We start from the raw sequence: 57,671 nt of genomic DNA, 5'->3' as shown, positions 1-57,671 counted from the left end.
GGCGATGTCACCAACTCCTGGGCGGTGGTGGGTGCGTTGGTGCTCGGCCTCGTCTGTGCGCTGACCCTCGGCATCCTCGCCGCGCGCCGCTCCGCGCACCGGGGGGAGCAACTCCTCGCCGCCGGTGTCTTCTTCGTGCTCTTCCTGCTGCTCGCCGGGCTCGGCGGCTTCGGGATCGAGGCGACCGGCAGCGCGTCGGCGGAGTTCGGCGGCGGTGGCATGGGCGGCTCGGGCAACGGCAGCTTCGAGGCGGGCGTGAGCGTGCCGGACGCGCTGCTGTTCGGGCTGCTGTGGATCGCGGGGGCGGCGGTGGTCGCGCCGTTCCTGTTGCTGCTGCTGGGGCAGCCCGCGGGGGGCGTCGCGGCGCCGGTGCTGCCGATGCCGCCGATGCCCGGTACGCCGGCCGGGGCGCCGGGAGCGGCTACTGGCGTGCCGACTGGTCTGCCGACTGCCGCTCCGGAGGCGGGAGTTGCTCTGGCCGCGCCGCCTGCCACACCCCCTGCCGGCACACCCGCAGCCCCGCCCGCGGCCACCCCTGCCCAAACCCCCGCGGCCACCCCCGCCCAAACCCCCGCAGCCGCAGGCCCCGTATACGACCCCCACACCTTCCACCTCGGTCACCAGCAGCCCTCCAAGCCCCGCCGCCGCACCGGCCTCTGGGTCGGTACGCTCGCCGCCGCCTTCCTCATCGGCAGTGGCGCCGCCGCCGGCGTGCTGCTCTGGCAGGACAAGGGGGACGGCAAGGCCGACAACGCGGACAAGAACGAGAAGCCCTCCGTCAGCCGCTCCGAGGACCCCGCCCAGTCGCCGGACCCGAGCCCCACCCCCACCACCGAGGACCCGGCTCAGAGCCCCACGCCGGTGGACGACGGCGGCGCCCAGGTGCCCGCCGGATCAGAGCTCGTCAGCGATGTCAGCGGCTTCGAGTTCGCCGTGCCCGAGGGCTGGACCCGGCAGGGCGAGGACCGGCCGGGGCAGATCGTGTACGCGGGGTCGACCGGGCGGGAGGAGTTCCTCGTCGGCGTCGTGCCGAACGCCACCTACACCTCGTACGAGAACTTCACGACGATCGAGAAGGACGCCGAGAAGGACCCGGAGAAGTCGGACTACGAGCGGATCCGCCTGGAGTCGAACACCTTCCAGGGGCGCGACGGCGCGATCTGGGAGTACACCTACACCGACACGGCGGGCCGCGAGATCCATGCCCTGAACCAGAGTTACGTCGCCGACAACGGCACCGAGTACGCCATCCAGCTCTCCTGGCGCGCGGACTTCTGGCCGGAGGGCGAGGGCGCGAAGATCCACCGGATCGCCCTGGAGCACTGGCGGATCAACGGCTGACGGGCCCCGGCTCGTCCAGTTCCCGGAGCAGTCCGCCGTCCGGCGGGGCGGGGCGGCGCGGTTCACGGACTCCCGCGCCGCCGTCGCCCTCGTCGGGACCGAGCTCGAACCAGACGGTGACGACGGCGTCGCGCGGGATCCAGGTGCCGGGGAGCGGGTACTGCCGCACCACGTAGTCGGTGACGGCGAGCCGGAAGTCCGGCAGCTCCGGCGCCACGAGCAGCACACCGTGCCGCGCGGCCGTCTCGCGCGCGTCGGCGGCCATGAGCCCGACGAGCCGCGGTACGCGCACTTCGGGAGGACTGGGTGTGTCCGACGGCATGGCTGTCACTCCCCCCAGTGGTACGCGCCCCGTGGCATCCCCAGCGAAGCACTCGGCGGGCTAAAGAACCAGCCCGAAGCGATGCCCCTGCCGCGCACCCCCCGAGAGCGAATACGTCTCCTCCAGCCGCATCCCCAGGCGCCGCGTCACCGCCACGGACCGCTCATTGCGTACGTCGACCATGGCCACGACATCCGCTATCCCCGCGGCCCGCACCCGGTCCAGGGTCTCCCGCGCCGCGGCCGTCGCGTACCCCTTCCCCCAAGCGGCGCGGCCAAGGCGCCAGCCGATCTCGATCTTTCCCTTCGGACCCCACTCGTGCGGCCACGGCTGCGCCCCGACAAAGCCCAGTGGCTCGCCCTCCGCGTCGAGCAACGTCCAGAAGCAGAAGCCCAGTTCGGCGTCGTGTCTGCGCTGCCGGGCGGTCAGCTCCTCGTACACGGACAGCTCGGCCGACACACCGCCGTGGAACTCCATCACGTCCGGGTCGTCGAACAGCCGGTGCCAGACGAAGGCGTCCTCGTGGGTCGGGACCCGCAGCTGTACGGCGGGCAGGGTCTTCGTCGGCGGTGCCTGCTTTGTCACGGGTGGCCCTTCGGCTGATGGATCAGTACCGCTGCATAGACTGCCCATATCCCGTGCCCGCCGGCACACAGATTTCGAGCCTTGGGGAGAACCCGCCGTGACCGAGCCCCAGCCCCTCACCGAACACACCGCTGATGTGATCGTCGTCGGGGCCGGGCCAGCCGGCTCCACGACGGCGTACTACCTCGCGAAGGCCGGCCTGGACGTACTTCTTCTTGAGAAGACCGCGTTCCCAAGGGAAAAGGTCTGCGGCGACGGTCTGACGCCGCGCGCCACGAAACAGCTGGTGTCCATGGGGATCGACATCTCCGAAGAGGCCGGCTGGCTGCGGAACAAGGGCCTGCGCATCATCGGCGGCGGCGTACGGCTCCAGCTCGATTGGCCGGAACTCGCCTCTTACCCGAACTACGGCCTGGTCCGTAAGCGCGACGACTTCGACGAGCAGCTCGCCCGGCAGGCGCAGAAGGCGGGTGCGCGGCTTCACGAGCGCTGCAACGTGGGCGCTCCGATCATCGACGACCGCACGGGCCGCGTCACCGGCGTGCACGCCAAGCTCGGCGAGGAGAAGACCCCGGTCACCTTCCACGCCCCGCTGGTGGTCGCCGCCGACGGCAACTCCACGCGTCTGTCGCTCGCGATGGGGCTGCACCGCCGCGACGACCGCCCGATGGGCGTCGCCGTCCGCACGTACTTCACCTCGCCGCGCCACGACGACGACTACCTGGAGTCCTGGCTGGAGCTGTGGGACCGGCGCGGCCCGCAGGACCGGCTGCTTCCCGGCTACGGCTGGATCTTCGGCATGGGCGACGGCACGTCCAACGTCGGCCTCGGCATCCTCGACTCCTCCGCCGCCTTCAAGGAGCTGGACTGGCGCGAGGTCCTGAAGGCGTGGTGCGCCTCGATGCCGGAGGACTGGGGCTACACCCCGGACAACATGACGATGCCGATCCGCGGCGCGGCCCTGCCGATGGCCTTCAACCGGCAGCCGCACTACACCAAGGGCCTGCTCCTGGTGGGCGACGCGGGCGGCATGGTGAACCCGTTCAACGGCGAGGGCATCGCGTACGCCATGGAGTCCGGGCAGATCGCGGCCGACGTCATCGTCCAGGCGCAGGCCCGGCAGACCCCCGCCCAGCGGGAGTTGGCGCTGCAGCGCTACCCGAAGGTCCTCAAGGACACCTACGGCGGCTACTACACGCTGGGCCGCGCCTTCGTGAAGCTCATCGGCAACCCGAAGGTCATGAAGATCGCCACGGAGCGGGGGCTCACCCACCCGCTTCTCATGAAGTTCACGCTGAAGATGCTGGCCAACCTGACCGACCCGACGGGCGGCGACGCGATGGACCGCATCATCAACGGCCTGAGCAAGGTGGCTCCGAAGGCGTGAGCCAGGTGGCTCCGAAGGCGTAGTCGGCCGGTGCGCGCGGTGGTACTGGTGCAAAATGGACGCATGATATTTATCGTCGTCAAGTTCACCGTCCGCCCCGAGTTCAGCGACAGCTGGATCGAGCGGACGGCAGCGTTCACCGCCGCCACCCGCGCGGAGCCGGGCAACGTCTTCTTCGAGTGGTCCCGCTCCGTCGACGACCCGAACCAGTTCGTGCTCGTGGAGGGCTTCGCCGGCCAGGAGGCCGGCGAGGCGCACGTCGGCTCCGACCACTTCAAGGCCGCCATGGAGACGATGGGCGAGCTGATCGCCGCGGTGCCGCAGATCGTGAACACGGAGATCGCACAGGACGGTTGGTCCGCGATGTCGGAGTTGTCGCCCGAGGAGGCGTGAACGCGAGGCCTCAGCGCCGTCTGGGCGCGCGCGGAAGGGCCGGAACCCCCCAGGGGGTTCCGGCCCTTCCGTATGGCTCTGTGTGGGCCCTCAGAGGACGCGGACGGCGCCCGAGGCCGGGTAACCCGACAGGTCCTGGATGACGACGCCCTTGCTGGGGTTGGCGGCGTCGAGGTACTGGCCGTTACCGATGTACACACCGACGTGGTACGCGGAACCCTTGCCACCCCAGTAGAGGATGTCGCCGACCTGAAGGTTCGAGGTGCCGACCTCGGTGCCCATGGTCGACTGGTCCTGCGAGACGCGCGGAAGGTCCACGCCCGCCTGCTTGAACGCGGCCTGGACGAGGCTGGAGCAGTCCCAGGCGTTCGGGCCCGAGGCACCCATGACGTACGCGTCGCCGAGCTGGGCCTTCATGAAGTTGACGACCGTGGCGACGCTGCCGCTGGCCGGGGCGGCCACATCGGCGGAAGCGCTGGAGCCGCCGGCGGAGGCGCTGAGCGTGGTGCGCTCGGCGGCGCGCGAGGCGCGCTCCTCTTCCGCCTTCTTCTTGGCGGCGGCCTCGGCCTTCGCCTTGGCCTCCGCCTTCTTCTCGGCGGCGGCCTGGTCTTCCTTGGCCTGCTTCGCGGCCTTGGTGGCGGCCGCGTCCTGCTCCGCACGGAGCTCGTAGCTGTCGGCGGCCTGCTGCGTGGCGTCCGCGGACTGCGCGATCTGCGTGGACAGATCCGTGGTGAGCGTAGGCATTTCGATGGTCTCGGTCACCGGCTCGGCGGCGTTCGCCGTGCCAGCGGCCGCGGCCACTGCCAGGGTGCTGAGGACGCCACCGGCAACTCCGGCGCGCAGGGCCTGCTTCGTGGCGCTGCGACGGGGCTTCCGGTGGCTGGGTATGTGAGCGGTGTGGGACATGAGAACAACCGCTATCAGGGAGTCAGGGTTCCCATCAAGAAACGTGTGCTGCGCCACAGTTGCTCCCGGCGGCCCTGAATCCCGGGCGTGTCACTTCTTATTGACGCCGTAACGGGCAATGCGGACAACGGTGATCACGCCTGTGATCATGGGTTTTCAGTGATACGCCCGAATTGCCCATGGACTACCACCCGTTGAGGCCGTTGGCCAAGCCCGGCTTCTTGGGCGCGGTGCGCCCTGTGGCGCAGGTCACAGTTGGGGCCCTAGGGGATCTCCCTGAGATCCCGCCGAGACCTTCCTGAGATCTCCCGTGGATTTCGGGGGTGTTGCCCGGCACCGAATCCCCGTCCGCCGGTCACGGAATCCCCGCACGCGACGGAGGGCCCGTGAGTCGGGGTGTGCCGCTCGCGAGTCGGGGTGTGCCGCTCGTGAATCGGTGCGCGCTGCTCGTGAATCGGTGCACGCGTCCACTTACGTCCACACCTCTCCCGCCAAAGTGTGAACGCGGGCCCTCTATCAAGCAGATGTGTCCAGCGCCAATTTGCTTGCGGGTGTCGTCCCTTGATAGGGCGACACCCCTTCGACCAGGGGTGACGCGCTGAGATGTCACCTCTGGTGATCACTCAGGTGCTTCGCGTATGAAGATCACCGCTCATCCGACTTCATGATCCTTCGTCAGGTGGTGGAGATCACAAAGCCGTTGTCGTACCCCGTGTCGCAGATCACAGACCGGCGGGCATAGGATGCGGGGCAGTTGGGCTTGTGACCTGCTTCACATGTAAGCGATCTTCAACGGGATCGCGACGGGAATCGGGGATCGGTCCGACGCAACCGCCAACAGTCAGTGCCGACTGAGAGGAGCGAGGAGCGTGAACGCCTATGCGCCCATCCTCGTGCTGGGAGCCCTCGGGGCAGGCTTTGCGATCTTCTCCGTGGTCATGGCCACGCTTATCGGTCCAAAGCGGTACAACCGCGCCAAGCTCGAGGCGTATGAGTGCGGAATCGAGCCGACGCCGACTCCGGCCGGCGGCGGGCGATTCCCCATCAAGTACTACCTGACGGCGATGCTCTTCATCGTCTTCGACATCGAGATCGTCTTCCTTTACCCCTGGGCCGTCACCTTCGACGCGCTGGGGATTTTCGGGCTCGTGGAGATGCTGCTCTTCGTGCTCACCGTCTTCGTCGCGTACGCGTACGTATGGCGGCGCGGCGGCCTGGAATGGGACTAAGGGTCTGAGGGGCCAAAGAGCATGGGACTCGAAGAGAAACTGCCGAGCGGTTTTCTGCTGACCACCGTCGAACAAGCCGCGGGCTGGGTGCGCAAGTCATCCGTCTTCCCCGCGACCTTCGGCCTCGCGTGCTGCGCCATCGAGATGATGACGACCGGGGCCGGGCGCTATGACCTGGCGCGCTTCGGCATGGAGGTCTTCCGCGGTTCACCGCGCCAGGCGGACCTGATGATCGTGGCCGGACGGGTGAGCCAGAAGATGGCGCCCGTCCTGCGGCAGGTCTATGACCAGATGCCCAACCCCAAATGGGTCATTTCCATGGGGGTTTGCGCATCCTCGGGCGGGATGTTCAACAATTACGCGATTGTTCAGGGCGTGGACCACATTGTCCCCGTTGACATCTATTTGCCCGGTTGTCCGCCACGGCCCGAGATGCTGATGGACGCCATCCTCAAGCTCCACCAGAAGATCCAGGGCTCCAAGCTCGGGGTCAACGCCGAGGAGGCGGCCCGCGAGGCGGAGGAAGCGGCGCTCAAGGCGCTCCCCACCATCGAGATGAAGGGGCTGCTGCGGTGAGCGACGAGCACCTGAACGGGAACGGGAACGGGAGCGCGAACGGCAACGGCGTTCCCTCCCCCCGCGACGCGGCCGGCGAGGTCATCGGCGTACGCAAGGGCATGTTCGGCGCCGACAACGGCGGTGACACGTCCGGCTACGGCGGGCTCGTGCGCACGGTCACCCTGCCGGGCGCCGCCACGCGTCCCTACGGCGGCTGGTTCGACGAGGTCGCGGACGAGCTGGAGGGGGCCCTGGAGGAGCAGGGACTCGTCCCGGAGAACGCGATCGAGAAGACGGTCGTCGACCGCGACGAGCTCACCTTCCACATCGCGCGCGAGCATCTGCTCCGCGTCGCCCAGACCCTGCGCGACGACCCGGCCCTGCGCTTCGAGCTCTGCACGGGCGTCTCCGGAGTGCACTTCCTGGAGGACAAGGGCCGCGAGCTGCACGCCGTCTACCACCTGCGCTCGATCACCCACAACCGGCTGATCCGGCTCGAAGTCAGTGCCCCTGACGCCGATCCGCACGTCCCCTCACTGGTCACGGTCTATCCGACCAACGACTGGCACGAGCGCGAGACGTACGACTTCTTCGGCCTGATCTTCGACGGCCACCCGGCCCTTACGCGGATCATGATGCCGGACGACTGGCAGGGCTTCCCGCAGCGCAAGGACTACCCCCTCGGCGGCATCCCCGTCGAGTACAAGGGCGCCCAGATCCCGGCTCCGGACCAGCGGAGGTCGTACAGCTGATGTCTGCAACTCAGGGAACTTCCCACGCTTCCTCCGCCCGTGAGACGACCGAGGGGACTGTATATACAGTCACCGGCGGCGACTGGGACGAGGTCGTCCAGTCCGCCGCCCGGTCCGACGACGAGCGCATCATCGTCAACATGGGGCCGCAGCACCCCTCCACGCACGGCGTGCTCCGGCTCATCCTGGAGATCGAGGGCGAGACGGTCTCCGAGGCCCGCTGCGGCATCGGCTATCTGCACACGGGCATCGAGAAGAACCTCGAGTACCGCACGTGGACGCAGGGCACGACGTTCGTCACGCGCATGGACTATCTGACGCCGTTCTTCAACGAGACGGCGTACTGCCTCGCGGTCGAGAAGCTCCTCGGCATCGAGGACCAGATCCCGGACCGCGCCTCGATCATCCGCGTGCTCCTCATGGAGCTGAACCGGCTCTCCTCGCACCTGGTCTGCATCGCCACCGGCGGCATGGAGCTCGGCGCGACGACGATCATGATCTACGGCTTCCGTGATCGTGAACTCATTCTCGACATCTACGAGTTGATCACCGGCCTGCGCATGAACCACGCGTACATCCGGCCCGGCGGACTCGCCCAGGACCTGCCGCCCGGCGCGGTGGACCAGATGCGCGAGTTCGTGAAGAAGATGAAGAAGAACCTCGGCGAGTACGACAAGCTCGCCACGGGGAACCCCATCTTCAAGGCCCGTATGCAGGACGTCGGCTATCTGGACCTGGCGGGCTGCATGGCCCTCGGCGCCACAGGACCGGTCCTGCGCTCGGCGGGCCTCCCGCACGACCTGCGCAAGACCGACCCCTACTGCGGCTACGAGACGTACGACTTCGACGTCCCGACCGCCGACACCTGCGACTCCTACGGGCGCTTCCTGATCCGCCTGGAGGAGATGCGCCAGTCGCTGCGCATCGTCGAGCAGTGCCTGGACCGGCTCGCACCCGGCCCGGTCATGGTCGCCGACAAGAAGATCGCCTGGCCCGCCCAACTGGCGCTCGGCCCGGACGGCCTGGGCAACTCGCTCGACCACATCAAGAAGATCATGGGCACCTCCATGGAGGCCCTCATCCACCACTTCAAGCTGGTGACCGAGGGCTTCCGGGTCCCGCCCGGCCAGGCGTACTCCGCCGTCGAGTCGCCCAAGGGCGAGCTCGGGGTGCATGTCGTCTCCGACGGGGGCACCCGCCCCTACCGGGTCCACTTCCGCGACCCGTCCTTCACCAACCTGCAGGCCATGGCGGCGATGTGCGAGGGCGGCCAGGTCGCCGACGTCATCGTCGCCGTCGCGTCCATCGACCCCGTGATGGGAGGCGTCGACCGGTGACCACCACACCTTCCAAGCAGGGCGCGGGCGTCAGCCTGGGCATGCCCCAACTCCCCGCCCCCGCCTACCCGGCCGATGTCCGGGACCGGCTTGAGGCGGACGCCAAGGAAGTCATCGCCCGCTACCCGGACTCGCGGTCGGCCCTCCTTCCGCTGCTGCACCTGGTGCAGTCCGAGGAGGGGCACGTCACGCGCACGGGCATGCAGTTCTGCGCGGACATGCTGGGCCTGACCACGGCCGAGGTCACGGCCGTCGCCACCTTCTACACCATGTACCGGCGCAAGCCGTCCGGTGACTACCAGGTCGGGGTATGCACCAACACCCTGTGCGCGGTCATGGGCGGCGACGCGATCTTCGACGAGCTCAAGCAGCACCTCGGCGTCGGCAACGACGAGACCACCGAGGACGGCAAGATCACGCTTGAGCACATCGAGTGCAACGCGGCCTGCGACTTCGCCCCTGTGGTGATGGTCAACTGGGAGTTCTTCGACAACCAGACCCCCCAGTCCGCCAAGCAGCTCGTCGACGACCTGCGCGCGGGCGTGGCGGTGGAGCCCACTCGCGGGGCGCCGATCTGCACGTACAAGGAGACCGCCCGGATCCTGGCGGGCTTCCCCGACGAGCGGCCCGGAGCCGTCGAGGCGACCGGCGGCGCGGGCCCCGCATCGCTGATCGGACTGCGCCTGGCCAAGGGCGAACTGGCGCTTCCCCGGGTGGTCCACCCGCGTGACGAGTCGCCGTCCGACACGGGCACCGAGGAGGGGGAGTGATGACCTTGGCAGCCGAGATCGACCACGAGACGAGCCCCGAGAAGCTGCTCGCGCCGGTCCTTTCGGCGTTCTGGGACGAGGAGAAGTCCTGGACGCTGGACACCTACCGGCGGCACGAGGGGTACGAGGGCCTGCGCAAGGCCCTGGCGATGGCGCCCGACGACCTCATCGCGTACGTGAAGGACTCCGGCCTGCGCGGCCGGGGCGGCGCGGGCTTCCCCACCGGAATGAAGTGGCAGTTCATTCCGCAGGGCGACGGGAAGCCGCACTATCTAGTTGTCAACGCCGACGAATCGGAGCCGGGGACCTGCAAGGACATCCCGCTCCTGTTCGCCAACCCGCATAGCCTCATCGAGGGCATCGTGATCGCCTGTTACGCGATCCGCTCTTCGCATGCCTTCATCTATCTGCGCGGTGAAGTGGTCCCCGTGCTGCGGCGGTTGCACGAGGCCGTGCGTGAGGCGAAAGAGGCGGGATTCCTCGGCAAGGACATCCTGGGCAGCGGACTCGACCTGGAACTCACCGTGCACGCGGGCGCGGGCGCGTACATCTGTGGTGAGGAGACCGCGCTGCTCGACTCGCTCGAAGGCCGCCGTGGCCAACCGCGACTGCGTCCCCCTTTCCCTGCCGTCGCGGGCCTCTACGCATGCCCCACTGTTGTCAACAACGTCGAGTCCATCGCGTCGGTTCCCGCGATCCTGAATCGCGGAAAAGACTGGTTCAAGTCGATGGGCAGCGAGAAGTCCCCCGGCTTCACGCTGTATTCGCTCAGCGGGCACGTCACCAACCCCGGTCAGTACGAGGCGCCGCTCGGCATCACGCTGCGCCAGCTGCTCGACATGAGCGGCGGGATGCGGGCCGGACACCGGCTCAAGTTCTGGACGCCCGGCGGCTCTTCGACGCCGATGTTCACCGACGAGCACCTGGACGTCCCGCTCGACTACGAGGGTGTGGGCGCCGCCGGATCGATGCTCGGCACCAAGGCGCTGCAGTGCTTCGACGAGACGACCTGCGTCGTGCGGGCCGTCACCCGCTGGACCGAGTTCTACGCCCATGAGTCCTGCGGCAAGTGCACGCCCTGCCGCGAAGGGACGTACTGGCTGGTCCAGTTGCTCCGCGACATCGAGGCCGGCAAGGGCGTCATGGCCGACCTCGACAAGCTGAACGACATCGCCGACAACATCAACGGCAAGTCCTTCTGCGCCCTCGGCGACGGTGCCGCCTCGCCGATCTTCTCCTCGCTCAAGTACTTCCGCGAGGAGTACGAGGAGCACATCACCGGCAGGGGCTGCCCCTTCGACCCGGCCAAGTCGACTCTCTGGGCCGACCGGCCCGGCGCACATTCGGAGGTGAACGCATGACAGTGACCACTAATAGCGCTCCCTCCGGGGGCGGCGAGGCGGCGGTTCCGCCGGAAGATCTCGTCTCGCTGACGATCGACGGCATCGAGATCAGCGTCCCCAAGGGGACCCTGGTGATCCGGGCCGCCGAGCTGCTCGGCATCGAGATCCCGCGCTTCTGCGACCATCCGCTGCTCGACCCGGCGGGCGCCTGCCGCCAGTGCATCGTGGAGGTGGAGGGCCAGCGCAAGCCGATGGCGTCCTGCACCATCACCTGCACCGACGGCATGGTCGTGAAGTCGCAGCTGTCCTCGCCGGTCGCCGAGAAGGCCCAGCGCGGTGTGATGGAGCTGCTGCTCATCAACCACCCGCTGGACTGCCCGGTCTGCGACAAGGGCGGCGAGTGCCCGCTGCAGAACCAGGCGATGCAGGTCGGCGACCCGGACTCGCGCTTCGAGGGCAAGAAGCGGACGTACGAGAAGCCGGTGCCGATCTCCACGCAGGTGCTTCTCGACCGTGAGCGGTGCGTGCTCTGTGCGCGCTGCACCCGCTTCAGCAACCAGATCGCCGGCGACCCGATGATCGAGCTGATCGAGCGGGGCGCGCTGCAGCAGGTCGGCACCGGTGAGGGTGACCCCTTCGAGTCGTACTTCTCCGGGAACACCATCCAGATCTGCCCGGTCGGCGCGCTGACCTCGGCGGCGTATCGCTTCCGCTCCCGGCCCTTCGACCTGGTGTCGTCGCCGAGCGTGTGCGAACACTGCGCGGGCGGCTGCGCGACCCGCACCGACCACCGGCGCGGCAAGGTCATGCGGCGCCTCGCGCAGGACGACCCCGAGGTCAACGAGGAGTGGATCTGCGACAAGGGGCGCTTCGGCTTCCGTTACGCGCAGAAGCCGGACCGGCTCACCACTCCCTTGGTGCGGAACACGGAGACGGGCGAGCTGGAGCCCGCCAGCTGGCCCGAGGCCCTGGAGGCCGCGGCCACCGGACTCGCCGCCGCGCGCGGCCGCGCCGGCGTGCTGACCGGCGGGCGGCTCACCGTGGAGGACGCCTACGCGTACAGCAAGTACGCGCGCGTGGCGCTCGACACGAATGACATCGACTTCCGCGCGCGCGTGCACAGCAGCGAGGAGGCCGACTTCCTCGCGGCGCGCGTCGCCGGACGGGGCCGCGACCTCGACGGCACCGGAGTCACGTACGCGGCACTGGAGAAGGCGCCCGCGGTCCTGCTCGTCGGATTCGAGTCCGAGGAGGAGGCGCCCGGCGTCTTCCTGCGCCTTCGCAAGGCCTGGCGCAAGCACGGCCAGCGGACCTACTCCCTCGCCACGCATCAGACCCGGGGGCTGGAGAAGGCGGGCGGCACGCTGCTTCCGGCCGCTCCGGGCACGGAGACGGAGTGGCTCGACGCGCTCGCGGCCGGGGTCGGCCTGGAGGGCGAAGGGGCCAAGGCGGCGGAGGCGCTGCGCACTTCGGGCGCCGTGATCGTCGTCGGCGAGCGGGCCGCCGGGGTGCCCGGCGGGCTCACCGCCGCCGTCCGGGCCGCCTCCGCGACCGGCGCCCAGCTGGTGTGGATCCCGCGCAGGGCGGGGGAGCGCGGCGCCGTCGAGGCGGGCGCGCTCCCCTCGCTGCTGCCCGGCGGGCGTCCGGCCACCGACCCGCGCGCGCGAGAAGAGGTCGCGTCCGCCTGGGGCGTCGCCGAACTCCCGCACCGCTACGGCCGCGACACCGGCCAGATCGTCGAGGCCGCCGCGACCGGCGAGCTGCGGGCGCTCCTGGTGGCGGGCGTGGAGGTCGCGGACCTTCCCGACCCGGCACGCGCGCGTGAAGCCCTCGCCGAGATCGGCTTCCTGGTCTCGCTCGAACTGCGGCCCAGCGAGGTCACCGAGCACGCCGACGTCGTCTTCCCGGTGGCCGCGGTCGCCGAGAAGCCCGGCACCTTCCTCAACTGGGAGGGCAGGGCACGGCTCTTCGCCGCCGCGCTCAAGCCCGACCAGATGACGCGCAGGCTCGCGCCCAGCGACGCCCGCGTCCTGCACATGCTGGCCGACGCCGGCGACGTACACCTGGGTCTCCCGGACCTGACGACCGCGCGGCGCGAGCTGGACCGGCTCGGCGCCTGGGACGGGCCGCACGCCACCGAGCCCCTGGAGACGGCGGTCCAGCCGCCGAGGCCCGCCTCCGGAGAGGCCGTTCTCGCGGGGCACCGGCTGCTGCTCGACCAGGGCCGCCTCCAGGAGGGCGACGACGCGCTCGCGGGCACGCGGCACGCGGCGGTCGCCCGGCTCTCGGCGGCCACGGCGGCCGAGGCCGGCGTGAAGGACGGCGACACCCTCGCCGTCACCGGGCCCGCGGGCGCCACCGAGCTGCCGCTCCTGGTGACGGACATGCCGGACCGCGTGGTGTGGCTGCCGCTGAACTCGACCGGGGGAGGCGTCACTTCGGACACCGGCGCGCACCCCGGCGAACTCGTCCGCATCGGCCCGGCGTTCCTGCCGGAGTCCACTGAGGCCCCGGAGGTGACGTCGTGATGCACTCCGTGGTGCCGCTTGCGGCGGAAGACCTGTCCATGTTCGGCCGTGACCCCTGGTGGCTGGTCGCCGTCAAGGCGGTGTTCTGCTTCGCGTTCCTGATGGTGACGGTGCTCTTCTCCATCGTGTGGGAGCGCAAGGTCGTCGCCTGGATGCAGCTGCGCATCGGCCCCAACCGGCACGGCCCCTGGGGCATGCTGCAGTCCCTCGCGGACGGCATCAAGCTGATGCTCAAGGAAGACGTGATCGTCAAGCGCGCGGACAAGGTGGTCTACATCCTTGCCCCGATCGTCGCGGCGATCCCGGCGTTCATGGCGATCGCGGTGATCCCCTTCGGGCCCGCGGGCAACGAAGTCTCGATCTTCGGCCAGCGCACGACGATGCAGCTCACGGACCTGCCGATCGCGATGCTCTACATCCTCGCGGTCGCCTCCGTAGGCATCTACGGCATCGTGCTCGCGGGTTGGAGTTCCGGATCCACCTATCCGCTCCTCGGCGGTCTGCGCTCCTGCGCGCAGATGATCTCGTACGAGATCGCGATGGGCGCGGCCTTCGCCTCGGTCTTCCTCTACTCGGGGTCGATGTCGACGTCGGCGATCGTCGAGGCGCAGGCGGACCGCTGGTACATCCTGCTGCTCCCCGTCTCGTTCCTGATCTACATCGTGACGATGGTCGGCGAGACCAACCGCGCGCCGTTCGACATGCCGGAGTCCGAGGGCGACCTCGTCGGTGGCTTCAACACCGAGTACTCCTCCATCAAGTTCGCGCTGTTCATGCTCGCCGAGTACGTCAACATGGTCACCGTCTCGGCGGTCTCGGTCACGCTCTTCCTGGGCGGCTGGCGGGCCCCGTATCCGATCAGCACCTTCTGGGAGGGCGCGAACCACGGCTGGTGGCCGATGCTCTGGTTCGTGATCAAGGTCCAGCTGCTGCTGTTCTTCTTCATCTGGCTGCGTGGCACGCTGCCACGCGTCCGCTACGACCAGCTGATGAAGCTCGGCTGGAAGGTCCTGATCCCGGTCTCGGTCGTCTGGCTGATGCTCGTCGCCACGGTCCGGGTGATGCGGAACGAGGAGTACGACTTCACCTCGATCGCGCTCTATGTGGGCGGCGGAGTCATCGCGTTGCTGTTGCTCTCCGTCGTCGTCGACATCTTCCGCGACAAACGCGAGAAGGAGGCGGCGGTCCAGGAAGAGCCGGTCGCCTTCGACCCGATGGCGGGCGGATTCCCGGTCCCGCCGCTGCCCGGACAGAGTCTGCCGCCCGTGCCGCGCCGACGCTCGCGCCAGGAGCGGGAGTTGATTGTCAGTGGTGGCCCCGATACTCAAAGTGACGGAAAGGAGGCGTCCGATGGCTGAGCCGAACGAGGACTCGACGAACGAGTCGAACCAATCGAAGCAGGGGTTCCAGAACCCCGTGGCGGGCTTCGGCGTGACCTTCAAGGCCATGTTCAAGAAGCGGCTGACCGAGCAGTATCCGGAGCAGGAGAAGACCACCGCTCCCCGCTTCCACGGCAGGCACCAGCTCAACCGCCATCCGGACGGCCTGGAGAAGTGCGTCGGCTGTGAGCTCTGCGCCTGGGCCTGCCCGGCGGACGCCATCTATGTGGAGGGCGCGGACAACACCGAGGAGGAGCGCTACTCCCCGGGCGAGCGGTACGGCCGCGTCTACCAGATCAACTACGCCCGCTGCATCCTGTGCGGTCTGTGCATCGAGGCGTGCCCCACGCGCGCGTTGACGATGACGAACGAGTTCGAGCTGGCCGACAGCAGCCGCGCGAACCTCATCTACACCAAGGAGCAGCTGCTCGCCGGCCTGGAGGAAGGCATGGTCGAGTCCCCGCACTCGATCTTCCCGGGCACGGACGAGCAGGACTACTACCGCGGCCTGGTCACCGAGGCCGCGCCCGGCACGGTTCCCCAAGTGGCCGTCAGCAAGGGCGAGAAGGCCCCCGACGCGGAAGGGGCGGCAGGATGAGCGAGCTCGCCGCCTACACCACGTCCACCGGTGAGGCCGTCCAGTTCTGGGTGCTCGGCACGGTCGCCGTGATCGGCGCCCTGTGCACGATCCTCATGAAGAAGGCCGTGCACAGTGCGCTCTGCCTCGCCGGGACCATGATCATCCTGGCGGTCTTCTACCTGGCCAACGGGGCGTACTTCCTGGGCATCGTCCAGGTCGTCGTCTACACCGGCGCGATCATGATGCTCTTCCTCTTCGTGGTCATGCTCGTCGGCGTCACCGCCGCCGACTCGCTGAAGGAGACCATCAAGGGCCAGCGCTGGCTGGCCGCCCTGTGCGGATTCGGCTTCGCGATCCTGCTGTTCGCGGGGATCGGGAACGCCTCGGTGAACGAGTTCACCGGGCTCAGCAAGGCGAACGCGGGCGGCAACGTGGAGGGTCTCGCCGAGATCATCTTCACGAAGTACGTCTTCGCCTTCGAGATCACCGGCGCGCTCCTGATCACCGCCACCGTCGGCGCGATGGTGCTCACCCACCGCGAGCGCACGGAGCGCGCCAAGACGCAGCGCGAGATGTCCGAGGAGCGCGTGCGCTCCAGCCACGTGCCGCCGCTGCCGGCTCCCGGTGTGTACGCCCGGCACAACGCAGTGGACATCGCGGGCCTGCTCCCGGACGGCACCCCGTCGGAGCTCACGGTCAACAAGACCCTGCGCGAGCGGGGCCAGATCCGTGATGTGTCGGACGAGGCGCTGGACGATCTGCGGGCGCTGGAGCAGCGCTCCGCGGAGCGCCTGGAGCGGTCGCCCGAGGCCGAGGAGGCGTCGAAGTGAATCCGATGAACTATCTGTATCTCGCGGCGCTGTTGTTCGCGATCGGCGCCACGGGCGTACTGATCAGGCGGAACGCGATCGTGGTGTTCATGTGCATCGAGCTGATGCTCAACGCGTGCAACCTCGCTCTCGTCGCGTTCTCCCGGCTGCACGGCAATCTCGACGGCCAGATCATCGCCTTCTTCACGATGGTCGTCGCCGCGGCGGAAGTCGTGGTCGGCCTCGCGATCATCGTGTCGCTGTTCCGCTCCCGTCATTCGGCCTCGGTCGACGACGCCAGCCTGATGAAGCTGTAAGGGGTCGCTGAAAAGTGGAGAACCTGATTGCGCTGCTCGTCGCGGCGCCTCTGCTCGGAGCGGCCGTACTGCTGTGCGGCGGGCGGCGGTTGGACCGCGTGGGCCACTGGCTCGGCACGCTGCTCGCGGCCGCCTCCTTCGCCGTCGGTGTCGTGCTCTTCACCGACATGCTGGGCAAGGGCGCCGAGGAGCGCTCGCTGTCGCAGCACCTGTTCAGCTGGATCCCCGTGGAGGGATTCCAGGCGGACGTCGCCTTCCAGCTCGACCAGCTGTCGATGACGTTCGTGCTGCTGATCTCCGGTGTGGGCACGCTGATCCACATCTACTCCATCGGGTACATGGAGCACGACGAGCGGCGCCGCCGCTTCTTCGGCTATCTGAACCTGTTCCTCGCGGCGATGCTCCTCCTGGTCCTCGCCGACAACTACCTCCTCCTGTACGTCGGCTGGGAGGGCGTGGGTCTCGCCTCGTACCTCCTGATCGGTTTCTGGCAGCACAAGCCCAGCGCGGCCACCGCCGCGAAGAAGGCCTTCCTGGTCAACCGGGTCGGCGACATGGGCCTGTCGATCGCGATCATGCTGATGTTCACCACCTTCGGGACCTTCGCCTTCGGGCCGGTCCTGGAGGCCACGGGTGAGACGTCGGAGGGCAAGCTCACCGCCATCGGCCTGATGCTGCTGCTCGCCGCGTGCGGCAAGTCCGCCCAGGTGCCGCTGCAGTCCTGGCTCGGCGACGCGATGGAGGGCCCGACCCCGGTCTCGGCCCTGATCCACGCGGCGACGATGGTGACCGCGGGCGTGTACCTGATCGTCCGCTCCGGAGAGATCTTCAACGCGGCGCCGGACGCGCAGCTCGCCGTCACCGTCGTCGGTGCGGTCACGCTCCTCTTCGGTGCGATCGTCGGTTGCGCGAAGGACGACATCAAGAAGGCCCTCGCAGGCTCGACGATGTCCCAGATCGGCTACATGATCCTGGCCGCGGGACTCGGTCCCATCGGCTACGTCTTCGCGATCATGCACCTGGTGACGCACGGCTTCTTCAAGGCCGGGCTCTTCCTCGGGGCCGGCTCGGTCATGCACGGCATGAACGACGAGGTCGACATGAGGAAGTACGGCGGCCTTCGGAAATACATGCCGGTCACCTTCGTGACCTTCGGGCTCGGATATCTCGCGATCATCGGCTTCCCCGGTCTGTCCGGCTTCTTCTCCAAGGACAAGATCATCGAGGCGGCGTTCGCCAAGGGCGGCACGGAGGGCTGGATCCTCGGCTCGGTGGCGCTCCTGGGCGCGGCCATCACCGCGTACTACATGACGCGCGTGATGCTGATGACCTTCTTCGGAGAGAAGCGCTGGCAGCCGGATGCGGAGGGCAACGAGCCGCACCCGCACGAGTCGCCCAAGTCGATGACGATCCCGATGATCCTGCTGGCCTTCGGTTCGGTCTTCGCGGGCGGGCTCTTCAGCGTCGGCGACCGCTTCATGCACTGGCTGGAGCCGGTCACCGAGCACGACCACGGCCACTCGCCGCTCAGCGCGACCACGGTCACGGGCGCCACCATGGTCGTCCTGGTCATCGGTGTGGCTCTCGCGTACGTCCAGTACGGCCGCAGGCCGGTCCCGGTCACCGCCCCGCGCGGCTCGCTGCTCACCCGCGCGGCCCGGCGCGATCTCCTTCAGGACGACTTCAACCACGTCGTCCTGGTGCGCGGCGGTGAACACCTCACGCGCTCCCTGGTCTACGTCGACCACACCCTGGTCGACGGAGTCGTCAACGGCACGGCGGCCTCGGTCGGCGGGCTCTCCGGACGGCTGCGCAAGATGCAGAACGGCTTTGCCCGCTCCTACGCGGTCTCGATGTTCGGCGGCGCTGCGGTACTCATCGCCGCGACCCTGCTGATGAGGGCGGTCTGATACCGATGTCCTTTCCTCTGCTGACAGCGACGGCGGCCCTGCCCGCGGTCGGCGCGATCGCCACGGCGGCCGTGCCCGCCGCCCGGCGGACCGCCGCCAAGTGGCTCGCGCTGCTCGTGTCGCTCGCCACGCTCGCGCTCGCCGTGACCGTGCTCGTGCGGTTCGACCCGGACGGGGACCGCTATCAACTCACCGAATCCCGGTCCTGGATCGCGGACTTCGGAGTGCGGTACGAGCTCGGGGTCGACGGCATCGGTGTCGCCCTCATCGCGCTCACCGCGCTGCTCATCCCCTTCATCATCCTGGCGGGCTGGCACGACGCCGACCCCCTGGAGACGAAGTCGTCCCGCTGGCGGCCGACTCAGGGCTTCTTCGCCCTGATCCTCGCCGTCGAGGCGATGGTGATCATCTCCTTCGAGGCCACCGACGTCTTCCTCTTCTACATCTTCTTCGAAGCCATGCTCATCCCGATGTACTTCCTCATCGGCGGCTTCGGAGACCGCGCCCACGCGGGCAGCGACGAGAACGCATCGGCGCAACGCTCGTACGCGGCCGTGAAGTTCCTGCTCTACAACCTGGTCGGCGGCCTGATCATGCTGGCCGCGGTGATCGGGCTCTACGTGGTGGCGGGGAACTTCTCGCTCCAGGAGATCGCCGAGGCCCGCGCCAACGGCACGCTCGACATGGCGACCAGCACCGAGCGGTGGCTCTTCCTCGGCTTCTTCTTCGCCTTCGCGGTGAAGGCGCCGCTGTGGCCGCTGCACACCTGGCTGCCGAACGCGATGGGCGAGGCCACGGCCCCGGTCGCCGTACTGATCACGGCAGTCGTCGACAAGGTCGGCACGTTCGCGATGCTGCGGTTCTGCCTCGGGCTCTTCCCCGAGGCGAGCAAGTGGGCGACGCCGGTCATCCTCGTACTGGCCCTGATCAGCATCGTCTACGGAGCGTTGCTCGCGGTCGGCCAGCGCGACATCAAGCGCCTGGTGGCGTACGCGTCGATCTCGCACTTCGGGTTCATCATCCTCGGCATCTTCGCGATGACCTCGCAGGGCCAGTCCGGCGCGACGCTCTACATGGTCAACCACGGCATCTCGACCGCCGCGCTGATGCTGGTGGCCGGATTCCTGATCTCGCGGCGCGGCTCGCGGCTCATCGCCGACTACGGAGGCGTGCAGAAGGTCGCCCCGGTGCTCGCCGGCACCTTCCTGATCGGCGGTCTCGCGACGCTCTCGCTGCCCGGACTCGCGCCGTTCGTCAGCGAGTTCCTGGTCCTGGTCGGCGCGTTCGCGCGCTATCCGGTGGTCGGGATCATCGCGACCATCGGCATCGTGCTCGCCGCGCTCTACACCCTCGTCCTCTACCAGCGGACGATGACGGGCCCGGTGAAGCCGGAGGTCTCGGCCATGCCGGACCTGCGCGTGCGTGAACTCGTGGTCGTCGCCCCGCTGATCGCGCTCCTGATCGGCCTCGGCGTCTACCCGAAGCCGCTCACCGAGCTGGTGAACCCGGCGGTCGAGCACACCATGTCCGACGTACAGCAGAAGGACCCGAAGCCCGACGTGGAGGCGGCCAAGTGAGCGCATCGGCTGTCCACAACCTGTGGACAATGGCGTCGGCCGCGGCGCCCCAGGACACGATCGACAAGATCGACACCCCCACTATCGAGTACGGGCAGTTGTCGCCGACGTTGATCGTCATCGGCGCGGCGGTCCTCGGGATCCTCATCGAGGCCTTCGTGCCGCGTAAGTCCCGCTACTACGTGCAGGTGTTCGTGGCGGTCGTCGCCCTCACCGCGGCCTTCGCCGCGGTGGTCGGCCTCGCCGCCTCCGGGTACGGGACGACGAAGGCGCAGATCGCCGCGATGGGCGCGATCGCCGTCGACGGACCCGCGCTGTTCCTCCAGGGCACGATCCTCCTGGCGGGACTCGTCTCGATCTTCACGTTCGCGGAGCGGCGCCTCGATCCGGCGGCGCACGGCAAGCAGGTCGACTCGTTCGTCGCGCAGGCCGGTGCCGTGCCGGGCAGCGCGAGCGAACAGGCCGCCGTGAAGGCCGGGTTCACCACCACCGAGGTGTTCCCGCTGGCGCTCTTCGCGATCGGCGGAATGCTCGTCTTCCCGTCGGCCAACGACCTCCTGACGCTCTTCATCGCGCTGGAAGTCTTCTCCCTGCCGCTCTACCTGCTCTGCGCGCTCGCCCGCCGCAAGCGTCTGATGTCGCAGGAAGCGGCCGTCAAGTACTTCCTGCTCGGCGCCTTCGCCTCCGCGTTCCTGCTCTTCGGCATCGCGCTGCTCTACGGGTACGCGGGCTCGGTGTCGTACGGAACGATCGCGAAGGTCGTCGACGGCAGCATCCAGACGGTCAGCCCGGCACTCGCCGACACCATGGGCAACGACGCGCTGCTCCTGATCGGCGCCGCGATGATCGTCATGGGCCTGCTGTTCAAGGTCGGCGCGGTGCCGTTCCACATGTGGACCCCGGACGTCTACCAGGGCGCTCCGACCCCGGTGACCGGCTTCATGGCGGCGGCGACGAAGGTGGCCGCCTTCGGTGCGCTGCTCCGGCTCCTGTACGTGGTCCTGCCAGGCCTGCGCTGGGACTGGCGGCCCGTGATGTGGGGCGTCGTGATCCTCACGATGCTGGCCGGCGCGATCGTCGCGATCACCCAGACCGACATCAAGCGGCTGCTCGCGTACTCCTCGATCGCCCACGCGGGCTTCATCCTCGCCGGTGTCATCGCCATGACCCCGGACGGCATCTCGTCGGTCCTCTTCTACCTGGGGGCCTACTCCTTCGTGACGATCGGCGCGTTCGCGGTGGTCACGCTGGTGCGGGACGCGGGCGGCGAGGCCACGCACCTGTCGAAGTGGGCGGGGCTCGGTCGCAGGTCGCCGCTGGTCGCGGCGGTCTTCGCGGTCTTCCTGCTCGCCTTCGCCGGCATTCCGCTGACCTCCGGGTTCTCCGGGAAGTTCGCGGTATTCAAGGCGGCGGCGGAGGGCGGTGCGGGCGCGCTGGTCGTGGTCGGTGTGATCTCGTCCGCGATCGCCGCGTTCTTCTACATCCGTGTGATCGTGCTCATGTTCTTCAGCGAGCCGAAGGCGGACGGACCGACCGTGGCCGTGCCCTCGCCGCTGACGATGACCGCGATCGGCGTGGGCGTCGCGGTGACGCTGGTGCTCGGTGTGGCCCCGCAGTACTTCCTGGATCTGGCGAACCAGGCGGGGGTCTTCGTCCGCTAGCAGTCTCCGTCCGACAGCCGTCTCCTTCCGTACGCCGCCCGGCACCCTGTTCGACTGGGGTGCCGGGCGGTGGCGTCCGGGAGGCAGGGCCTGTGGACAACTTCGAGGGCTGTCGGTGCTGAGCCCTATCGTGGAGGCAGTGGTCGAAGGGCGACGTACGGGGGCAGGGCGATGGATGGGATCAGTGGCATGAGCGAGGTGACCGCACCGAGCGCGGTGGCGGAGAGTGACGCGCTGCGCACGCTGCACCGGGTGTTCGGGTACGACGCCTTCCGCGGCGAGCAGGAAGCGATCATCGAGCATGTGATCGCGGGCGGTGACTCGGTCGTCCTGATGCCCACCGGCGGCGGCAAGTCGCTCTGCTATCAGATCCCGGCGCTGGTCAGATCCGGCACGGGCGTGGTGATCTCGCCCCTCATCGCGCTTATGCAGGACCAGGTGGACGCCCTGCGGGCGCTCGGCGTGCGGGCCGGCTTCATCAACTCCACGCAGGACTTCGACGAGCGGCGCGTGATGGAGGCCGAGTTCCTCGCGGGCGAGCTCGACGTGCTCTATCTGGCGCCGGAGCGGCTGCGCCTGGACGCCACGCTGGACCTGCTCTCCCGCGCCAAGATCTCCGTCTTCGCGATCGACGAGGCGCACTGCGTGGCGCAGTGGGGCCACGACTTCCGCCCGGACTATCTGGCGCTCTCCCTCCTCGGCGAGCGCTGGCCGGACGTGCCGCGCATCGCCCTGACGGCGACGGCGACGCACGCCACGCACCGGGAGATCACCGAGCGGCTCGGCATGCCGGACGCGAAGCACTTCGTGGCGAGCTTCGACCGGCCCAACATCCAGTACCGCATCGTGCCCAAGGCCGAGCCGAAGAAGCAGCTCCTGTCCTTCCTGAAGGAGGAGCATGCGGGCGACGCGGGCATCGTGTACTGCCTGTCGCGCAACTCGGTGGAGAAGACCGCCGAGTTCCTCTGTAAGAACGGCATCGAGGCCGTGCCGTACCACGCGGGCCTGGACGGCGGGACGCGCGCCGCCCACCAGTCACGCTTCCTCCGTGAGGAGGGCCTGGTCGTCTGCGCGACGATCGCCTTCGGCATGGGCATCGACAAGCCGGACGTGCGCTTCGTCGCCCACCTCGACCTGCCGAAGTCGGTCGAGGGGTACTACCAGGAGACGGGCCGCGCGGGCCGTGACGGCCTGCCGTCCACGGCCTGGATGGCGTACGGCCTCCAGGACGTCGTCCAGCAGCGCAAGCTCATCCAGGGCGGCGAGGGCGACGAGGCGTTCCGCCGCCGGGCCGCCTCGCACCTGGACTCGATGCTGGCGCTGTGCGAGACCGCGCAGTGCCGCAGGGCCCAGCTCCTGACGTACTTCGGCCAGGAGGCGGAGGGCCAGTCCTGCGGCAACTGCGACACATGCCTGACGCCTCCGGAGACCTGGGACGGCACGGTGGCCGCGCAGAAGGTCCTGTCCACGGTCGTCCGGCTCCAGCGCGAGCGCGGCCAGAAGTTCGGCACGGGCCAGATCATCGACATCCTGCTCGGCAGGAAGACCGCCAAGGTCATCCAGTTCGACCACGACCAGCTCTCGGTCTTCGGCATCGGCGAGGAGCTGGCGGAGGCCGAATGGCGGGGCGTGGTCCGGCAGTTGCTCGCACAGGGGCTGATCGCGGTAGAGGGGGAGTACGGCACGCTGGTGCTGACCGAGGAGAGCGGTTCCGTCCTCGGCCGGCAGCGGGAGGTGCGGTTGCGCAAGGAGCCCAAGCGGGCGGCGGCGGCGGCCCGTGCCGGCAAGGGTGAGCGCAAGGCGAAGGCGGCGGCTGCCGTGGCCGAGCTGCCCGCGGAGGCGGTGCCGGTGTTCGAGGCGCTGCGGGCGTGGCGCGGGGCGCAGGCCAAGGAGCTGGGCCTCCCGGCGTATGTGATCTTCCATGACGCGACGCTGCGGGAGATCGCGTCCCTGCGGCCGTCGTCGCTCGCGGAGCTGGGGGGTGTGAGCGGGCTCGGCGAGAAGAAGCTGGCCACGTACGGTGAGGGTGTGCTGGAGGTCCTCGCGGGCCTGGAGGGTGCTGCCGCTCCTCCAGAGGCCCCGCAGCCGCCGGAGGAGGAGTGGCCGGAGCCGCCGGAGGACTTCTGAGCGGCGGGCGAAGGAGCCGGGGGTGAATTCACCCCCGACCCCTGAACGCCGACTGCGGGTGCGTCTTGGCTGGTCGCGCAGTTCCCCGCGCCCCTGCCGGGCGCGCCTCAGCGCGCCGCAGCGATCCTTCCCGTGACCTCCCCGAGGCCGACCCGCGTCCCGTCCGGACCCGGCGCCCACGCCGAGAGCGTCACCTCGTCCCCGTCCTCCAGGAACGTCCGCTTCCCGTCCGGAAGGACAAGCGGATCACGCCCGTTCCAGGTGATCTCGATCAGAGACCCGTACTGCCCTTCCTCGGGGCCGCTCACCGTGCCGGAGCCGTACAGGTCACCGGTGCGGAGCGAGGCGCCGTTCACCGTCATATGGGCCAGCTGCTGGGCGGCGGTCCAGTAGACGGAGGAGAAGGGGGGCTCGGAGATGACGTGGCCGTTCAGGGTCACGGTGATGCGCAGGTCGTAGCCGCCCGGCTCGTCAGCGACGGACTCGGCCGAGTCGTCCAGATAGGGCAGCAGCTCGTGCGTCCGCGCCGGCGGCGTGACGCGCGCCGCGTCAAGCGCCTCCAGGGGCGTGATCCACGCCGAGACGGAGGTGCAGAAGGACTTGCCGAGGAACGGCCCGAGCGGGACGTACTCCCAGGCCTGGATGTCCCGCGCCGACCAGTCGTTGAGCAGCGTCAGGCCGAAGACGTGCTCGCGGAAGTCGGCGAGCGGCACGGCCGTGCCCAGCGCGGACGGCGTACCGACGACGAAGCCGACCTCGGCCTCGATGTCGAGCCGGACGGAGGGGCCGAAGACGGGCGCGGTGTCGGCGGGCGTCTTGCGCTGACCCGTCGGGCGGACCACGTCCGTGCCGGAGACCACGACCGTGCCGGAGCGGCCGTGGTAACCGATCGGCAGATGCTTCCAGTTGGGGGTCAGCGGAGTCGGCGAGTCGGGGCGGAAGATCTGCCCCAGGTGTGTCGCGTGGTGCTCCGAGGCGTAGAAGTCCACATAGTCGGCGACCTCGAAGGGGAGGTGCAGCGTTACGTCGGACAGCGGGTGCAGCAGCGGGCGTACGACATCGCGGTGGGCCGGGACCGTCACCCACGCCGTGATCGCGCGCCGCACGTCGGACCAGGCCGTGCGGCCCGCGGCGAGCAGCGGGTTCAGCGTGGGCCTGGCGAGCAGCGAGACATAGGGCGAGCCGAGCGCGGCGGCGGCGGCGGCGCCCACGTCGAGGACGTGATCGCCGAGTCGTACGCCGACCCTGCGCTCGGCGTCGGCGGCCGGAGAGAACACGCCGTACGGGAGGTTGTGCGGCCCGAAGGGGTCGCTCTCCGAGAGGGCGAAGGGGTCGCCGCCTTCGGAGCGCACGGAAGGGGCGCTCCCGGAAGGGTCGCTCCCGGCCGGCTCGAGCGGGGTCTGCTCGGACATGCGTACCTGCCTCGCTTTCCATTGGGTGTGCCACACGTTACGTGGGAAGTCCCCCGTTGCGGCAGTGCCTAAAGAGTTCGCAATGTCCGAATAAGCCTTGCTGGAGTGGTCAATTCCGGCTTAGCGTCCTTTGGGGGACGCGGACGGGGTGGGTCCGGGTCAGACGGAGGGGACACGTGGGGGGACCCGTGGCCAGGACGAACGACTGTGTCGCGGCGGACCGGGAAGTTCCCGGCCTGATCGTGAAGTTCGGGGACTATCCGCTGCACCACGGAGGAGTGGGCGCGATCCGCAGCCTGGGCAGGCTGGGCGTACCCATGTATGCGATCACCGAGGACCGTTTCACGCCCGCCGCGCTCTCGCGGCACCTCACCGGAGCGTTTCCCTGGCCGACCACCGGGGCGGAGGAGCCGGCGCACCTGGTCGACGGGCTGCTGCGCGTCGCCCGCAGGATCGGCAGACCGACGGTCCTGATCCCGACCGACGAGGAAGCGGCCGTCCTCATCGCGGAACATCAGGATCCGCTCGGCGCCGCGGGCTTCCTCTTCCCGCGCGTGGAACCGGAGTTGCCGCGCCGCCTGGCCAGCAAGCAGGGACTGCACGAGCTGTGCGTGGAGCACGGCATCGCCTCACCGGCGGCGTCGTTTCCCGAGACGTATGGAGACATAGAGGAGTTCGCCGCGGCGGCGGTCTTTCCCGTGGTCGCCAAGAACCGCGAGGCGTTCACCCGCCGCAGCAGACCGGCGGTGAACGGCACGACGCGTATCGAGACCCCCGAGGGCCTGCTCGCCCTGGCCCGTGACTGGGGCGGGCGGCCCGGTGTGATCCTCCAGGAGTATCTGCCGCGCGAGCAGGCCGAGGACTGGATCGTGCACGCCTACTTCGACGCGGACTCGACGCCGCTCGCGATGTTCACGGGCGTCAAGGTGCGGTCCTGGCCGCCGCACGCGGGGATGACGGCAAATGCGTACGTCGTCGACAATCCGGAACTGGCGGACCTCGCCGCGCGTTTCATCAAGCAGGTCGGCTTCACCGGCATCATCGACCTGGACCTGCGCTTCGACCGGCGCGACGGCCAGTACAAGCTGCTCGACTTCAACCCGCGCATGGGCGCGCAGTTCCGGCTCTTCGAGAGCGAGAGCGGAATCGACGTCGTCCGTGCGATGCATCTGCATCTGACGGGCCGCGCCGTCCCGGAGGGGGAGCAGCGCGCCGGTCAGCGGTACGTCGTGGAGAACATCGACCTGCCCGCCTTCCTCGCCTACCGCCGCAGCGGATACACCACGCCGCACGCGCCGGTGCGCGCGAGCGGCACGGAGCTGGCGTGGCTGGCGGCGGACGACATGAAGCCGTTCTTCACGATGCTCGCGAGATTCGTCAGACCGGGGGCGAAGCATCTGTACCAGCTGTGGCGGACGAACCGCCGCGGAAGCACGAAGAGATAGGCAAGCCCACGAAGCAGGCACAAGCGCTTCGTGACGTCCTGGGGAGGGACTTCGTGATTCAGCCAGTAGCAGTCATCGGGGCGGGGCCCTACGGCCTCTCCACGGCGGCCCATCTGCGGGCCCGTGGCATTCCCGTACGCATCTTCGGTGACCCGATGGTGAGTTGGCGTTCGCACATGCCGGCGGGGATGCTCCTGAAGTCGACGCCGGTCGCCTCGAACATCGACGCGCCGCAGCGCGGCCACCGTCTGGTCGACTACTGCGACGCGGCCGGCATTCCGCGCCTCGTCACGGACGAGGACATCGTTCCGGTCGATACGTTCGTGGCGTACGGGGAGTGGTTCCAGCAGAAGCTCGTGCCCGAACTGGAGCGGGTGCGGGTGGTGTCGGTCGACCGCAGGGGGACGGGGGGCTTCGACCTGAAGCTGGACTCCGGGGAGCAGTTCACGGCCCGCGCGGTCGTCGTGGCCACGGGCCTGTCCGGTCTCGCCCATGTGCCGCGCGAACTCGCCGCGGCCGCTCCGGACGGACCCACCCCCACAGGGCCCGTCTCGCACAGCGCCCAGCACCACGACCTCTCGCGCTTCTCGGGCCGCGAGCTGATCGTCGTGGGCGCCGGTCAATCCGCCCTGGAGACGGCGGCGTTGGCGGCGGAGGCGGGGGCGCACGTACGCGTGGTGGCGCGCGGCAGGGGCGCGGTGGCGTTCGGTGACCCGCCGTGGGACCAGCCGAAGCTGCGCCCGGAGTCGCCGTTCGGCCGCGCCTGGTCGCTGTACGCGATCAGCTACCACGCGGATCCGTACCGCTATCTCCCGCCGCAGGCCCGCCACTTCCTGGTCCGCCGCATACTGGGCCCGCTCGGCGCCTGGTGGCTGCGGGACCGCTTCGAGGGCAAGGTGGGCACGCGCGAGGTGCGGCGGATCATCAGGGCGGAGGCGCGGGACGACCGCCCGGTCCTGCGCGTCGAGACCCCCGGCGGCCGCATCGAGGAACTCTCCGCCGACCATGTGATCTCGGCGACGGGCTACCGCGTGGACGTGGCCGCGATGGACTTCCTGGGCCACGGACTCCGCGCCCGCCTGGCCCTCAGCCGCGGCACCCCCAAACTGGGCGCGGGCTACGTCTCATCGGTCCCCGGCCTCTATTTCACGGGCATGCTGGGCGGCTCGTCGTTCGGCCCGATCATGCGCTTCGTCTGCGGCACGGAGTTCGCCTCGCCGCGGCTGGCGGGGCATTTGGCTCGGGTGCACGGCTGATGTGTGGGTGCACGGCTGACGTGTCGTAGGCCCGAGACGGCGCGAGGGCGGTCACGGGGAGGGGTGGCCGATTGACTCCACGAAGTCCGCGAGGACACGCGCCGAGAACGGGTCGGTAGCCGGGTCGTCCGGTGTGACGAGACTGACGGCGTACCACCCGGCGAGGAGAAGTCCCGTGCCCTCCATGGCCGTCGCGGCCTCGGGGTCCGCGCACCGCACGCCGGTCACCCGGCCGGCGTGCAGCGGACGCGCATGGCGCCGGTAGAAGACCGAGAAGGGGCCTTCCCCCATGCCGTCGAGGGCGTAGCCGTTCTCCTCCCAGAACTCTTCCATCTCCTGACCCGACGAGAAGGTGACGATTCCCGAATAGTCCTCGTCCTCGTTCTCGTCATCTTCGTCGGCGACTTCCGGGAGTTTCCAGCCCGCCAGGGATTCAGCGCCGACCGGCTCCCCGAAAAGGAAAAGTCCGGGCCACCGGTTGTGCTGGCGAATGGCGAACTGTTTCACCATCGAGGGGAACGTCGTGTCCACGATGAAGTCGCTCGAATGCCCGGTGATTTCCATGATTCCTCGCTTGTGCGCCTAGTGCTGCCGGCGATCCGGGTCAGGCCTTCCACCCTGACGTGGGGCCGTGGTACCTGATCGCGTCCTTGGGGATGCTGACATCGCTGTTCGAGAACCAGACGTGGCTCCTGCTGCCCGGGAGGCGGCCGGAGAACAGCTTCTTCTCGACCTCGAACTCGATCATGTACTCGCTCTTCTCCCTGGTGAGGCCGAGGTACGACTTGAAACCACCGGGCTTCTTGGCGACATCGGCAGGGCTCATGGGCGACACATAGACCGCGGACGCGTTCTTTCCCTTGGAACTCTTCGGGACCTTGAGGGTGATCGCGTCCTTGCTGCCGCCACTCATGATCTTCTGGTAGCCGTTCTTGTCCGTGTAATGCCGGATGACGGCCTTGCAAGAAGGCGCGAGACCGAGCGGGTCGATCCAAGTCAGCGGGTTGACGACGTAGTTGTGGTGGTGCGGCGCCGGATCGAGGCCGAGCGGGTCAGGGCTGTGATAGCGGGCGGTGCTGGGGTCGTAATAGCGGTAATGGTTGTAGTGGAGCCCGGTCTCGGCATCGTAATACTGGCCGGGGAATCGCAGCGGGCAGTCGACCGCCTCGGCGGTGTCCTGGAGAGGCAGGCCCCATAGAGATGTCCGGGACCGCCAGGCCGTCCGCCCCGACTCGTCGACGAGTTCGGTGGGGGTCCCGACGATGTCCGTGACGATGGAGTAGAACTGCTCGTCCACCTCGTCCCGGGTGCGCTGGGCGATCGGGCGATCGCCGCCCGGCTCCCAGTCCCAGGTGGTGACCTGACCGCCCTGACCGCCCTGACCGCCCTGGCCCCCGTCCCCCTGGCCGTGCGTCGTGCGTGTCTCCTCGGCCAGACGCGTGCCGTCCCAGACGAAGTCGGTGCGGTCGATCACCGATGCGCCGTCCGCGGAGAGCAGCTCCTTCGCGATGCGCCTGCCGAGCGGGTCGTAGCGGTACCGCCAACGCCGCCCGTCCGGGGTGGTGACCTCGCGCAGCCGGTCCTCCGCGTCCCAGTCGAAGAGCCAGGTGCGGGACCCACCGGAAAGGAGGGCACGGGTGTGGCGGACGACGCGGCCCTGTCCGTCGTGCTCGTACCGGGACCTGCCGGCCGTTCGAACGAGGGTGCCGGTGTACGTGAGGGGTCCTTGGACGCCGGCCTCGTGGCTGCCCGTCGACTCCGAGCGGACCAGATTTCCCAGGCTGTCGTAGGCGTAGCTCTCGCTTCCGCCCGGCGCGGCCACGGCCGTGACCCTTCCGTTCACGTCGAGCTCATAGGCCGAGGTGCCCGCCGCGGCGTCGGTGATGGACCGGATGAGCCCGTCCGCACGGTATGCGTAGCGCCGGTCGACACCGGGCTCCCGCTCCCCGTTGCCGCGAACCGCCTGGGACGTCAGGCGGTGCCCGGCGCTCCACTCATGGACGAGTGAGGTGCCGGCGGGGAGTTCGCGGCTGGTCTCGTTGCCCGCGGGGTCGTAGCCGAAGCGGACCGTGCGGCCCGAGCCCCGCAGCTCGACCGGCTGGTGCTCGGCGTCGTACGTCCATTCGCTGAGGACACCTCGGGGGGTGCGCCGCCGCAGGCGGCGTCCCGCGTTGTCGTACGTGCTGGTCAGGATTCGGCCGTTGCAGTTCTCGGACAGCACGCGGCCGTGGACGTCATAGGTGAACGTGAGCTCGGCGTCCCGGTTGGCCGCCCCGACGATGGCTCCGCCCCGGTCGTACTCGAAGCGGGTGACGTTGTCCTCCGAGTCGCACTGCTCGATGACCCGGTCGAGGAGGTCGCGTACGTAGCGGACGGTCTGGCCGGCACCGTTGACGCGCTCCGTGATGTGGCCGACGGCGTCGTGCCGGTACGTCACGGTGCGACCGTTGAAGTCGGTCTCCCGAGCGACGTTGCCCTGGGCGTCGTACTCGTAGGACCAGGTCTGTCCTTGGGCGTTCGTCACGACGAGCGGCCGGAGTTCGGTGTCGTAGGTGAACTCGATCCGGGTGCCGTCGGGCGCGATCTGAGCGGCGCTCCGGTCGAAGGGAGCCATGTCGAAGCGGGTGACGGCGCCCTTCGCGTCGGTGTGCGCCAGGGTGTTGCCCTCCGCGTCGTACACCCAGCTTTCGGTGGTGCCGTCGGGGTACTCGCGCCGGGCCGGGAGCCCTTCGACGGTCCACTGGACCTTCGTGGTCGTCGCGTCCGGCTCGTGGACCCCGCTGACGCGTCCGAAGGCGTCGTGCTCGAAGCGGGTGACCGCGCCGAGGGACGTCGTGACGGTCGTCGCGAGTCCTGCCGGGCAGCTCTCGACGCGGCTTTCATGGCCGAGCGGGTCGGTGACCGTCGCCACGGCGCCGTGTGCGTCGTACGTGTATCTGGTGACGGCCCCCGCGGGGTCGGTGGCCGCGACGATGTTCCCGCGGGCGTCGTGCTCGTACCGCCAATGTGCGCCGTCTTGTTCGGTGGCCGAGATCAGTGACCCCGCACCGTCGTATGCGTACGAGGAACTGCTGCCGTCCGCGTGAACGACGCTCGTGGTGTTGCCGCTCTCGTCGTACGTGTACGAGGTGACGCGACCGAGGGGATCCGTGAGGGATTCGAGATGGTCGTAGCGATCCCAGGTGCGGGCGGTGGTGTGTCCCAGGGGGTCGGTCTCTGCGATCAGCTGGAAGGCGTCGTTGAACTGGTAAGTCGTCGTGTGGCCGAGGGAGTTGGTCGCCAGGGAGCGGTGCTCTTCGGCGTCGTACGTGTAGGAGTAGTCGAGGATGCCGTCGGTCCCGTTGGTCTGGACGCAGCGGTCGTCACCGTCGTACACGTAGCGGTACCAGGTGCCGTTGCGGTCCTCCCAGCCGGTGATCCGGCGCTTGTCGTCGTAGCTGAGCCGCAGCGGCAGGCCGGAGGAGTTGTAGATCTCGGTCAGGTTGCCGAGGGCGTCGTAGCCGTACCGCAGGAGCACGGGCCGGTCCGGGTCATTGAGCAGCGTCAGGGCCGTGATCCGGCCCTGGTCCGTGGTGAGCCCGATGCGATATCCGCCGGAGTGGTTCACTTCGCGCGGCACTCCGTCCGCGCCGTACGCCAGGCGTATTTCGTTGCCGTTGCGGTCGATGACGGCTTCTAGGGGGAGCTCGGCCGGGGGGCGGCCGGGGAGCGGCCGGAACTGGAGGACGAGACCGGACTCGGGCTGGCGTACGCGCATGGCACCGCCCAGCTCGCCGTCCCATTCCAGAGGCCACCGCGGGCCTTCGACGGGATCGACGGGGGCATCGGGGTCCGGTATGGGGTAGTAGAGGACCATTCCGTCGGCCGAGGTGAACCGGGCCCCGCCTTGGTCGAGGATCAGGCGTTGGTCGAGGGTGGACGCCCAACTGGGCCCGAACCAGCGGCCGGACCGCAGTCCGGTGCGGTGATGCCGCTCGAGTTCCAACGGGAGGACGCCCGGCAGGTCCACGTCGGTCTCGGACATGACCATGTTGCCGGTGGCCATGTCGATGGGGTCGCCGCAGGTGAAGAGCTTCTTCATCGGACGGCCGAGCGCACGGACGCCCTTGCCGAGCCCCTTGACGCCGAGGGACAGGCCCTTCATCCCGGCCTTGAGGCCCATCATTCCCTTGGCGAGTCCGCGGAGGGAGGTGAGGCCTTTCATGCCGGGGATGCAGTCGAGGGCGGCGAAGGCGACGTCGAGGAGTCCTGCTTCTCCGTTGGCGTATTTATGGAGGGTGTCGGCGAGGACGACGAGGGCGGCGACGAGGACGATGGCGCCGAGGATGGGTCCGCCGACGATCATGGCGATGACGCCGAGTACGGCGACGACGACTTTGCAGACGGCGACGATGGTGTCCCAGTTGTCGGAGACCCAGTCGCCGACCTCTTCCCACCATTTGCGGTTCTGGATACCGGCGTCGGAGGCCTCTTCGAGCTTCTTCTTCGCCGTGCCCGCGGCGTTCTCCCGCATCTTGCGGGCGTCCTCGGCCATCTTCTTCGCCGCGTCGAGATTGCCCTGGGCGTTGGAGACGTCCGACTTGGCGTCGGACTGGGCCTTTTCGGCGGCGGTCGCGTTGCGGGTGGCGGCCTTGACCTTGTCGGGGTCGGGCTTGGGCACGTCCTTGCCCGCCTTCGAACCGCCGCCGTCGTCGTCGTCCTTGTACTTGTCGGCTTCCTTGCCCGCCCGGTCCACCCAGGAGTCGGCGGAGGTGAGACGGGTCTGCGCGGAGGACAAGTCCCCTTGCGCTTCACGGCCCTTGGCCAGCGCCTTGTCGGCCAGCGCCTGGGCGCGCTCCAGCTCGGGCCAGTAGGCCGCCATCGCGTCGCCGGCCATGTCGTAGCTCTTCTTGAGCTTCTTCAGCTTGCCGGGGGCGTCCTCGAACTCGGCGGTGAAGGACTCCGCCGTCTTGCCCGCCCAGGTCAGGATGGCGTCCTCGCCCGCCATCCCCTTGATGTCCCGGAGGACCTTCGACACGTCGTCGGCGAAGTCGTGCAGGTTCTTGGCGAGGCTGCGGACCCGGTCCGGATCGCCCGGAGTCGGGTCCTTGTCCAGGTCCAGGACATGCCAATCCGCCGGTCGATTCCCCGCCATCCCCGTAACCCCCGCCGCGACTTTGCTGCCAACGATCTCGTGCGGGATGCAAATTTACTGGGTCGGCAGATGAAGAGGAGAGCCGAGGGCATTTGGTTACCGGATGCGTACGTTGTGCCTGTGCGGGCCGTCCAGGCGCATCACGAACTCCTCCGTCACGGGCCGGGTATGGCGGTGTTCCGGCCGGTCCCGCCGCACGGCCCCTCACCGATTCGAGCGCTCTCCCGTCCCCCTGAACCCAGGTGAACCCGTCGCGTGAACCCGTGCGGCCTGTCATTGCGGTTACGGCATCGCCGTGGGTCCGTATTCTCTCGATCATGGCCGCTCCGATCGCATATTCACTCATTGCCACTGACCTGGACGGAACGCTGCTCCGCGGCGACGACACCGTCTCCGACCGGTCGCGGGACGCGTTGGCCGCGACGGCCGCCGCGGGAGCGCGGCATCTGGTGGTGACCGGGCGGCCCGCGCCGCGGGTGAAGCCGTTGCTCGACGATCTGGGGGGCGGGGGGCTCGCCGTCTGCGGGCAGGGGGCGCAGCTGTACGACGCCGAGAGCGATCGCATGGTCTGGTCGGTCACGCTCGACCGGGAGCTGGCCGAAGCCGCGCTCGGGAAGATCGAGGCGGAGGCGGGGCAGGTCTTCGCCGCCGTCGACCAGGATGGGGTTGACGGGCTCACTCTCATCGAGCCCGGGTATCTGATGCCGCACCCCACGCTGCCTGCCGTGCGCGTGCCGGGGCGTGACGACCTGTGGAGCGAGCCCATCAGCAAGGTGCTCCTGCGCCATCCAGAGCTGACCGACGACGAGTTGGCCGCCCTGGCCCGCGATGCCGTCGGGTCCCTCGCCACCGTCACGATGTCCGGGCCCGGCACCGTCGAGCTCCAGCCGCGCGGGGTGACCAAGGCGACCGGGCTCGCGCTGGCCGCCGAGCGGCTCGGGCTGAGCGCCGAGGACACCATCGCCTTCGGCGACATGCCCAATGACGTACCGATGTTCGTGTGGGCCGCCCGTGGTGTTGCCATGGCCAACGCCCATCCCGACCTCAAGGCGGCCGCCGACGAGGTCACCGCGTCCCATGAGGACGACGGGGTTGCCCTGGTGCTTGAGCGGTTGCTGGCAGAGGGATAGGGGGACAGGGAGAGGGAGAGGGATGGAGGGGCAGGGAGAGGGATAGAGGGAAGGCGTTCAGCCTGTTGTTCGGGGGATTCGCCTTTCCCACGTGCGGTGGAAGACCACCTCCTCCCCGTCCTTGCACACCACCTCGTTCGACGTGATGAAGTCCTTCGCGTCGCACGTGATCTCGGAGCGCGTCTCCACCCTTACGTCCCACGCCAGTTCGGGCCGGTGCAGGCGGATCGACCAGTCGGAGCGGGTGCGGGCCGACAGCGGGTCGGACTCGTTGATCGTGTACGTCTCCAGCGCGTCCTCCGTGAACTCCAGGCCGTCCGGGTAGACCCGCGTGCCGCCGTAGCGCGGGTCCACCTCCAGGCGCCATTCGCCCTTCGCCACATCGCGTACGACCAGGCGCTCGGGACGCTCCTCGTCCAGCGTCGCCGGGTACACCACCTCCAGCGGCTCCGACTGCTCGGGCGGTTCGAAGGTGATCGACGGGTCCAATTCTCCTTCCCGTACGGGCAGTTCCAGGGAGCTGCCCGCCGGGTCCAGGACGAAGCCCGCCGAGCCCGGCTGCGGCCAGATCCACGGCCAGTACGCCGACGACACCGCGAGGCGGATGCGGTGGCCGGGCGGGAACGTGTGGCCGATGGCGTTCAGCTCGAAGGTCACGTCCTCCGTGTCGCCCACCGGCCAGGCGTCGTCGCGGTCCCTCCCGTGGCGGGCGGAGAGGTTCAGCACGCCCCGTGTGACCAGGGTTGATGAGCCGTCCGGGGCCACGTCGCAGAGCCGGGCGACCGCCTGGCCCTTCGGTACGTCCATGCGGAGACGGAGATTCACCTTGGGGCGGCCCAGGATGCGTACCGCGGACGGCACCTCGAACTCGAAGCACGCCGACTTCGCGTCCTCGTCCCGCTGGTCCGGCGGCAGGTCCGCGTCGTTGCCGAAGGGGAAGAAGCGGCCGGCGTCCAGGCCCGTGTGCTGGGGGGAGTTCACGATCAGCGGGGCGCCCTGGAGGGCGTACACCGTCGGCGTGACGTGCGGGGACGGCCAGGACGGGTCGCCCACCCAGCCGCCCGGCAGCTCCTCGTACACCGTCGCCGGGCGGTGTGAATCGCTGATCCAGGAGCGGAGTCTCGGCTCGGACATCACTCCCGTGTCGACGTCCTTCAAATGGTGGTCCCACCAGCGCAGGGTCTCCTGGAGGAAACCGATCGCGGGGCCCGGCGGAAGGCCCCGGTCCGGGTACTGGTGCGACCAGGGTCCGATCAGTCCCCGTACCCGGTCGTCGGGCAGATGCTCCACCAGGCGCAGGACCGTGTCCCGGTAGGGGTCGTGGAAGCCGCCCACCGCGAGCACCGCCGCGCCGATCGCGGAGTAGTCCTCGCAGACGCTGCCGTGCCGCCAGTAGTCGTCCCGGGTCTGGTGGTCGAGCCAGGTGTGGATGAAGGGCTCCACCGCTTCGAGGCGGGCCAGCCACATCTCGCGCCAGGCGGTGCCGACGAACAGCGGGTCCGGCGGGCGGGACACGAACGCCAGCATCGTCGCCGCCCATGCGTGCATGTCCACCGCGAGGACGGAACCACCCATGTAGTGCACGTCGTTGTCATAGCGGTCGTCCGTCGAGCAGACCGTGACGACCGCCTTGAGCGGCTCGGGCGCGAGGGCCGCGATCTGGAGGGAGTTGAAGCCGCCCCAGGAGATGCCGAACATGCCGACCTTGCCCGAGCACCAGGGCTGTGCGGCGAGCCAGTTGACGACCGCGACCCCGTCGGCCAGCTCGACCGCCGAGTACTCGTCGCCCGGCATGCCCTCCGCGTTGCCGTGTCCCCGCACGTCCACGCGTACGGAGGCATAGCCGTGGCCCGCGTACCAGGGGTGGCGCTGCCAGTCGCGGGGCGCCGTCCAGTCGCTGAGCCGGTAGGGGAGGTACTCGAGGAGCGCGGGGACGGGTTCGTCCGTCACCGGGCGCCAGACGCGCGCGTACAGCTTGGTCCCGTCCGGGAGGGGTACCCGGACGTCCTCGCGGGTCGTCTCGTACGGGAAGGAGGAGCGGATCTGCATGGCGGGAACCTCAGTGGACGGGGTGCCGGGAACCTCAGTGGACGGGATGCATGGTGCGGCGGAGCCACGGGGCGAGCGCGATGACGGCGACACCCGCGGCCACCGCGATCGCGCCGTTCACGCCGAAGTACGCCGGGTTGGAGACCTCTCCGTAGAGCTTCACGGTCTGCGCCTGGATGCCGTTGGCGAGGGCCAGCGAGAGGAACCAGAGGGACATCGTCTGGCTGGCGAAGGCCTTCGGGGCGAGCTTCGTCGTCGCCGACATGCCCGACGTCTCCACCAGGATGTCGCCGAGCCCGAGCAGCAGATACGAGCCGACGATCCACCAGACCGCCATCTTGTACGTGTCGTCGCCGTGCCCCGAGGCCGGCAGGACCATCAGGAGGAACGAGAGGCCGCCCAGGATCACACCGAACGCGATCTTGTTGGAGGCGTGCGGCTGGCCGTGGCCCATCTTCGCCCAGACGGTGGCGACGATCGGGGCGAGCCCGACCTCGAAGGCGCCGAGCGCGGAGGCGTACCAGCTGGCGGGGAAGGTGAAGCCGAGGATCGACGTCTCGGCGTTCGTCGAGGCCAGCAGGATCATCGTCGAGTAGGCCTGGAACAGGATGAAGTTGAAGACGACCGAGGCGAGGAAGAGCACGATGTAGGGCTTCAGCCGGCCGCGTTCCTCCGCCGTCACGCGCGGGCTGCGGAACATGACGGCGAAGTAGACGGCCGGCGCGATCACCGAGATCAGGGTGAGCAGGTCCACGAAACGGTCCATCGTCAGCCAGCCGACGCCGGCCAGGATCCCGCCGATCGCCGCCACGACCACGATGCCCACGACGATGAGCAGCACCGCCCGCCGCATCGCGTCCTTGGGCAGCGCGAACTCGGCGGCCGCCTTGCGCCCGGCGAGGTGCCGCCGCCCCCACACGTACTGGATGAGGCCGAACGTCATGCCGATCGCGGCCGCCGAGAAGCCCCAGTGCCAGCCCCGGTGGTCGCCGAGCCAGCCGGTGATCAGCGGTCCGGCGAAGGCGCCCACGTTGATCGCCATGTAGTAGAGCGCGAAGCCCGCGTCACGCCGGTCGTCGTCGGTGCGGTAGAGCTTGCCGACCATCGAGGCGACGTTCGGTTTGAGCAGCCCGGTGCCCGCGCTGATCAGGCCGAGCCCGACCCAGGTCATCGTCGCGGTCGGTACGGCCATCGAGTAGTGCCCGCAGGCGATGAGGATGCCGCCCCACAGGACCGCGCGGTACGAGCCGAGGATGCGGTCGGCGAGCCAGCCGCCCGCCACGGACACCAGATAGACCAGCGTTCCGTACGCCGCCGACACGGAAGCGGCGGTTCCGGCGTCCATCCCCATGCCGTCGTCGGCGACCGAGTCGGCGAAGTAGAGGACGAGGATGGCCTGCATGCCGAGGAACGAGAAGCGTTCCCAGACCTCGAGGCCCGAGAGGGTGAGCAGACCGCGCGGCTGCCCGAAGAAGGCGTGGTCGTCGCCCGGCGGCGGCTCCGTGGCGGGATCCGGGGGCGGTTCGGCTTCGGACTCGGTACGGGACAAGGAGCTGCTCCCGGTAGTTCCGTCGGGTCGGGGATGATCGGGTCGTGGACGGACAGTTCTGGGACGATACGGTCTTCTCGGGCGTATGAGCTGATCAAGAACATACCGGTGGTGATCGCGTGCCGCCTGGGCGGCATTGCACAGGCGGGTGCCCACTGTGATCGAAAGGCGACCGGATACGCTGACTTGAGTGATGGCAGCGACACATCGACAAACCGCGTCATCGACCCGGCAAACCACCGTGTCATCGACCCGGCGAACCACCGTGTCATGGATCCGGCCATCACACAGTGATCGACAGAGTGATGATCGACCGAGTACCGACTTGTGATCGTCAGCAGACAGGAGAACCCCTCGTGACCGTCGTCGGGCCCTTCGGCCTCAGCGTGCGGGACCAGGCTCTCGAAGCCGATGTCCAGGCCGGATTGGCGGCCGTCGAGGAAGGTCTGCTCGACGCCACCAAAAGCGGGGTCCCCTTCATCACGGAGGCGGCACAGCATCTGGTGCGCGCGGGCGGCAAGCGGTTCAGGCCGCTGCTCGTGATGCTCGCCGCGCAGTTCGGCGATCCGTACGCGCCGGGCGTGGTGCCCTCCGCCGTGGTCGTGGAGCTGACGCACCTCGCGACGCTCTACCACGACGACGTGATGGACGAGGCGGACGTGCGCCGCGGCGTCGAGAGCGCCAACCAGCGCTGGGGCAACTCGGTGGCCGTCCTGACCGGCGACTTCCTCTTCGCCCGCGCCTCGTACATCCTGGCCGACCTCGGCCCGGACGCCGTCCGCATCCAGGCCGAGGCCTTCGAACGCCTGGTCACCGGCCAGATCCTGGAGACGGCTGGGCCGACCGAGGGCCGCGACCCGGTCGACCACTACCTGGACGTGCTCGGCGGCAAGACCGGCTCGCTGGTCGCCGTGGCGTGTCGTTTCGGCGCCATGATGTCGGGCGCCGACGAGACCGTCGTGGACGTCCTGACCCAGTACGGCGAGCGGCTCGGAGTCGCCTTCCAGCTCGCCGACGACGTACTGGACATCGCCTCCGACTCGCACGAGTCCGGCAAGACGCCGGGCACGGACCTGCGGGAAGGCATCCCCACGCTTCCGGTGCTCCGGCTGCGCGAGCGGGTGGCGAAGCTCGGGCTGCCCGAGGACATCGCCCTGTGCGAGCTGCTGGACTCGGACCTGACGGACGACGCACGGCACGCGGAGGCGCTGGCCCGGCTGCGGGTCCACCCGGCCCTGGAGCAGGCGCGCAAGGACACCGTGCGGTACGCGGAGGAGGCGCGGGCCACGCTGGCCCCGCTGCGGGACTGCGACGCGAAGGTCGGGCTGGTCGAGCTCTGCGATCTGGTGGTGCACCGGGCGGGCTGAGGCCCCACATGCGCATGTGACACAGGTCACATGAACTGGCCTAGATTGGATTGAGTCCAGGCTGAGATCCGCTCCGTACCTACGCCCAGAAGCTGACGCAGGGGGCGTTGGCTCAGGTACGGGGAGATTTCCAGTCATGGGCACCTTCGACACTTCTGATACGTCCGTCGCCGACGCCTCGGGGAAGAAGCGGCGCCGCACCCTGCTCGTCTCCGGGGTCGCGGTCGCCGCCGCGGCCGGCGTGGCCGTCGCGGTCATTCCCGCGGTGGCGAGCAGCAGCGGCAGCAGCGGCGCAGGGCGTGCCGCGCACGGCGCCGCGCACGGCGGCCAGTCCGTGGAGGTGCAGAGCGGCGCCTCGGGCGGCACCGGCGGAACCGTCTTCGCGGCCGCCATGAACGGCGCCAACGAGGTGCCGGTGCAGGGCGGGCCCGCAGTGGGCGACAAGGACGGCAAGGCGCTGGAGTTCGTCCGGGTCAAGGGCGACAAGGTGTCGGTCACCGTCAAGTGGCGGGGCACCGGAAAGCCGACCGCGCTCCACATCCACCAGGGCGAGCGCGGCACCAACGGCGGCATCAAGATCGACTTCACCAAGCTGCTCGACGGCGGCGGCAAGGGCAACCGAGTCAGCGGCACGGTCAAGGTCGACGACGCCGCGCTGCTCGACCAGTTGAAGAACAACCCCAACAGCTTCTACGCCAACCTGCACACCGCCGAGTTCCCGGGCGGCGCCGTCCGCGGGCAGCTCCACAAGGTGACCGCCCCCGTCGACTTCCGGGACGCGGCGGACGGCTTCCAGGCGTCCGTGATCCGGGGCGAGCAGATCTACGAGTGCAAGAAGGCCGACGACGGCTCCGGCAAGTTCGCCTTCGCCCAGCGCGACGTACGTGCCCGGCTCGGCGGCAACATCGCGCACAGCTTCACCGCGCCGGGCTCCGGCACCCCGCAGTGGATCGCCCCCGACGGCAGCGCGGTCACCGGCAAGCTGATCTCCAGGACGCCGAACGGCACCGCCAACATCCCCGAACTCGACCTGGCCGCCACCCAGTCGGGCAAGCCGCGCGGGCTGCTCGCCGAGACGGTGGAGATCCTGCGGCTGAACACGGTGGGCGGGGTCGCGCCGGCCGGCGACTGCGAGCCGGGGGCCATCGCGAAGGTGCCGTACAAGGCGGACTACGTGTTCGTCCAGCGCTGAGCCCTGCTTCAACCGTCCGAGCGGCGTCTCCCCTACGGGATGGGGGAGGCGCCGCATCCTGTTGTCATCCCACAGCAGTACGTGGAGTTGCTCCCGGGGTCTGACGCTTCTGGCTGGCCGATTTGGTCGTATGGAGACCAGCAAGGTCGAGCAAGAACAACCACTCCTGACCTATTCGGGTGAGAATGGCGGCGCGGGGTGGACGCAGGCACGTACAGGGAAGGCCGCCGCCGACCACGGAGGTAGGGCACACAATGGCACCGTACGAACCGGAGCAGAACACCAATGAGGCCGGGGAGCAGCGCGTCGGCCGCCGCAAGGCGGCGCGTTACGCGGTCCCGGTCGCGGTGGCGGGGGTGGCGGCGGCGACCATCGGGCTCGTCCCGGCGCTCGCCACGTCGGGCGACCCCAAGCTGCCCGAGATCACCGCACAGGAACTCATCGAGAAGATCGCGGCGTCGGACACCGAGCAGCTCTCCGGCACCGTGAAGATCAGCACCGACCTGGGCCTGCCGTCCCTCGGCGGCGGCATGACCGGAGGCTTCGCCCCGGGCGGCGGCTCGGGCGAGAGCGGGGGCGAGGACGGCAAGGGCTCGGCCGCCGACCCGCAGTCGAAGCTCATGGAACTGGCGTCCGGCACGCACACGCTGCGGGTCGCGGCCGACGGCCCCGACAGGCAGAAGCTGTCCGTCCTGGACGACGCGGCCGAGTACAGCCTGATCCACGACGGCGACGACGTCTGGGCCTACGACAGCAAGTCGAACGAGGTCTACCACTCCAAGTCGGCGGGCAAGGCATCCGACGGCAAGGAATCCGACGGCAAGGCCGGAGACCTCCCCAAGGACGTCCCGTCCACGCCCAAGGAGCTGGCCGACGAAGCCCTGAAGGCGGTCGACGACACGACGTCGGTGAAGGTCGACGGCACGGCGCAGGTCGCGGGCCGGGACGCCTACCGCCTGGTCATCAAGCCCAAGCAGTCCGGTTCGACGGTCGGTCAGATCACGGTCGCCGTGGACGCCAAGACCGGTACGCCGCTGAAGTTCACGCTCACCCCGGCGGGCGGCGGCAGCGCGGTCGTCGACGCGGGCTTCACGAAGGTGGACTTCGCCAAGCCGGCGGCGTCGACCTTCGACTTCACGCCGCCCAAGGGCGCGAAGGTCACCGAGGCCGACGACGCCAAGGCCGAGAAGCACGGCTTCAAGGGCGACGGCAAGGAGTTCGAGGACTTCAAGGGCGAGGAGGGCCCGAACGGTCTGAACGTCATCGGCGAGGGCTGGAACTCCATCGCCGAACTGGAACTGCCGGGCGGCCAGGGCCTCCCGACGGGCGGCTCCGGGTCCGGGTCCGAGGACATGCCGCAGGACGCCCAGCGCCTCCTCGACTCGCTCGGGGACAAGGTGACGGGCGAGTTCGGCGAGGGCACGGTGTTCAAGACGCGACTGATCAACGCGTTGATCACGGACGACGGGAAGGTTTACGCCGGGGCCGTGACGAAGGACGCGTTGGTGAAGGCGGCGAACGCGGCCGACTAAACCCTGCGGGGGGCTGCGCGACAAGCCACGACGCACTCGGAGACGACGTACAAGCGGCGGGCTCAGGGATCGAACCCTGAGCCCGCCGCAACGGTGAGGGAGGACAAGGTGCCGCCCAGCAACGGCAGCCCAGGGCCCGGCGTGATCGAAACTGCCGCGCTGACGAAGCGATACGGCAAGCAGTTGGCCGTGGACAGGCTGAGCCTCACCGTCCCCAGCGGCAGCGTCTTCGGGTTCCTGGGGCCCAACGGCTCCGGCAAGACCACCACCATCCGCATGCTGATGGGCCTCATCGAGCCGACTTCGGGCCACGCGCGCGTCCTGGGCCACGCCATGCCCCAGGCGACCCGCAAGGTGCTGCCGCACGTGGGCGCCCTCATCGAGGGCCCGGCCCTGTACGGCTTCCTCTCCGGCCGCGACAACCTGCTTCGTTATGACTCCGCCGACCCGACCGCCGACCCCCGCACCCGCCGGGCCCGCGCCGAGGCGGCGCTGGACCGGGTGGGGCTGACGGCCGCGGCCGGCAAGAAGGCGAAGGCGTACTCGCTGGGCATGAAGCAGCGCCTCGGCCTGGCGGCGGCCCTGCTCCAGCCGCGCAGGCTGCTCGTCCTGGACGAACCGACGAACGGTCTCGATCCGCAGGGCATGCGCGAAATCCGCACGCTGGTACGGGAGTTGGCCTCGGAGGGTACGACGGTCTTCCTCTCCTCACACCTCCTGGACGAGATCGAGCAGGTCTGTACGCATGCGGCGGTGATGGCCCAGGGGCGGCTCATCACGCAGGGGCCCGTGGCCGAACTCGCGGCCGGTGCGCGGGGGCGGCTCGTGGTGACGACGCCGGACACGGGGGACGCGGCGCGTGTCCTGAAGGAGCTGGGCGTGGGCGATCTCGTCGTGACGGAGGACCGGGTGACGGGCGAACCGCCGGGGACGGAACTCGCCGAGCTGAACGCCGCGCTGGTCGGGGCGGGCGTGCGGGTCAGGGGCTTCGGGGTCGAACGGGCCTCGCTGGAGGACGCGTTCGTGGCGCTGACGGGGGAGGGCTTCGATGTCGCGGGCTGAGGTCATGGACGTATCCACGGCAGGCGAACCGCGCGAGGTCCGGCGGATCTGGAGCCTCGGTCTCTTCCGCAGCGAACTGTCCGTGACGTTCCGCCGCTGGCGGACGCTCGCGCTGCTCGGTGTGCTGGCGGCGGTGCCGATCCTGGTGGGTGTCGCCGTCAAGATCGAGACGAGTGACGGCTCGACGATCGGCGGGGGCGGCGAGGGCGGGGGCCCCGCGTTCATCGCGCAGGTCACGAACAACGGGCTGTTCCTGGTCTTCACGGCGCTGGCGGCGACGCTGCCGTTCTTCCTGCCGATGGCGATCGGTGTGGTGGCGGGGGACTCCATAGCGGGCGAGTCCAGCGCGGGCACGCTGCGCTATCTCCTGGTGGCACCGGCGGGACGCACCCGCCTGCTGCTGGCCAAGTACGCGACGACGCTGACGTTCTGCCTGGTGGCGACGTTGGTGGTGGCGGTCTCGGCGCTGGCTGTCGGGGCGCTGCTGTTCCCGGTGGGCGAGGTCACGACGATCTCCGGCACTCGGATCGGCTTCGGCGAGGGCCTGTTGCGGGCCCTGCTGATCGCGCTGGTCGTCGCGGCGTCGCTGATCGGGGTGGCGGCGCTGGGCCTCTTCGTGTCGACCATGACCAGCAGCGGGATCGCGGCGATGGCGACGACGGTCGGGCTGCTGATCACGGTCCAGATCCTCGACCAGATCCCCCAGTTGCACGCGATCCAGCCGTACTTCTTCTCGCACTACTGGCTGTCCTTCGCGGACCTGATGCGAGAGCCGATCTACTGGGACGAACTGACCAAGAACCTGGGCCTGCAGGGCCTGTACGCGGTGGTGTTCGGCTCGGCGGCTTGGGCGAGGTTCGGGGGGAAGGACATCACTGCCTGAGGGTGCGGGGGTACGGGGCATCTGTCGGACCCTGCGCGGGTGCTGTGCCGGGGTGCCGGGGCTGAACGCGGGTGCCCGCCGGGTAGCCGCTCAGTGGATGCGTGCGGCAGGCACCGGCGCACAGCAAGTCGGCAGGCGCCTGCGCCCAGCAGGCCCGTCCCGCCCAGACGCCGATCAGCAGCGCACCCCAGCCGAAGGCCCAGCGCACCACAGGCCCGCCGCGAAGGCCCGGCCTCAGCCCTCAGCCCTCATACGAGTACCGCGCCAGCGCCGGCTCCTGGTCGAAGAACTTCTTCGCCCGGGCCAGTGCCGCCGTGTCGTCCAGTACGTTGCCGGGGCGGGAGCCGTTGCCCAGCAGGACGCCGCCGAAGTGCATCGGGAAGAACGCTGCGGTGTTGCTCAGGGTGCCGATCAGGGGGGCGGCCACCTCCTCCTCCTGGTGGGCGAGGGCCGTCACGCCCCACAGGGTGCGGCCCGCCAGGCTCTCCTTGAACTTGACCTCCGGGACCTCCAGCCACGCGTCCCAGTAGTCGAGGTAGCGCTTGGTCGTGGCCGACACGGAGTACCAGTACAGCGGCGACACGATGACGATGTCCGTGGCGGCGAGCGTCGCGTCCAGGAGCAGCGCCTCGTGGTCGCCGCTGGGGCGCGGCCGTGCGCGGGGGCGGCTCTCGTCGTGCCGCAGGTCCTCGAAGTCGGGCAGCGGATGGTCGGCGAGGTGCAGCCAGCGCTGCTCGACGCCGGGCGGCAGCTGCTCGGCGGCCTTGCGGGCCAGGGTCTCGGAGTTGCCGTCGGGCCGGGCACTGCCGAGTACGAAGAGGAAGCTGCGGTCGGTCATGGGAATCCCCCTGGAGGTGGCGCGCCGAAACAGCGCGAACAGCGATTACCTGCGCATGCACTATATGCACGCGCAGGTAATCGCGTCTACAGGAGAGTGCCCTGAGGGCGCCTAGGCGGACAGCCCCCACACCGCGTGAGCCACCGCGTCACTGTTGTGGTCCAGGGCCTTTTCGTCGATGTTCGACGTCGTGTCGCACGACGAGTGGTAGCACTTGTCGAACGGCTCGCCCGCCGTCCCGCCCCAGTTCTGCGCCTGCTCGGCCGTCTTCTCGTAGTCGGCGCCGCTGAACAGCCCGCCGACCGGGATGCCCGCGTCCTTGAACGGGGCGTGGTCGGAGCGGCCGTCGCCCTCCTCGTCCGGCTCGGTGGCGATGTTCAGGCCGCCGTAGAAGTCCTTGAAGGTCTTCTCGATGGTGGGGTCGTCGTCGTAGACGAAGTACCCCGGGTTCGGCGAGCCGATCATGTCGAAGTTCAGATAGCCCTTGATCTTCGACCGCTCGTCCGCCGGCAGCTTCTCGACGTAGTCCGAGGAGCCGACCAGACCCAGCTCCTCCGCTCCCCACCAGGCGAACCGCAGGTGCTTGGCGGGCTTGTACTGCTCCTTGGCCACGGTCAGCGCGGTCTCCAGGACGGCCGCCGAACCGGAGCCGTTGTCGTTGATGCCGGGGCCCGAACCGACGCTGTCGAGGTGCGAGCCCGCCATGACGACCTGGTCGGCGTCGCCGCCCGGCCAGTCGGCGATGAGGTTGTAGCCGGTCTTGCCGCCGGAGGTGAACTCCTGGACGGTCGTGTTGAATCCGGCCTCGTCCAGCTTGCCCTTCAGGTAGTCGATGGAGGCCTTGTAGCCCGCGCTGCCATGGGCGCGGTTGCCGCCGTTGGCCTCCGCTATGGACTGCAGCTGGGCGAGATGACCCTGGACGTTGGCGACGGAGATGTCGGGCGCGGCCGCCGTGGGGGAGGGGGCCGCGTTGGATATGGCGGTGGTGGCGAGTAGCCCGGTGACGGCTATGACGGCGGCTGCCGCGGCACGTCCGGGAACAGAGAGCTTCATGTGGGGGGCTCCGAATTCCGTGAAATCTGAACGGGATTGGCGTGCCTGATGGTGGGGGTGAGGTTGACCGTGCGTCAAGAGCGCGTATCGGTCGCTTCGTTCCGCATAGCGGTCGGTGCGGTGGGTGACGCAGTGGCTTAAGCCTCGGACGACGCGGCGCTCGGCGGCACCAGCACGGTCCAGCCCGGCGCGTACGTGTCCGGCACCGGACGGCGTTGCCAGTCGCGGGCCCAGCGCGGCACCGTCCCCTCCCGCAGCACCAGCGCGGTCGGCCGCCGCCGGTCACCGCGATCGGCGGCCACGCATCCGGAGACGTACGCGACGGGAATCACCGAGGTGTTGCCCTGGATCACGCACGGCGGGCGGACGCCCTGCGCACGCAGGACCTCGGTGACGCGGCTCCAGTCGCCGCGGGCGCCGGCCTGGATGCGGCCGTTGCCGTGGGCGAGCGGGAGTTGGACGGCGAGATGGCAGGCGAGTACGGCGAGGAGCACGCCGCCCGCGACGCGGCGCCGGCGTGCGGCCAGCGCCCGGTCGGCCAGGGCGAGCAGCCCCACGGCCGCGGGGAGCGCGAGCAGGGCGTGGGTGGGCAGCAGGAAGCGCGGTGCCCCGTAGGGGACGAGCAGGAGGTAGGGGAGCGCCGCCGTACTGCCCACGGCGACCGCGAGCCAGAGCACCCGTGCGCCCCGGTCCGTCCGCCGCGCCGCCCACAGGCCTGCGGCCACGAGCAGCGCGAGCAGCACCCACCACTCCAGGGCGACCGCCCTGACGCTGTCGGCGTCGCAGGGCCGGCAGAGCAACGGGCCGTCCGCGACGGTGAACTGCGCGGTGAGCGCGGCGAGCGGCCGCAGCCCGCCCTGCACGTCACTCGCGTCGCCGAGCCGTTCGCGTACGCCGCCGAACCTGACGTACGCCTCGATCACCCACGGCAGGGCTCCGGCGAGGACACCGCCGAGGGCGGCTGCGGCACGGGCGGGGGAGCGCGGGGTGAGCACCCCGAACGAGGCGAGGAGGAGCGGGGCGGCGACGGCGGCACCGTCGTTGGGCCGCATGAGCGTGGCGAGGGCGATGGCCGCGCCGATTCCCGCGTACGTAAAGGGAGTCGGCCGGAGGCGCAGGAAGAGCCCGACGGCTGCGACCGCCCCCATGGCGGTGTAGTGGTTCGGCATGGCGGCGCCCGCGTAGAACAGGGCGAACCAGAGGCTGCCGTACAGCCCCGCGGCGACCGCGACGGTGGCGGGCCGCCGGTCGAACACCCGCAGCCAGGGCCGGAACCCCAGATAGAGCGCGCCGGTCGACAGTACGGTCAGCCACACCCTGAGCAGCACGACCGAGTCGCTCCAGTAGGCGACGGGCGCGATGAGCAGCGGGACGCCGCGCGTGCGGGGCGCGCTGAACGGTGTGGCGGGACCGTACGGTTCGAACCGGCTCGCGTAGACGATCTCGTCCCAGCCGAGCGGCAGCGTGATCGGCACGAGCGCCAGTGGCAGCACGGCGAACGCGGCGCAGACGGCGACGAGCGGCCACCGCGCAGGCCCGCGCGGCACGGGCAGCTCGGCACGCGCCCCCACGAGACGCCGCGCGTCGGCCATGGTCAGACGGTTCTCGACGCCGCCGCGATCAACTGCACGACGAGCTGCTGGCCGGTCATCCGGCTGGTCTCCTGTCAGGGGATGGCGGAGCGTCGAGCTGTCGCTCGGTCACATGTGGTCACTTTCGGTTGAATGCAGTGAATGTAGTGATACTGACGCCGGAATCGAAGGATCGGTTGGCCGACACGGTGAATTCCGGCGGCTGGCGGCGCGTGCTCGGCTGGTGACGCGTACTCGGCCGGCGGCGCGTGCCCGGCTAGCGGCGCGTGCCCGGCTTGGGCAGCGGGCGGGGGCGCGGGATCGAGCGGGGCTTCGGGGAGCGCCGGTCGTTGAAGCGCAGGGCGGTGGCGGAGGTGCGGGACAGGCCGGTGGGGTGAACTCGCAAAAGGGCTCCAGGGTAGGGCGATCAGGTCGGGCCGGATGCGGCCGAGTGAGGCCAGGCCGGCCGCTTCAGCTGATGTACTCTGCTTGAAGTGGTTTGAAGGTAGTACTTCACTTGCAGTGGTGTCAATCGTTTTCGGAGAACGGAACCTCATGCGTCAGAACCCCGCCCGCCGCACCGCCCTGCTGGACGCCGCCATCGAGGTGCTCGCCCGCGAGGGCTCGCGCGGTCTGACCCTCCGCGCGCTCGACACCGAGGCGGGCGTCCCCACCGGCACCGCGTCCAACTACTTCACGAACCGCGCCGACATGCTGGGCCAGATCATGGGCCGTACGCGCGAACGGCTGACGCCCGATCCGGCGGACGTCGCCGAGATGCTCAAGGCTGAGCCCTCGCACGAGCTGGTGAAGACCTTCATGCACCAGATCGTCGAGCGGATGCACCAGGACCGCAGCAGCCATCTGGCCATGCTGGAGCTGCGGCTGATGGCCACGCGCAGCCCCGAACTCCACGCCGAGCTGACCCGCTTCTTCAGCGCCGAGCTGGCAGGCAACATCAGCTTCCACCTGGAGAACCGGCTGCCCGGCGACAGCATGGGCATGGTGCTGCTCTATCTGGCCATGTTCGGCTTCATGGTCGACGACCTGACCATTCCGGAGCTCCTGGCGCCGCATCGGCCCGAGCGGCTGATCGACGAGATGGTGACGCGCCTGCTGCTGTGAGCTCGGCGCCAGGAGACCCGGACCCGCACCCGCGCCCGCGCCCTTAGTGGACGCAGAACTCGTTCCCCTCCGGGTCTGTCATCACGACCCACTCGCCGCCCGGCTGCTTCTCGCGCCGCAGTACGGCCGCGCCGAGCGCCTCGACGCGGGCGACCTCGCGCTCGCGCTCGTTGGGCGCGGAGTGGACGTCGATGTGCAGCCGGTTCTTGCCGCTCTTCGTCTCCGGTACGCGCTGGAAGAGGATCCGGCGGCCCAGGCCGGTGCCGCTGTCCTCGTCGTACGGGTCGTCGGGATGCCGCACGGCCACCAGATCGCGGAAGGCGTGCCGGCCCCGGAAGTCGACCACGTCGGACTCGGCGAGGGCGCCGAAGCCGAGCAGGCGGGTGATCAGGGCGCTGTTGTCCTCGACCTCGTATCCCAGGGTCTCGGCCCAGAAGGCGGCCTGGGCGTGCGGATCGTTGGCGTCGACGACGAGCTTCCAGTGCAGTGTCATGTAACCAGTTATAGTGGTTACATGATGGAGAGTGCCAGGGGACAGGCCGAACGACCGGGGCTGCTGCTGATCCCGCCCACGGGGCGCCCCTTCCACTTCGACCCCGGCACCCTCTGCCTGGAGCTGGTGGCGACCGGCGGTCCGGGCGAGTTCCGCCGCTTCGAGGTGCTCCACCAGCCCGCCGACCTGGCGCGCTGGGCGGGGGAGTGCCGGCTCGGGATGCCGCCGGGCCATGAGATCGAGGTCGGCGAGGGCGAGTTGGCCGCCGCACGGGAGCTCCGCGACGCGCTGTTCCTGCTCGCCGCCGACCGGGCCCACGGGCGCCCGCTCGACCCCGGTCAGCTGTCCGTCGTGAACGCCGCGGCGGCCGAGCCCCCGCTCGCCGCCCGCATCGAACCGGACGGCACGCGCGCGTGGGCGGCGGGCGCCACCGGCACCCGACTTCTGTCGACCGTCGCCCGCGACGCCGTCGACCTGTTCACCGGGCCGCACGCGGACCGCGTACGCGAATGTGCCACCCACAACTGCTACTTGCTCTTCGTCGACACCTCACGGCCGGGCCGCCGCCGCTGGTGCTCGATGGAGCGGTGCGGCAACCGCCAGAAGGTGCGGACGCACCGGGCGCGGGGTGAGGCGTCGGCGGCCCGGACCGACTCTCCGGAGGCTTGGCCCGACTCCTCGTCGAAGGCTTAGCCCGCCTCCTCCGCCGCCCGCTCGTCGTAGGCCTCCCGCGCCGCCGCGATCTCGTTCTGGTGCTGCTCCGTCCACGTCACCAGGGTCTGGATGGTGTGGTGCAACGTGCCGCCCAGCGGGGTGAGTTCGTACTCCACGCGCGGCGGGACCACGGGATGCACCGTCCGCTTCACCAGGCCGTCGCGCTCCAGCTGGCGCAGCGTGACCGTCAGCATGCGCTGGCTGATGCCGTCGATCTCCCGCCGCAGCTCAGTGAAGCGGAGCGTGCGGTGCTCCAGGAGGGCGATGGTCAGGAGCGACCACTTGTCGGCGACCCGGTCGAGGATCTGCCGCACCTGGCAGTCCTCGCGGGTGTCCCACTGGAAGGGATCGGCATCGCCGTAGTCCACGCCCACGCCCGCGCTCACGGTGCCTCCGGGGTTACTCGGTGACTTCAAAGTGCCTTCTTCCGTACGTGCCGATCGTGCCGCAGGCTGCCATTGGTTACAAGAGGGAACCGACCCTCTTCCGGGTAACCGGAACAGGCGAGCCGGCCGAAGCATCCGGCCGAAGTAACCGGAGCAACCGCCGACTTCACCGGGAGCACTCATGGGCGCACGGGCCTGGGCACTGCTGCTCGTCCTCTGCGGGACGATCTTCCTCGAAGGTGCCGACATCGCGATGCTGGCGATCGCGATCCCCGCGATCCGGGCCGATCTCGGCCTGTCCACGGGCACCGCGGCGTGGGTCCTCAGTGCGTACGTCCTCGGGTACGCCGGTTTCACCCTGCTCGGCGGCCGGGCGGCCGATCTGCTGGGCAGGCGGCGGATGTTCCTCACCTGGCTCGGCGTCTTCGTCGTCTTCTCCGGGCTCGGCGGACTCGCCACCGAGGGCTGGATGCTGATCGTCGCCCGCTTCGTGACGGGCCTCGCCGCCGCCTTCATGACCCCGGCCGCGATGTCGATCATCACCACCTCGTACGCCGAGGGCCCCGAGCGAAACAAGGCGCTGCTCGTCTTCGCCGGCACATCGGCGGGCGGCTTCTCGCTCGGCCTGGTCATCGGCGGACTCCTGGCCGGGCTCGGCTGGCGGTGGGTGTTCTTCGCGCCGGTGCTGCTCGCGGGGGCGGTTCTCGCGGCGGCCGTGCGGCTCATCCCGAAGGAGGCGGCGCGGGTGCGGGGGCGCGCGGGCGGGTTCGACCTCGGGGGCGCGGGAGCGGTGGCCGGCGCGATGCTGCTGCTCGCCTTCGGAGTCGTACGCCTCGAACACGGCCTGGCGGGCTGGCCGTTGACGCTCGGCGCGGCCGGTGCGGGGCTGCTGCTCGGCGCCGCCTTCGTGCGGATCGAGCGGCGGGTCGCGCAGCCGCTGGTGCGGCTGGGGATTCTGCGTACGGGGTCGGTGGTGCGGGCCGGGCTCGGGGCGCTGCTGTTCGTCGGGGCGTTCATGGGCTTCCAGTTCGTCCTGACGCTCTACCTCCAGGAGCTGCGCGGCTGGTCGTCCTGGCAGACCGCGATCGCCATGGTGGTGATGGGCTGCGACGTGATCCTCGCGCCGACGCTCACCCCGCGCCTGGTCGCGCGGTTCGGCAACGCGCGGGTCATCCTCGGCGGGTTCCTGCTGGCCATCGCGGCGTACGGTCTTTTCCTGCCGGTCGGCATGGACTGGACGTACGCGGCGATGTTCCCGACGCTGGTCCTGGCCGGGACGGCGTTCGCGCTCGCCCTCGGCCCGCTGATGATCGCGGCGACGGACGGCGTCGCGGAACGCGAACAGGGCCTGGCCAGCGGCCTGTTGCAGACGGCGCTGCAGTTCGGCGCGGCGATCGGCGTCTCGGGTGTCACGGCGGTGCACGGCATCGCGGAGTCCGCGACCGGCGCGTCGGGTCTTTCCGCCTTCCGGGTGGCCCTCGTCGTACCGCTCCTGATGGTGCTGCTCGGCGCGGTCGTCTCCGCGTTCGGCCTGCGCGGTCGCCGGCGCGGCGGCGGGCCCGTCGCGGGCGGCGGTCAGCCCGCCGCCCGGAGCGCCGCCGAGTCCGGCCGCCCCGCCGTCAGCGAGGCGCGGTAGCCGCTCGGTGCGATGCCCCGGATCCGCTTGAAGGCGTCGCTGAAGCCGAACCCGTCCGCGTACCCGACCTGACCGGCCACGGCGGCGACTGTCGCGCCCGGCTCGGCGAGCAGCTCGGCGGCGAGCGTCATCCGCCACTCCGTGAGGTACGCCATCGGGGGCTTGCCGACCAGCTCGGCGAAGTTGCGGGCGAAGGCGGCGCGGGACACCTGGGCGCGCGCGGCCAGGGACGCCACCGTCCAGGGGCGCGACGGCTCGTCGTGCATGGCGTGCAGGGCGGGGCCGACCACGTCGTCGCCGAGCGCCCGGTACCAGGCGGGCGGGCAGGCCTCGGGCAGGTCGAACCACTCGCGCAGGGTGCAGGCCAGCATCCAGTCGAGCATCCGGTCCATCACGTACTGGCGGCCCGGCCGGTCGGCGGCCACCTCGGCGGCGATCAGCTCCAGGATGGGCGTGCAGTCGTCGGCGCCGGGTACCACGAGGAGCGGCGGCAGCGTGCTGATCAGGCGGCGGCCGACGGAACTGCCCAACCGGTAGGCGCCGGTGACCAGTTCGCACTCCGTGTGGTCGTCGTCGGCGGTCAGCCGGAACGGGGCGGTCGTGCACACCACGGCCGCGTCACCCTCCCGCAGCGTGTGCGGCTCACCGGAGGCGGCGGCGATCCGCGCGGCGCCGCGCACCACCGCGACCAGCGTCAGCGCGGAGCCCTCGCCGTGCTCGGACTCCCAACGCCCGCTCAGCACGGCCCGGTTGAACAGTGCCCCGTCCGCGCGTACGCCGCGCAGCAGATCCCCCAATGCGTCCATGCCCCCACGGTAGACGGACGGGGCGGCCCGTAGACGTACTCCCATCCGAGCGAGACGGATGCCCATGTCCCGGCGGCCCGCCGGAGGGTTTCCTGAACCCATGACCGACAACAACGCAGCTCAGACGGCGCAGGCCGCGCAGACGTCGAACCCGAACATCCTGGTCCTCGGTGCCACCGGCAAGACCGGCCGCCGTATCGTGACCCGGCTGCGGGACCAGGGGCACACCGTGCGGGCGGCGTCCCGCTCCGGAGAGACCCGCTTCGACTGGACCGACCGCGCCACCTGGGCGCCCGTCCTCGAAGGCGTGACCGCGCTCTACTTCGTGGGACCGCCGAGCGCCGAGCCGGTCGCCGACTTCATCGACCAGGCGGTGGCCGCCGGCGTACGCCGCTTCGTGGTGCTCTCCGGGCGGGGCGTCGAGGTGTACGGCGACACCTTCGAGCCGTCGATGGCGGAGGCGGAGCGGGTGGTCAGGGACCGGGGCGTGGACTGGACGGTGATCCGCCCCAACAACTTCACCCAGAACTTCGACGAGGACATCTTCCACGCGCCCCTCGTCGCGGGCCGCCTGGCGCTGCCGGTCGGCGACGTGCCGGAGCCGTTCATCGACGTGGACGACATCGCGGACGTGGCCGCCGCGCTGCTCACCGAGGACGGGCACACGGGCCGCGTCTATGTACTGTCGGGTCCGCGTGCGATGTCCTTCGCACAGGCGGTGGCGGAGTTGGCACAGGCGTCGGGCCGCGAGATGCGCTTCGAGGACGTCTCGCCGGACGAATACGTCGGGGAGCTGACCGATGCGGGCGTCCCCACCGCCGACGCCCGGGCCCTGGCCGACGTACTGGCGTGGCTGGCGGAGGGCCACAACGCGGCACCCGCGCCCGGCGTACGCGAGGTGCTGGGCAGGGAGCCGAGGGACTTCGGCGTGTACGCGAAGGCGGCGGCGGCTTCGGGGGCGTGGGGCTGAGGGGGCGCCCCGTAAGGGGCGCGGGGAACGGCGCGACCAGCCACAGCGCACCCGCAGCCGAAGGCGGTTCCCCCGGAGGTCAAACCGCCGCTTCGCTCTCCCGCTCCGCGGCGGACGCCGACCCCGCGGAAGCCTTCCGAGCAGCGGCAAGCCGGGCCGCGTTACGCCGAGCGGAGCGCAACGCGTCCCAGGTCAGCAGCGTCAGCGCCAGCCACACGAGCCCGAACCCGGCCCACCGCTCCGGCGGCATCGCCTCGTGGAAGTACAGGATCCCGAGCAGGAACTGGAAGACGGGCGCGAGGTACTGGAGCAGCCCCAGCGTGGAGAGCGGCACCCGGATCGCCGCCGCCCCGAAGCAGACCAGCGGGGCCGCGGTGACCACGCCGGTGGCGGCAAGGAGCGCCGCGTGGCCGAAGCCCTCCGCCCCGAACGTGGACTCGCCCTGCGTGCCCAGCCACACCAGGAAGCCGACCGCCGGCAGGAACTGGATCGCGGTCTCGGCGGCGAGCGACTCCAGGCCGCCGAGGCCCACCTTCTTCTTCACCAGTCCGTACGTGGCGAAGGAGAAGGCCAGGCAGAGCGAGATCCACGGCGGCTGTCCGGCGCCGATGGCGAGCACGAGGACCGCTGCGAGGCCGATGGCGACGGCGGTCCACTGCACGGGCCGCAGCCGCTCGCCGAGCAGCAGGACGCCCATGGCGATGGTGACGAGGGGGTTGATGAAGTAGCCGAGCGAGGCCTCGACGACATGGCCGGAGTTCACGGCCCAGATGTAGACGCCCCAGTTGACGGTGATGACCGCCGCGGCGATCGTGATGAGGCCCAGCCTGCGCGGCTGCCTCAGGAGCTCGCCGGCCCAGGCCCAGCGGCGTACGAAGAGCAGGGCGACGCCGACCACGACCAGCGACCACGCCATCCGGTGGGCCAGGATCTCGCCGGCCCCCGCGGGCTTGAGCAGCGGCCAGAAGAGCGGGACCAGGCCCCACATTCCGTAGGCCGCGAAGCCGTTCAGCAGTCCTATGCGCGCCTCGCCCTTCGACTGCTCCGCTGCTGCGCTGTCCACGGCCCCTCCTTGGTGCTCCGCAGCCCCACGCTGCCCTCAAGAAGGTAGCGGTACGGACACCCTCGTGTCATGCCCGTATCGCGAAGACGGTCATGACGTGCGGCACGTCGGGATCACGTCGGGATCAGGTCGGGATCACGTCGGCAGTACGTCGGCAGTACGACGAAGCCCGGCCCTGAAGCATCAGGGCCGGGCTTCGGAGGAGGCAGGCGGCGACAGGCCCTAGCCCACAACCGTCCACGTGTCCCCGCCCGCGAGCAGCGCGGCAAGATCTCCCTTGCCGTTCTGCTCGATGGCGGTGTCGAGCTGGTCGGCCATGAGCGTGTCGTAGACCGGGCGCTCGACGTCGCGGAAGACACCGATGGGCGTGTGGTGCAGGGTGTCGGGGTCCGCGAGCCGGGAGAGCGCGAAGGCCTGCGTCGGTGAGGTCGAGTGCGCGTCATGGACGAGAATCTGAGACTCGGTCTCAGACGTGACCGGGACAACCTTGAGATCGCCGGTCGCCGCGTCCCGCACGACCCCCTTGGCGCCGAGCCCGTTCTCCAGGGGGGTCCCGAAGCGGATCGGCTGCCCGTGTTCGAGGCGGATCACCGCCTCCTCGGCCTGCTGCTTGTCCTTCAGGACCTCGAAGGCGCCGTCGTTGAAGATGTTGCAGTTCTGGTAGATCTCCACCAGCGCCGTGCCGGGGTGCTCGGCCGCCTCGCGCAGCACCGACGTGAGGTGCTTGCGGTCCGAGTCCACCGTCCGCGCCACGAAGCTGGCCTCCGCGCCGATGGCGAGCGAGACCGGGTTGAACGGGGCGTCGAGCGAGCCCATCGGCGTCGACTTGGTGATCTTGCCGAGTTCGGAGGTCGGCGAGTACTGACCCTTGGTGAGGCCGTAGATCCGGTTGTTGAAGAGCAGGATCTTCAGGTTCACGTTGCGCCGCAGCGCGTGGATCAGGTGGTTGCCGCCGATCGACAGCGCGTCGCCGTCACCGGTCACCACCCACACGCTCAAGTCCCGCCGCGACGAGGCGAGTCCGGTGGCGATGGACGGGGCGCGGCCGTGGATCGAGTGCATCCCGTACGTGTTCATGTAGTACGGGAAGCGGGACGAGCAGCCGATGCCCGAGACGAAGACGATGTTCTCCTTCGCCAGGCCCAGCTCGGGCATGAAGCCCTGCACCGCCGCCAGGACGGCGTAGTCACCGCAGCCGGGGCACCAACGCACCTCCTGGTCGGACTTGAAGTCCTTCATGGACTGCTTGGCCTCGGCCTTGGGCACCAGCGAAAGCGCTTCGATCGTGCTCCCGGTGCCTTCGGTCTTCGTGTCAGCCATTGATGGCCTCCTTGAGAGCCGTGGCGAGCTGCTCGGCCTTGAACGGCATTCCATTGACCTGGTTGTACGAGACCGCGTCCACCAGGAACCTGGCGCGGACGAGCGTGGCGAGCTGCCCGAGGTTCATCTCGGGAATCACCACCTTGTCGTAACGCTTCAGGACCTCGCCCAGATTCCGCGGGAAGGGGTTGAGGTGGCGCAGATGGGCCTGGGCCACCTTCTCGCCGGCCGCGCGCAGCCGGCGGACCGCCGCGGTGATCGGGCCGTAGGTCGAACCCCAGCCCAGGACGAGCAGCTCGGCGTCGCCCGTCGCGTCGTCGACCTCCAGGTCGGGGACCTGGATGCCGTCGACCTTGGCCTGGCGGGTGCGGACCATGAAGTCGTGGTTGGCCGGGTCGTACGAGATGTTGCCCGTGCCGTCCTGCTTCTCGATGCCGCCGATGCGGTGCTCGAGGCCGGGCGTGCCGGGGATCGCCCAGGGGCGGGCCAGCGTCTGCGGGTCGCGCTTGTAGGGCCAGAAGACCTCGGTGCCGTCTTCCTCGGTGTGGTTCGGGCTCAAGGTGAACTGCACGCGCAGGTCCGGGAGTTCATCGGTGTCCGGGATCCGCCAGGGCTCCGAGCCGTTGGCGAGATAGCCGTCGGAGAGGAGGAACACGGGGGTGCGGTAGGTGACCGCGATCCGGGCCGCCTCGATGGCCGCGTCGAAGCAGTCGGCCGGCGTCCTGGGCGCCACGATCGGCACCGGCGCCTCGCCGTTGCGCCCGTACATCGCCTGCAGCAGGTCAGCCTGCTCCGTCTTGGTCGGCAGACCGGTGGAGGGCCCGCCCCGCTGGATGTCCACGACAAGGAGTGGCAGCTCCAGGGAGACCGCGAGGCCGATCGTCTCGGACTTCAGGGCGACGCCGGGGCCCGATGTCGTGGTCACGGCGAGCGAGCCGCCGAAGGCCGCGCCGAGCGCCGCGCCGATGCCCGCGATCTCGTCCTCGGCCTGGAAGGTGCGCACGCCGAAGTTCTTGTGCTTCGACAGCTCGTGCAGGATGTCCGAGGCCGGGGTGATCGGGTAGGAGCCCAGGTAGAGCGGCAGATCCGCCTGCCGGCCCGCCGCGATCAGCCCGTACGACAGGGCCAGGTTCCCCGAGATGTTGCGGTAGGTGCCGGTGGGGAAGGCCTTGGCGGCCGGGGCGACCTCGTACGAGACCGCGAAATCCTCTGTCGTCTCGCCGAAGTTCCAGCCCGCGTGGAAGGCCGCGATATTGGCCTCGGCGATGTCCGGCTTCTTCGCGAACTTCGTCCGCAGGAACTTCTCGGTGCCCTCGGTCGGCCGGTGGTACATCCAGCTCAGCAGGCCCAGCGCGAACATGTTCTTGCTGCGGCCCGCGTCCTTGCGGGAGAGGTCGAACTCCTTGAGCGCCTCGACCGTGAGCGTGGTCAGCGGCACCGGGTGGACGTTGTAACCGTCCAGCGAGCCGTCCTCCAGCGGACTGGTCTCGTAGCCGACTTTCTGCATCGCCCGTTTGGAGAACTCGTCCGTGTTGACGATGATCTCCGCGCCGCGCGGCACGTCGCCGATGTTGGCCTTCAGCGCGGCCGGGTTCATCGCCACCAGGACGTTCGGCGCGTCACCCGGCGTGAGGATGTCGTGGTCGGCGAAGTGCAGCTGGAAGGAGGAGACGCCCGGCAGCGTCCCGGCGGGGGCACGGATCTCGGCGGGGAAGTTCGGCAGCGTCGAGAGATCGTTGCCGAAGGACGCCGTCTCGGAAGTGAACCGGTCACCGGTGAGCTGCATGCCGTCCCCGGAGTCACCCGCGAAGCGGATGATCACCCGGTCCAGACGACGGACATCCTTCTCACCAGCGGGCTTGCGTTGCTCTCCG

The 57,671-nt window shown here is 69.7% G+C and carries 48 protein-coding genes (2 of these 48 only partly in view); 30 read left to right on the top strand and 18 right to left on the bottom strand.

All coding sequences use genetic code 11. The annotated features are described in order from the left end of the window. A protein-coding gene (locus ACIBKX_RS13360; RefSeq protein ID WP_363277421.1) for a zinc ribbon domain-containing protein crosses the window boundary here: on the top strand, positions 1–1,341 show its 3' portion. 1,200 nt of this gene lie to the left of the window's left edge; the window shows 1,341 of its 2,541 coding nt (coding positions 1,201–2,541); its start codon lies off the left edge, out of view; the stop codon is at positions 1,339–1,341. Here the strand turns inward: ACIBKX_RS13360 and ACIBKX_RS13355 are convergent. Both ACIBKX_RS13355 and ACIBKX_RS13350 read right to left on the bottom strand, forming a co-directional pair. Further along, positions 1,331–1,663: a PASTA domain-containing protein gene (locus ACIBKX_RS13355; protein ID WP_363277422.1), complete on the bottom strand. Its 333-nt coding sequence runs from the start codon at positions 1,661–1,663 to the stop codon at positions 1,331–1,333. The two genes, ACIBKX_RS13360 and ACIBKX_RS13355, sit on opposite strands and share 11 nt — an antisense overlap. Before the next feature lie 60 nt (positions 1,664–1,723). Continuing rightward, positions 1,724–2,248, bottom strand: a complete 525-nt coding sequence (locus ACIBKX_RS13350) for a GNAT family N-acetyltransferase (protein ID WP_363277423.1) — start codon at positions 2,246–2,248, stop codon at positions 1,724–1,726. A 97-nt stretch (positions 2,249–2,345) separates the two neighbouring features. Here ACIBKX_RS13350 and ACIBKX_RS13345 point away from each other — a divergent pair, with 97 nt between their 5' ends. Together ACIBKX_RS13345 and ACIBKX_RS13340 are read left to right on the top strand one after the other, a co-directional pair. After that, positions 2,346–3,635, top strand: coding sequence for a geranylgeranyl reductase family protein (locus tag ACIBKX_RS13345; protein ID WP_363277424.1), 1,290 nt, complete (start codon positions 2,346–2,348; stop codon positions 3,633–3,635). 63 nt (positions 3,636–3,698) lie between these two features. Further along, positions 3,699–4,028: a putative quinol monooxygenase gene (locus ACIBKX_RS13340; RefSeq protein WP_363277426.1), complete on the top strand. Its 330-nt coding sequence runs from the start codon at positions 3,699–3,701 to the stop codon at positions 4,026–4,028. Between the two features lie 90 nt (positions 4,029–4,118). Here the strand turns inward: ACIBKX_RS13340 and ACIBKX_RS13335 are convergent, their stop codons facing one another. Next, positions 4,119–4,934, bottom strand: coding sequence for a C40 family peptidase (locus ACIBKX_RS13335; protein WP_363277427.1), 816 nt, complete (start codon positions 4,932–4,934; stop codon positions 4,119–4,121). A gap of 869 nt (positions 4,935–5,803) precedes the next feature. Between ACIBKX_RS13335 and ACIBKX_RS13330 the strand changes: the two genes are divergently transcribed. The 15 genes from ACIBKX_RS13330 (at position 5,804) to recQ (ending at position 23,811) form a co-directional block, all read left to right on the top strand. Beyond that, complete coding sequence (locus ACIBKX_RS13330; protein ID WP_003992243.1) at positions 5,804–6,163, top strand: NADH-quinone oxidoreductase subunit A; 360 nt, start codon at positions 5,804–5,806, stop codon at positions 6,161–6,163. A 21-nt stretch (positions 6,164–6,184) separates the two neighbouring features. Beyond that, on the top strand, positions 6,185–6,739 hold the full coding sequence (locus ACIBKX_RS13325; RefSeq protein ID WP_005313804.1) for an NADH-quinone oxidoreductase subunit B family protein: 555 nt from the start codon (positions 6,185–6,187) through the stop codon (positions 6,737–6,739). 11 nt (positions 6,740–6,750) lie between these two features. Further along, complete coding sequence (locus ACIBKX_RS13320; protein WP_399375786.1) at positions 6,751–7,473, top strand: NADH-quinone oxidoreductase subunit C; 723 nt, start codon at positions 6,751–6,753, stop codon at positions 7,471–7,473. Next, on the top strand, positions 7,473–8,810 hold the full coding sequence (locus tag ACIBKX_RS13315) for an NADH-quinone oxidoreductase subunit D (protein ID WP_363277429.1): 1,338 nt from the start codon (positions 7,473–7,475) through the stop codon (positions 8,808–8,810). Before ACIBKX_RS13320 ends, ACIBKX_RS13315 begins: the two co-directional genes overlap by 1 nt. A gap of 41 nt (positions 8,811–8,851) precedes the next feature. After that, the gene (gene nuoE, locus ACIBKX_RS13310) at positions 8,852–9,580 is read left to right on the top strand and encodes an NADH-quinone oxidoreductase subunit NuoE (protein WP_399375785.1); all 729 of its coding nucleotides are present in this window, start codon (positions 8,852–8,854) and stop codon (positions 9,578–9,580) included. Then, entirely contained in the window at positions 9,580–10,941 is a 1,362-nt protein-coding gene (nuoF, locus tag ACIBKX_RS13305) for an NADH-quinone oxidoreductase subunit NuoF (RefSeq protein WP_363277431.1), read from the top strand. Before nuoE ends, nuoF begins: the two co-directional genes overlap by 1 nt. Continuing rightward, positions 10,938–13,451: an NADH-quinone oxidoreductase subunit G gene (locus ACIBKX_RS13300; protein ID WP_363277432.1), complete on the top strand. Its 2,514-nt coding sequence runs from the start codon at positions 10,938–10,940 to the stop codon at positions 13,449–13,451. The genes nuoF and ACIBKX_RS13300 overlap by 4 nt, the downstream gene beginning before the upstream one ends. Continuing rightward, the gene (gene nuoH / locus ACIBKX_RS13295; protein ID WP_363277445.1) at positions 13,451–14,809 is read left to right on the top strand and encodes an NADH-quinone oxidoreductase subunit NuoH; all 1,359 of its coding nucleotides are present in this window, start codon (positions 13,451–13,453) and stop codon (positions 14,807–14,809) included. Before ACIBKX_RS13300 ends, nuoH begins: the two co-directional genes overlap by 1 nt. Then, positions 14,802–15,428 carry an NADH-quinone oxidoreductase subunit NuoI gene (nuoI, locus tag ACIBKX_RS13290; protein WP_363277433.1) on the top strand — a complete coding sequence of 209 codons (627 nt, stop codon included), beginning with the start codon at positions 14,802–14,804 and terminating at the stop codon, positions 15,426–15,428. Before nuoH ends, nuoI begins: the two co-directional genes overlap by 8 nt. Then, positions 15,425–16,240 (top strand): NADH-quinone oxidoreductase subunit J, encoded by an 816-nt coding sequence (locus ACIBKX_RS13285; protein ID WP_363277434.1) that lies wholly within the window; start codon positions 15,425–15,427, stop codon positions 16,238–16,240. The genes nuoI and ACIBKX_RS13285 overlap by 4 nt, the downstream gene beginning before the upstream one ends. Next, complete coding sequence (gene nuoK, locus ACIBKX_RS13280) at positions 16,237–16,536, top strand: NADH-quinone oxidoreductase subunit NuoK (RefSeq protein ID WP_363277435.1); 300 nt, start codon at positions 16,237–16,239, stop codon at positions 16,534–16,536. Before ACIBKX_RS13285 ends, nuoK begins: the two co-directional genes overlap by 4 nt. Before the next feature lie 14 nt (positions 16,537–16,550). After that, a complete protein-coding gene (gene nuoL, locus ACIBKX_RS13275; RefSeq protein ID WP_363277436.1) occupies positions 16,551–18,446 on the top strand; it encodes an NADH-quinone oxidoreductase subunit L in 1,896 nt (631 codons plus the stop codon). A gap of 5 nt (positions 18,447–18,451) precedes the next feature. After that, positions 18,452–20,023, top strand: coding sequence for an NADH-quinone oxidoreductase subunit M (locus ACIBKX_RS13270; RefSeq protein WP_363277437.1), 1,572 nt, complete (start codon positions 18,452–18,454; stop codon positions 20,021–20,023). Then, positions 20,020–21,684, top strand: coding sequence for an NADH-quinone oxidoreductase subunit NuoN (gene nuoN / locus ACIBKX_RS13265; protein ID WP_363277438.1), 1,665 nt, complete (start codon positions 20,020–20,022; stop codon positions 21,682–21,684). Before ACIBKX_RS13270 ends, nuoN begins: the two co-directional genes overlap by 4 nt. Before the next feature lie 189 nt (positions 21,685–21,873). Then, the gene (gene recQ, locus ACIBKX_RS13260) at positions 21,874–23,811 is read left to right on the top strand and encodes a DNA helicase RecQ (RefSeq protein WP_363277439.1); all 1,938 of its coding nucleotides are present in this window, start codon (positions 21,874–21,876) and stop codon (positions 23,809–23,811) included. A gap of 107 nt (positions 23,812–23,918) precedes the next feature. Here the strand turns inward: recQ and fahA are convergent, their stop codons facing one another. Beyond that, positions 23,919–25,223: a fumarylacetoacetase gene (gene fahA / locus ACIBKX_RS13255; RefSeq protein WP_363277440.1), complete on the bottom strand. Its 1,305-nt coding sequence runs from the start codon at positions 25,221–25,223 to the stop codon at positions 23,919–23,921. A 188-nt stretch (positions 25,224–25,411) separates the two neighbouring features. Between fahA and ACIBKX_RS13250 the strand changes: the two genes are divergently transcribed. Together ACIBKX_RS13250 and ACIBKX_RS13245 are read left to right on the top strand one after the other, a co-directional pair. Beyond that, the gene (locus ACIBKX_RS13250; RefSeq protein WP_363277441.1) at positions 25,412–26,668 is read left to right on the top strand and encodes an ATP-grasp domain-containing protein; all 1,257 of its coding nucleotides are present in this window, start codon (positions 25,412–25,414) and stop codon (positions 26,666–26,668) included. Positions 26,669–26,721: 53 nt separating this feature from the next. After that, a complete protein-coding gene (locus ACIBKX_RS13245) occupies positions 26,722–27,924 on the top strand; it encodes an FAD-dependent oxidoreductase (RefSeq protein ID WP_363277442.1) in 1,203 nt (400 codons plus the stop codon). Positions 27,925–27,975: 51 nt separating this feature from the next. On the opposite strand, the gene ACIBKX_RS13240 is transcribed toward ACIBKX_RS13245, so the two are convergent. Together ACIBKX_RS13240 and ACIBKX_RS13235 are read right to left on the bottom strand one after the other, a co-directional pair. Further along, entirely contained in the window at positions 27,976–28,488 is a 513-nt protein-coding gene (locus ACIBKX_RS13240) for a hypothetical protein (RefSeq protein WP_363277443.1), read from the bottom strand. A gap of 40 nt (positions 28,489–28,528) precedes the next feature. After that, entirely contained in the window at positions 28,529–33,058 is a 4,530-nt protein-coding gene (locus tag ACIBKX_RS13235) for a DUF6531 domain-containing protein (RefSeq protein WP_399375746.1), read from the bottom strand. A 317-nt stretch (positions 33,059–33,375) separates the two neighbouring features. Between ACIBKX_RS13235 and ACIBKX_RS13230 the strand changes: the two genes are divergently transcribed. Further along, on the top strand, positions 33,376–34,188 hold the full coding sequence (locus tag ACIBKX_RS13230; RefSeq protein ID WP_363272850.1) for an HAD family hydrolase: 813 nt from the start codon (positions 33,376–33,378) through the stop codon (positions 34,186–34,188). A 57-nt stretch (positions 34,189–34,245) separates the two neighbouring features. Here the strand turns inward: ACIBKX_RS13230 and ACIBKX_RS13225 are convergent, their stop codons facing one another. Next, positions 34,246–36,237, bottom strand: coding sequence for a CocE/NonD family hydrolase (locus ACIBKX_RS13225; RefSeq protein ID WP_363272851.1), 1,992 nt, complete (start codon positions 36,235–36,237; stop codon positions 34,246–34,248). 34 nt (positions 36,238–36,271) lie between these two features. Beyond that, the gene (locus ACIBKX_RS13220) at positions 36,272–37,786 is read right to left on the bottom strand and encodes a peptide MFS transporter (protein WP_363272852.1); all 1,515 of its coding nucleotides are present in this window, start codon (positions 37,784–37,786) and stop codon (positions 36,272–36,274) included. Positions 37,787–38,142: 356 nt separating this feature from the next. Between ACIBKX_RS13220 and ACIBKX_RS13215 the strand changes: the two genes are divergently transcribed. The 5 genes from ACIBKX_RS13215 (at position 38,143) to ACIBKX_RS13195 (ending at position 43,822) form a co-directional block, all read left to right on the top strand. Then, positions 38,143–39,153 (top strand): polyprenyl synthetase family protein, encoded by a 1,011-nt coding sequence (locus ACIBKX_RS13215; protein ID WP_363272854.1) that lies wholly within the window; start codon positions 38,143–38,145, stop codon positions 39,151–39,153. Positions 39,154–39,289: 136 nt separating this feature from the next. Beyond that, the gene (locus ACIBKX_RS13210; RefSeq protein ID WP_363272855.1) at positions 39,290–40,345 is read left to right on the top strand and encodes a CHRD domain-containing protein; all 1,056 of its coding nucleotides are present in this window, start codon (positions 39,290–39,292) and stop codon (positions 40,343–40,345) included. A gap of 254 nt (positions 40,346–40,599) precedes the next feature. Next, the gene (locus tag ACIBKX_RS13205; RefSeq protein WP_363272856.1) at positions 40,600–41,877 is read left to right on the top strand and encodes a DUF2092 domain-containing protein; all 1,278 of its coding nucleotides are present in this window, start codon (positions 40,600–40,602) and stop codon (positions 41,875–41,877) included. A gap of 108 nt (positions 41,878–41,985) precedes the next feature. Next, positions 41,986–42,939 carry an ABC transporter ATP-binding protein gene (locus tag ACIBKX_RS13200; protein ID WP_363272857.1) on the top strand — a complete coding sequence of 318 codons (954 nt, stop codon included), beginning with the start codon at positions 41,986–41,988 and terminating at the stop codon, positions 42,937–42,939. Further along, positions 42,926–43,822: an ABC transporter permease gene (locus ACIBKX_RS13195; protein ID WP_363272858.1), complete on the top strand. Its 897-nt coding sequence runs from the start codon at positions 42,926–42,928 to the stop codon at positions 43,820–43,822. The genes ACIBKX_RS13200 and ACIBKX_RS13195 overlap by 14 nt, the downstream gene beginning before the upstream one ends. A 241-nt stretch (positions 43,823–44,063) precedes the next feature. On the opposite strand, the gene ACIBKX_RS13190 is transcribed toward ACIBKX_RS13195, so the two are convergent. From ACIBKX_RS13190 to ACIBKX_RS13175, 4 genes are all read right to left on the bottom strand, one after another. Continuing rightward, the gene (locus ACIBKX_RS13190; RefSeq protein WP_363272859.1) at positions 44,064–44,660 is read right to left on the bottom strand and encodes an NAD(P)H-dependent oxidoreductase; all 597 of its coding nucleotides are present in this window, start codon (positions 44,658–44,660) and stop codon (positions 44,064–44,066) included. A gap of 111 nt (positions 44,661–44,771) precedes the next feature. Beyond that, a complete protein-coding gene (locus ACIBKX_RS13185; protein WP_363272860.1) occupies positions 44,772–45,713 on the bottom strand; it encodes a M28 family metallopeptidase in 942 nt (313 codons plus the stop codon). 137 nt (positions 45,714–45,850) lie between these two features. After that, positions 45,851–47,305, bottom strand: a complete 1,455-nt coding sequence (locus ACIBKX_RS13180; RefSeq protein WP_363272862.1) for a hypothetical protein — start codon at positions 47,303–47,305, stop codon at positions 45,851–45,853. Between the two features lie 256 nt (positions 47,306–47,561). Next, positions 47,562–47,690, bottom strand: a complete 129-nt coding sequence (locus ACIBKX_RS13175; protein ID WP_363272863.1) for a hypothetical protein — start codon at positions 47,688–47,690, stop codon at positions 47,562–47,564. 149 nt (positions 47,691–47,839) lie between these two features. On the opposite strand from ACIBKX_RS13175, the gene ACIBKX_RS13170 reads away from it, so the two are divergent. Beyond that, on the top strand, positions 47,840–48,409 hold the full coding sequence (locus ACIBKX_RS13170) for a TetR family transcriptional regulator (protein WP_363272864.1): 570 nt from the start codon (positions 47,840–47,842) through the stop codon (positions 48,407–48,409). Positions 48,410–48,452: 43 nt separating this feature from the next. Here ACIBKX_RS13170 and ACIBKX_RS13165 read toward each other — a convergent pair whose 3' ends face one another. Next, on the bottom strand, positions 48,453–48,902 hold the full coding sequence (locus ACIBKX_RS13165; protein ID WP_363272865.1) for a VOC family protein: 450 nt from the start codon (positions 48,900–48,902) through the stop codon (positions 48,453–48,455). A gap of 21 nt (positions 48,903–48,923) precedes the next feature. Here ACIBKX_RS13165 and ACIBKX_RS13160 point away from each other — a divergent pair, with 21 nt between their 5' ends. Continuing rightward, entirely contained in the window at positions 48,924–49,595 is a 672-nt protein-coding gene (locus ACIBKX_RS13160) for a CGNR zinc finger domain-containing protein (RefSeq protein WP_363272866.1), read from the top strand. On the opposite strand, the gene ACIBKX_RS13155 is transcribed toward ACIBKX_RS13160, so the two are convergent. Further along, entirely contained in the window at positions 49,592–50,002 is a 411-nt protein-coding gene (locus ACIBKX_RS13155) for a helix-turn-helix domain-containing protein (RefSeq protein WP_363272867.1), read from the bottom strand. The two genes, ACIBKX_RS13160 and ACIBKX_RS13155, sit on opposite strands and share 4 nt — an antisense overlap. A 181-nt stretch (positions 50,003–50,183) precedes the next feature. Here ACIBKX_RS13155 and ACIBKX_RS13150 point away from each other — a divergent pair, with 181 nt between their 5' ends. Beyond that, on the top strand, positions 50,184–51,638 hold the full coding sequence (locus ACIBKX_RS13150; RefSeq protein ID WP_363272868.1) for an MFS transporter: 1,455 nt from the start codon (positions 50,184–50,186) through the stop codon (positions 51,636–51,638). Here the strand turns inward: ACIBKX_RS13150 and ACIBKX_RS13145 are convergent. Beyond that, a complete protein-coding gene (locus ACIBKX_RS13145) occupies positions 51,578–52,444 on the bottom strand; it encodes an AraC family transcriptional regulator (protein WP_363272869.1) in 867 nt (288 codons plus the stop codon). The two genes, ACIBKX_RS13150 and ACIBKX_RS13145, sit on opposite strands and share 61 nt — an antisense overlap. A 100-nt stretch (positions 52,445–52,544) precedes the next feature. Here ACIBKX_RS13145 and ACIBKX_RS13140 point away from each other — a divergent pair, with 100 nt between their 5' ends. Next, entirely contained in the window at positions 52,545–53,414 is an 870-nt protein-coding gene (locus ACIBKX_RS13140) for an NAD(P)H-binding protein (RefSeq protein WP_363272870.1), read from the top strand. A gap of 79 nt (positions 53,415–53,493) precedes the next feature. Here the strand turns inward: ACIBKX_RS13140 and rarD are convergent, their stop codons facing one another. The 3 genes from rarD to ACIBKX_RS13125 all read right to left on the bottom strand — a co-directional run. Beyond that, entirely contained in the window at positions 53,494–54,402 is a 909-nt protein-coding gene (gene rarD, locus ACIBKX_RS13135; RefSeq protein WP_399375783.1) for an EamA family transporter RarD, read from the bottom strand. 297 nt (positions 54,403–54,699) lie between these two features. Beyond that, entirely contained in the window at positions 54,700–55,797 is a 1,098-nt protein-coding gene (locus ACIBKX_RS13130; RefSeq protein WP_363272873.1) for a 2-oxoacid:ferredoxin oxidoreductase subunit beta, read from the bottom strand. Further along, a protein-coding gene (locus ACIBKX_RS13125; RefSeq protein ID WP_363272874.1) for a 2-oxoacid:acceptor oxidoreductase subunit alpha crosses the window boundary here: on the bottom strand, positions 55,790–57,671 show its 3' portion. 50 nt of this gene lie beyond the right edge of the window; only the last 1,882 of its 1,932 coding nucleotides appear in the window; its start codon lies off the right edge, out of view; it ends in the stop codon at positions 55,790–55,792. The genes ACIBKX_RS13130 and ACIBKX_RS13125 overlap by 8 nt, the downstream gene beginning before the upstream one ends.

This window comes from Streptomyces sp. NPDC050658, from assembly GCF_044457025.1.
Lineage (GTDB): Bacteria > Actinomycetota > Actinomycetes > Streptomycetales > Streptomycetaceae > Streptomyces.
This window is presented reverse-complemented; position numbering and strand designations above follow the sequence as displayed.

Coding starts and splice junctions, on each gene's coding strand:
- nuoI (WP_363277433.1), top strand. CDS start 14,802: ATGGCTGAGCCGAACGAGGACTCGACGAACGAGTCGAACCAATCGAAG.
- ACIBKX_RS13210 (WP_363272855.1), top strand. CDS start 39,290: ATGGGCACCTTCGACACTTCTGATACGTCCGTCGCCGACGCCTCGGGG.
- ACIBKX_RS13190 (WP_363272859.1), bottom strand. CDS start 44,660: ATGACCGACCGCAGCTTCCTCTTCGTACTCGGCAGTGCCCGGCCCGAC.
- ACIBKX_RS13145 (WP_363272869.1), bottom strand. CDS start 52,444: ATGGACGCATTGGGGGATCTGCTGCGCGGCGTACGCGCGGACGGGGCA.
- ACIBKX_RS13325 (WP_005313804.1), top strand. CDS start 6,185: ATGGGACTCGAAGAGAAACTGCCGAGCGGTTTTCTGCTGACCACCGTC.
- ACIBKX_RS13270 (WP_363277437.1), top strand. CDS start 18,452: ATGTCCTTTCCTCTGCTGACAGCGACGGCGGCCCTGCCCGCGGTCGGC.
- fahA (WP_363277440.1), bottom strand. CDS start 25,223: ATGTCCGAGCAGACCCCGCTCGAGCCGGCCGGGAGCGACCCTTCCGGG.
- ACIBKX_RS13240 (WP_363277443.1), bottom strand. CDS start 28,488: ATGGAAATCACCGGGCATTCGAGCGACTTCATCGTGGACACGACGTTC.
- ACIBKX_RS13205 (WP_363272856.1), top strand. CDS start 40,600: ATGGCACCGTACGAACCGGAGCAGAACACCAATGAGGCCGGGGAGCAG.
- ACIBKX_RS13285 (WP_363277434.1), top strand. CDS start 15,425: ATGAGCGAGCTCGCCGCCTACACCACGTCCACCGGTGAGGCCGTCCAG.
- ACIBKX_RS13170 (WP_363272864.1), top strand. CDS start 47,840: ATGCGTCAGAACCCCGCCCGCCGCACCGCCCTGCTGGACGCCGCCATC.
- ACIBKX_RS13130 (WP_363272873.1), bottom strand. CDS start 55,797: ATGGCTGACACGAAGACCGAAGGCACCGGGAGCACGATCGAAGCGCTT.
- recQ (WP_363277439.1), top strand. CDS start 21,874: ATGAGCGAGGTGACCGCACCGAGCGCGGTGGCGGAGAGTGACGCGCTG.
- nuoE (WP_399375785.1), top strand. CDS start 8,852: ATGCCCCAACTCCCCGCCCCCGCCTACCCGGCCGATGTCCGGGACCGG.
- ACIBKX_RS13300 (WP_363277432.1), top strand. CDS start 10,938: ATGACAGTGACCACTAATAGCGCTCCCTCCGGGGGCGGCGAGGCGGCG.
- ACIBKX_RS13160 (WP_363272866.1), top strand. CDS start 48,924: ATGATGGAGAGTGCCAGGGGACAGGCCGAACGACCGGGGCTGCTGCTG.
- nuoF (WP_363277431.1), top strand. CDS start 9,580: ATGACCTTGGCAGCCGAGATCGACCACGAGACGAGCCCCGAGAAGCTG.
- ACIBKX_RS13315 (WP_363277429.1), top strand. CDS start 7,473: ATGTCTGCAACTCAGGGAACTTCCCACGCTTCCTCCGCCCGTGAGACG.
- ACIBKX_RS13140 (WP_363272870.1), top strand. CDS start 52,545: ATGACCGACAACAACGCAGCTCAGACGGCGCAGGCCGCGCAGACGTCG.
- ACIBKX_RS13230 (WP_363272850.1), top strand. CDS start 33,376: ATGGCCGCTCCGATCGCATATTCACTCATTGCCACTGACCTGGACGGA.
- ACIBKX_RS13185 (WP_363272860.1), bottom strand. CDS start 45,713: ATGAAGCTCTCTGTTCCCGGACGTGCCGCGGCAGCCGCCGTCATAGCC.
- rarD (WP_399375783.1), bottom strand. CDS start 54,402: ATGTGGGGCCTGGTCCCGCTCTTCTGGCCGCTGCTCAAGCCCGCGGGG.
- ACIBKX_RS13165 (WP_363272865.1), bottom strand. CDS start 48,902: ATGACACTGCACTGGAAGCTCGTCGTCGACGCCAACGATCCGCACGCC.
- ACIBKX_RS13195 (WP_363272858.1), top strand. CDS start 42,926: ATGTCGCGGGCTGAGGTCATGGACGTATCCACGGCAGGCGAACCGCGC.
- ACIBKX_RS13335 (WP_363277427.1), bottom strand. CDS start 4,934: ATGTCCCACACCGCTCACATACCCAGCCACCGGAAGCCCCGTCGCAGC.
- ACIBKX_RS13340 (WP_363277426.1), top strand. CDS start 3,699: ATGATATTTATCGTCGTCAAGTTCACCGTCCGCCCCGAGTTCAGCGAC.
- ACIBKX_RS13225 (WP_363272851.1), bottom strand. CDS start 36,237: ATGCAGATCCGCTCCTCCTTCCCGTACGAGACGACCCGCGAGGACGTC.
- nuoH (WP_363277445.1), top strand. CDS start 13,451: ATGCACTCCGTGGTGCCGCTTGCGGCGGAAGACCTGTCCATGTTCGGC.
- ACIBKX_RS13180 (WP_363272862.1), bottom strand. CDS start 47,305: ATGGCCGACGCGCGGCGTCTCGTGGGGGCGCGTGCCGAGCTGCCCGTG.
- ACIBKX_RS13235 (WP_399375746.1), bottom strand. CDS start 33,058: ATGGCGGGGAATCGACCGGCGGATTGGCATGTCCTGGACCTGGACAAG.
- ACIBKX_RS13355 (WP_363277422.1), bottom strand. CDS start 1,663: ATGCCGTCGGACACACCCAGTCCTCCCGAAGTGCGCGTACCGCGGCTC.
- ACIBKX_RS13150 (WP_363272868.1), top strand. CDS start 50,184: ATGGGCGCACGGGCCTGGGCACTGCTGCTCGTCCTCTGCGGGACGATC.